Here is a 56,858-nt window from a genome sequence, read left to right as displayed (position 1 = left end):
TCAGTCCGCATCGGCTCTGCCCAAAGTGATGCGCGCGGCGGCGGCACGCCTCGCGTCAGGCGAAATTGTGGAGACGGTTTTGGCCGAAGCTAAGGCCGAGCTTCTTGAAGCTGGTTTCAGCAAGCTTGACTATCTGGAGCTTTGCAACGAAGCCAGCTTGCAGCCGGTCGAGCGCGTCACTGCGGGCACGCGACTCTTTGTTGCCGCCTATCTCGGTCGCACACGCCTTATCGACAATTGGCCGGTGGCCTGATCTTCAGCTGCGCTGCAGCTTGACGATCGGCTGCGCGAATTGCAGTTCGATGTCCCACGGAAAATAAATCCACGTATCCTGCGAAACTTCGGTCACGAAGGTGTCAACCAGGGGCCGGCCCGACGGCTTGGCGTAGATGGTGGCGAAATGCGCCTTGGGCAGCATCTCCCGCACGACACGCGCCGTGCGCCCGGTATCGACCAGATCGTCGATGATCAGCCAGCCTTCGCCGTCGCCGGGAACACCTTTGAGGACCTTGATCTGTCCCTGGGCATGATCGTCGGAGTAACTTTGCATGCAGACCGTGTCGATCAGACGGATGTCGAGTTCGCGCGCAATGATCGCTGCTGGCACAAGACCACCGCGCGTGATGGCCACGATCCCGCTGAAAGGGCCTTTCTCGATCAACCGCCAGGCCAGCGCCTTGGCCGTGCGATGCAATTCTTCCCAGGAAACGGGAAAGGTCTTTTGCGGATCCGACATGTTTAGTTCCCCGAAGATTGGCGTTGGGCCTTTGCCCTACGCTGGATCATGCCATCCGGGCCGCTGTCAAGGCCCAATATTGCAGTGCGAAAACCCTATTGCGCGCGCGCCAACCCGATGACAGGATGCGCTCCCAATTGAGGGCCGATCCGGGGAATAGGCTGGCGCGGCCCGCCTTAATGCAAGGGATGGAGTAACGTTCGAACCAGCCGGCCCTATCTGGCCCGTGACTGGACGGACCGTACCACCGAGCCGACGTGACCAATACAAACACACCCGACACTGGCAGTGCAGCTTCAAAACTGCATCAAGCCGGCATATCATCCCATCACGACGGATCGGGCGAGCCCGCAGGCCGCCTGGCACCACTTGCCATCGGCGCTCTGGGCGTCGTTTTTGGCGATATCGGTACGTCGCCGCTATACACCTTCCGCGAGGCCTTTCACGGTGCCCGCGAAACGGTCGCCATCCCCGAGCATGTCTTTGGCATCCTGTCGCTGATCTTCTGGACAGTGTCGATCATCGTCAGCTTCAAATACGCGCTTCTCATGCTGCGTGCTGACAACCAGGGGCAGGGTGGCCTTTTGGCCCTGATCGGCCTTGCCATCCGCTCGGCGGCAAAATCCGGCCGCCGCGAAAAATTCCTGGCCCTCGGTATTGTCGGTGCGGCGCTCTTCTATGGCGACGGCATGATAACGCCCGCCATTTCCATCCTGTCGGCGGTGGAAGGCCTGGAAATCGCCCGTCCCGAACTCAGCACTTTCGTCATTCCCATCACCATCGCGATCGTGATTGGCCTGTTCGCCGCGCAAAGCTACGGTACAGCCCGGGTTGGCGCGTTCTTCGGGCCAATCATCATGATCTGGTTCGCAACTCTGGCCGTGCTGGGTGTGCTCCAGATCGTCAAGCATCCCGAGATTCTTTTGGCGCTCTCTCCGCATTATGCGCTTTCGTTCTTAGTGCAGAATGTCAGCCTCGCTTTTCCTGTCATGGGCGCGGTACTGCTCGCTGTGACCGGCGCAGAAGCGCTGTATGCCGATCTCGGTCATTTCGGACGCAAGCCGATTCAGGCCGGCTGGTTTGCCTTTGTGCTGCCGTGCCTGATGCTGAACTACTTCGGCCAAGGCGCCTTGGTGCTCGAACGTCCGGAGGCGGTGGTCAATCCATTCTACCTGCTGGCGCCGGACTGGTTCCTTTATCCGCTGATCGGCCTTGCCACGATGGCGACGATCATCGCATCTCAGGCCGTGATCTCGGGTGCCTTTTCGCTGTCCTGGCAGGCGATGCGCATGGGCATTTGCCCGCGTCTCCTCATCCAGCATACCTCGGCGCATCATCACGGCCAGATCTATGTGCCTCAGATCAACTGGATTTTGATGATCTGTGTCATTCTCCTGGTTGTCGGGTTCAAATCATCGAGCGGTCTTGCCAGCGCCTATGGCATTGCCGTCACAGGTACGATGATCATCGATACCGTCATTGCATTCTTTGTGTTCCGCGCGTTGTGGAAGTGGAGCTTGCAGCGCACGCTTTTGGTCTGCGGCTTTATCTTCGTCGTTGAAGCACTGCTGCTGGGATCCAGCTTGCTGAAGGTTCTGGATGGAGGCTGGTTCCCGCTGCTGATCGGCGCCATCATCATCTTCGTGCTGTCGACCTGGATGGACGGGCGCGGCCTGCTCGCCAAACGCCATGGCGCCGGCTCGCTGACCGAAGAAGAGTTCCTGGGTGCCCTGTCGGAACGTCATCTCAGTCGCGTTTCGGGAACGGCCCTGTTCCTCACCGCGCAGACCGACCGGGTGCCGTTCGCTTTGCTCCACAATATGCGCCACAACCGCGTGCTGCACGAACGCATCGTGATGACGACATTGATCACCGAGGCGCGACCCTTTGTGCCTGAGGCGGAACGTGTCGAGGTGCGCGAATTCGGTCGTGGCTTCTGGCGGCTGATCGTCCATTACGGTTTTGCCGATGAGCCTGATCTGCCGGCGGCGATGCGACAGGCGGCAAAGGACGGCTTGGAACTGGACCCGGAAAGCGTTTCCTACTTCATCGGCCGGGAGCGTATCGTGCCGCGTCAGAAATCGGCCATGTCCGGCTGGCGCCGCTGGCTCTTCATCCTGCTGTCGGATACCGAGATATCGGCTTCGGACTATTTCCGCATTCCGGTCGGCCGCATCATCGAACTGGGCGCTCGCACCGAAATCTAATCGGACGGCCCGGCTAATTTGTCGTCACGGCCTCGGCCTGACGTGCGACATCTTCCTGCATGCCGATTCGTCCCAGGCCGGGGACACGCAAGGCCGGACGCAGAATGTCGATGCCGAAATTGAGGCCGAGCAGGTTGACCTCAACGCCTTCTTCCAACCCCAGGGTGACGCCGGCGATACCGAGAAGGGATGCCTGCACACCGGTGCCGCTGGGCGCCCAGGCGATCGGCGTATCCCAGGAACGGTAATCCTTGCCGATGGCGTTGGCGGGAATATCGAGCCGCAGCTCCGGCACTTCTCGGGCGACATGGGCGAGGAAGGTATTGCTGTTGGGACCCGGCCAGCTGCGGTACTGATCCTTGAACGGGTAGCTTTCGATCGCGGCTTCAATCCGATCGATCAGGCCGTCGATGCCGGCGCCGCGATATTCGGCCATCAGACTCGGTTCGGCACCAAACCAGTAACCATCCGGAATGGTGTAATTGGTTTTGAGGGATTGTCCGCCGCCCCAGCCAACGACTTCATAACGTGTGAATGAATCGGCGCCACTGCGCTTGACGATGATCCACGGATGGGTCGCGACATAGCCGCGCCAGCTAAAGGCGCGCGCTGTATAGATCTGGACGATGGCTTCGGGCGTCTTGCCGGGATCGGGTGCGAGACCGGCTGAATGACGCGGGGCATCCCGCCACGATCCTTCATAAGCCATGCCGCGAGCGATGCTGACGGCGAGGGGGACCAGGATGACGGCCGCGAGCGACCAAAAGAAAAACCGCATTCAGACGCTTTCTTCTCCCAAGGGCTCCAGATAACAACCGCTGATCCGCCAGGATCCGTCGGGCTGCCGCTCCATCATATAATGGGCGATATAGCCCCTGCCATCAGGGCCGATCACAAAAACCTGCTGCTCCGGGCCGCCGGGCGAGTCGACCCAATCACGAAACTCAACTGCCCGGGGACGGTAAACCGGAGCGTATCCGCTTTTAACCATATCCATGAAGACGGCTGGGCTGCCAAACTTTGTCTGTAGTTCGGGGGAGGCAAAGGCGAAGGCGACGTTGGCATCGTCGGTTTGAAATGCCTGCATCTGGGCCCGGATGATCTCATGAGCGGCAGCCTGATCCGAAGAATCCGCCCGAAGGCCGGAACTCATGGTCACTGCGAGGAAGAGGACGGTGAGTACCCAGCGCTTCATGGCGGACACCTCCGAGATCGATCTACGAACCGAATACGTGCGGCCATACCCGCTGGATTGCAGGTCCCATACGGAAACCGGCGCCCCTTGAAGGGGGCGCCGGTTCCGGTTCGGTGTCAATAATGTAGAGGTCTAACTGATGCTTAGCGAACGTAGACGTGGACTTCGTTCACCTGGGTGTTGGGATCATTCACCTGGGCTATGCCGATTCGATCGGGCGGCAGGCCCATATTGAGGAGCGAGCGCGAAACCCGGTTGGCATTGGTGCGTGCAATGTCGCTATTGAGCGCTACCTGGGCGGGCTGGCCCATGGCGGGGGCTACGCCGACCACGTCGAAGGCTGCATTTGGACGCATTTCCAAAGCCTTGGAAGCGGCCTGATAGAGCGCCTGTTCGTAGTTCACGTTCGGTCGGTCAAAGCGGATGACAACCAGCGGCCGGCCCGTGCTCATACCCGCCATCGGCGGAAGGGAAGGTTGCGCCGGGGGAGCGTAAGCACGGCTGGCGAGCGTGGTGCCATAAATCTGGCCGGTGCTGACGCTGCTCGCCAGCATGGTCAGGTTGCTGCGCTCGGTGCCAAGGAAGTTGGTCTGGCGCGAGATGTCTTCGGATAGCTGGTTCAGCAAACGGTCGATCGAGACGGTCGTCTGATTCGTCTGATCCTCAAGAATGCGGAGTTGGCGGTGGTCTTCATCGACCGCGCCGGAGACCGTATAGGCAGCCCGGATCGAATCGAGCAGATAGCTCGAGAAGGCCGCATTATTGGCGACATCGTTCGACAGGCGGTTCATCTGGTCGAGATCGCTGCCGATCTGGTCGAGCTGGCCCTGCGCCTGCTGCCAGGCACTGGTCACCATCGGATTCCCCGGGGTGGTGCCCATCTGCAGCTTGCCGTTGATGGCGCCGACGGTGGTCTGGTAGCCGGCGGCGTTACGCTCGGCGCTGTTGCGCAATTCCTGATGCTTGAGCGATTGCTGCTGCACGGCCTGCTGCAAACGGTTGAGGTCGCTGCGGACCTCAATGACTTTCTGACCGACAAGCGTACCGGTCGGCTGACCCGGCGGCACCGTGGTGGCACTTGCCACATTGGCGCCGATTGGCGCACCGGAAACGGACGGCGACAGGGCATTATTGAAGGCCTCGCAGCCACCCAACAGCAGCGGTGCGGCCAAGGCCGCAAGCCAGACATGTTTCTTCATGTGTGCCGAACCCCGAAAAGCAGCGAACAAACCCACGATCCCATACCCATCCCGGGTTGCTCAAACCGTTACCCTACAACAGTTCTTGGCAGCTTTCAGGACAAGAATCAACAACACAAGTCGGTTGCCAATCATAGCTGCGTGTGAAGTACGCAACAGGGTGGCCGCAGGGCCACAGAATCAGCATTCCGCAACGCAGTTGCGGGCGGTAGAAATCTCGCCCCTATCTCCGTTGTGGGTGACACAACCTCCTCTTGAAACACGTAAGTAGGGTCATCAAAACAATATCTTAGGTGCCAATCGCGAGTCCTGCGGCGGCGCCAGCCAAAGGGCTTGCAATCGCCATCGCCTTTCGGCTAGGTTCCGCCACCATTTGGAACGGCCTCGGCTTCGCCGGCGGCAGATTTTGTCCCCAAATGCCCTGCGCGCCCGTAGCTCAATTGGATAGAGCATCTGACTACGAATCAGAAGGCTGGAGGTTCGAGTCCTTCCGGGCGCGCCATGATTTCAAGGGCTTGGCGCAAAACTAAAAAGTAAAATTCGATCTGTTAACGAGCGCGCTTCGCGAGGCGATGCGTTCGAAAATCTCACATTGATTAGCGCCGCCCGCCGGCCAGTTTTTGCGCCTCCGGCAGAGCGCGCAACCGCGCCATGGCGACGATACCGATGACGGGGCCGAGAGCCAGAATCGCGAAGGCGTATCGCCAGCCCACCAGTTCGACCATCCAGGGAATGAGATGGATGCTGGCGAGGGTAAGCAGAAAGCCGATGCAGGTCTGGATGGTGAGCATCGTGCCGACGAGATCGCGTTCCGAAAGCTCAGTGATGCTCGCTGAGAATTGTGCCGAATCGGCAACGATGCTCATGCCCCAGACCAGGCAGAGCGCCAGCAGCAGCCAGGGATCGCCGCCAAACAGGAAGCCTGCCGTTACAGCGCAGCTGCCGCTGACTGCCAGGGCGCCGATCGTGAGGGTGGTGCGGCCATAACGATCGGCAAGCCAGCCGCCCGCCAGGCATCCGACCGCGCCGGCGGCGATGATGGCAAAAGCACCGAAGAGCGGGCCGCCGATCACCCAGGATTCAGGCAAGCCACTCCGATTGAGCCGAAGACTCGCCTCTAGGAAGACCGCGATCCAGGCCCACATGGCATAGAGTTCCCACATATGGCCGAGATAGCCGAGATTGGCGAGGCGGAGCGGTCTTTGCCGCCAAGCCAGCAGGACGTGCCGTGCGGCAAAGATCCTGGGGGGGCCGCGCGCCGGGCCGACCTCCATCAGGAGAACAAGGCCTGCGGCGATGGTGGCTGCCGTCGACGTTGCGGCAAGGGCGAGCCGCCAATCGAGTCCTCCCAGGGCATTGAAGAGATGCGGCAGCGCCGAGCCGAAAGTAAGAGCCCCCACCAACAGGCCGACCAGGAATCCGAGATCACTGCGTCCGTGGCGCGTCTCCGCCCAGGTCGCCGCCAGCTTCATCCCGACCGGATAAATCCCCGCCATGGCCATGCCGGTCACGAATCGCAAGGCGGGGACAATAACGGGGCCCGTCAGGATCTCGGCCGGCAGAAGAAGAATCAGCGCATTCGCAGTGGCGGCCAACAGACTGGCACCGGCAAAGAGACGCCTTGGGTCGAGGCGATCGGCAAGGCCAAGCAGGGCGCTTGTCAGCGTGCCGAAAACGAAGCCCGCCTGAACGGCGCTGGTGAACAAGGCAGCGGTGAGATTGTCTAGGTCGAATGCGCGCCGCAAGGCGGGAACGACGGCGGTCGCCGAGAACCATAAAGAAAGCGCCAGAATCTGCGCCAGGAGCAGAACCGTTAACGCCGGCCACTTCCTAGCGAGCATAGGTGGCACCCTCATTTTCTGTGATAACGGTCACAAAATGCGCAAATGGAGCGCCGATTTCCACAAAAAACTCCAATTTTCGCAGAAATTCCACGCTCATTCACACGCTCCTGCACATGGTCCACCGCCATCTTCCTGGCAACCCGAGCGGTCGGACCCCGATAGGCGGGCAGCCGGACCCGTTGGACAGGAAGACGGAGATTACGATGTTCTCGACCACGAATACTCGACCGATGAGCACCCGGCCGCTGGAGGCCCTTCTTTCGGTGCGGCGCGTTGCGCAGGTCGCCTGGAGGTTCCTCGTGCACATGCAAAAGCGCCGGGAGGAACGCCGAGCCATTCACGCCATGAGCGGCATGTCCGACCACTTGCTCCGCGATCTCGGCATCGGCCGGTCGCAGATCATCCGAATGGTCAAATACGGCCGCCATGAGTTCGATCGTTAACCGCCATACCCTAACCCCAGCAAAGAGGAACGCATCATGCAGGCCCATAGCTACAGCTATAAAGAAGCCCTGAACGCCGCGCAGAAAATCAATTGGCGGATCGAGGACATTATTGGGGGCGACAAGCAGCTCGATTTCTCGCGCCCATTCATGCCGGAGACCATGGCGAGGGTTGAGCCGCTAACTTTCCTTAAGCCGGCGGATCGTATCGTGCTCAACCAGATCCGTGGCTATGGCTATCTCTCGACCTTTGGCCTCTCCGAGGAGTTCATTCTGCCCTTTATCCTGGACCACGCCCGTCAGGTCGTGGCGAGCGATGATTGGCAGATCCGAGCCTTGCTGCAATTCGCCGGCGAGGAGGCAAAGCACATCCATCTCTTCAAGCGTTTCTGCAGCGAGTTCGAGGATGGTTTCGGGACCGATTGCGAGATCATCGGGCCGGCCGAAGACATTGCCAAGGCGATCCTGGCCCATCCGCCGCTCGCGGTGGCACTGCTTATCCTGCATATCGAATGGATGACGCAATCGCACTATCTCGACAGCGTCAAGGACGACCGTGGACTCGATCCACAATTCAAGAGCCTGCTACGGCACCACTGGATGGAAGAGGCGCAGCATGCCAAGCTTGACACATTGATCGTCGAGCATCTGGCGAGCCGGACCGATGCTGCGGGTATCGCCGAGGCGATCGACGGGTACATGGCAATCGGAGCCTTCCTCGATACCGGCCTCAGCCAGCAAGCCAAATTCGATCTGGAAAGCTTCCAATCAGCCAGTGGCCGGCGTCTGAGCGGCGATGAGCAGGAAACGTTTCTTAACGTGCAGCATCAGGCGTTGCGCTGGACATTTATCGGTTCAGGCATGACGCATCAGAACTTTCTCATCACCCTGGGCCGCATATCGCCGGATGGCCGCAAGCGGGTCGACGACGTAGCTCCCGCCTTCTGCTGATGAGTTAACAGGCCATGGAGTGCGGTACCTCGCCATACTCCATGGCCGATCGATTCGCGCTTACCCATTGCAACAATCTTCATCTATTGACCGATCAGTTCAAAATCGGCCCGGTTCGAGGTCGAGATAAAGGTAAAGAGACCCGAGGCATGCGCAACCGCCGCCTTTAATGGCGGGCAGAGTCGCTGCTAGCGCCTGATTGGCCGACCGCAGCCAATCAGAGCCAAGGAACATGACGCCCAAGCCGGAATCCGGCATGATGGCGTTGCCATTCCATTTGAGCGGCACAAGGGCAGTACGTTGACCGTCACTGGATCAAATGCGCCACCTCGCCTGCGCCTGTTGGGTGAAGTCGCCCTATTCCGCGATGGCGCGTTTGTTGCCTTGCCGCCATCCAAGAAAACGCGTGCGCTTCTGGTTTACCTCGCCGCCACCGCCCGTCCTCATCGGCGTGATCGATTGTGCTCTCTCTTTTGGGATATCCCGGATGATCCACGCGGATCGCTGCGCTGGAGCCTCAGCCGGCTGCGGCCATTGCTCGACAGCGAGGACTGCGTGCGCATCCAGGCGGATCGCGAGAATGTATCGTTAGCCACCGACTGCCTTGAGGTCGATCTGCACATGGTCGAAAATTTGTCGGCACAGGAGCATGCCTCGCTGTCGGATGTGACGGCGGCAGTGGATCTGTTTGACGGCGAGTTCGCGGAAGGGCTGGATCTTAGCAATTGCTCGGATTTTCAGCTTTGGCTGACGACGCAGAGAGAAACCGCCCGGCGCTTGCATCTGCGGTTTCTGCAAGTCCTCGTGCATGGGTTGCCGCCGGAAGATGCCGTGATCTATTCACAGCGACGACTGACCATCGCCCCCGACATTGCCGCCCATCACGCAGACATGTTGACGCTGCTGATGGCAGTTGGTCGGCGGCGAGAAGCGGAGATGCAGGCTGAGCTCTCCATCCAGCGTATGCGCGAGATCGATCCGCAGGATGGCGACGCCTTGGCGGGCCACTGGCGGAAATTGCTGCAGGCACCACCTGTAGGCGCGATCGCCGCGCGGAGCCGGGCACCCTTGGCTGAGGCATCGGGCGATCTGTCAGAGGAGCGCAAGCAGGTCACCGTGCTGCATGCCAGCCTGCGCGAGGCCTCGTTGTCGGTAGATCCGGAGGTCGCCGCCGACCGTCTCGCGCCCCTGCTGGCGCTTATGAAATCAGCGGTCGAACGCTATGGCGGCGCCACGATGCAGCGGCGATCGGATGGGATCACGGCTCTGTTCGGTGCGCCCATCGCCTGTCAGAATCATTCGGCCCGTGCATGCATGGCGGCGCTTGCCATTATGGACGCGAGCGATAAGAAACTTATCGGCGTTGCGATTCATGCCGGTGAGTTACTGGTGCGATGCCGCGGCGAAAACGTGGAGGCATTTGGGCCAGCACTCAGGATTACCGAAGAGATCGAGCGCGTGACTCCGGCGCGAGCAATCTATCTGACGCGGCAAACTTTCCGACCGATCGAAGGCCTGTTTCTAGCCGAGCCGTGCGACGCCTTCAGCCTGCCGGGGCTTGATGAGCCGATTCAACTGCTAACATTGTTGGCGCCGGCTGCCGTGACTGGCGGCTGGTATGCGCGTGTGAGCCGTGGTTTGACGGCTTTTGTCGGCCGCAATCACGAGCTGTCCGCCCTGATGAGGATTGCCCGGCAAGCTCGATCAGGCGCGGGGCAAGTCGCTGTGGTTGTCGGTGAGCCGGGTCTGGGTAAGTCGCGTCTCATGCATGAAGTGATTCAGCATGAAGAGCTGGATCCTTCCCGGTGTCTGCGGCTGGAGGGTGGGGCCACACCCTATGACCATGACACGCCCTATTACCTGATTGGCCGTTTGCTGCGGCATTGGCTGCAACTGGGGGCACGGTTGCCGGAAAGCGAGATTCGCACGCGCCTGCGTGACGCTCTGGTGTCCCTCGATTCCGATCTGATTTGGGCTGAGGCGGCGCTCGGCGTGCCGCTCGATCTGCCCCCTGACGAATCCTGGAATCGGCTCGATGCCGGCGTCAGGCGCCGACAGGTGACGGACGCGGTGGATGCGGTTATCAGCGCTCTGGCTGCGCGGCAGCCGATCGTCTTGCTGATCGAGGATCTTCATTGGGCGGATTCGGAGAGCGCTGCCATTGTCGAGGCCATGGTTGGTCGATTGGCGCGTCGCCCCATCCTCCTTCTCGTCACCACGCGGCCCGAAGGGATGCCTGCGTGGGTGGCGCGAAGCGTTTGTCAGTTGCTGCGCCTTGCATCATTGGACGAGGCATCTGCCAGGGAAATGGCCGATGCGTTGCTGGGCGACGATGCCTCTTTGGGCGATTTGAAGCATCGTGTCATTGAACGCACGGCTGGCACGCCGCTCTTCCTTGAGGAAGCTGTCGCAGCGCTGGTTGAGTCGGGAGCCCTGATCGGTGTCCGCGGCGCCTACCGACTTGTGGAGCAGCAAGAAGAATTGCGTCTTCCGGCGACCATCCAGGCCGTCCTGGGCGAGCGCATTGATCGCCTTTCTTCGCCATTGAAGCTGCTTCTTCAGGTCGCCGCGGTGATTGGTGATGACGTGCCGCTTGATGTGCTGCTGCCATTGATGGAACTGGAGGCCTCAACTCTCGACGGCCAGCTCGAGGCTCTGCAGCAGGCCGAGTTCCTGTTCGAAACCCGGCCGCCGCCACATCGGCGGTTTGCTTTCAAGCACGCGCTTACCCGAGATGTCGCATATGCGAATCTATTGATCGCGCAACGCCGCAAACTGCATCGGCGGGTCCTCAAGATCATTCTGGTAAAGCAGCGCCAGCGTGGCGAAGAAATGATCGAGCGACTCGCCCATCATGCATTAAATGGCGAAAAATGGAGCTTGGCGGCAAAGTTTCTGCGGCTTGCCGGTGACAAAAGTGTGCGTCGGTCGGCATATCGGGAGGCGGTACGATTCTATGAGGCGGGGCTGAAGGTTCTGCCGCATCTCGCCGTTACGGATGCGACACAGAAGTTCTCGGCCACTTTGCGGCTGCGTCTGCGGCCGCCTCTGGGAGCTATCGCCGCATTTTCGCGGGCCTTCGATCATCTGCAAGTGGCCGAGCAAATCGTCGCAGCGCGCGGCGATATCAAGAGGCAGACGTCCATCTGCATCCACAAGAGCTACATTTTGAGTTCGCAAGGTCGGATTCAAGAAGCGATCAGCGCTGCCGGCCGGGCCTGCGATCTTGCGGAGCGGAGCGATGATTCTCTGTTTCGGTTGGAGGCCCGGTTGGCGATGGGGCAGGCTTGCGCTTTCCGCGGTGACATCGCGGGAGCGTTGGATCTCCTGACGCCGATCCGTGCTCGCCTCACGAAGGAACTGCGCCATGAGCGTCTGGGGCAAACGGGATTGCGATCCGTTTGGTGCCTGATGCATCTCGCCGATGCTCTGACCTTGAAAGGAGATTTGACCGAGGCGAGACGTATCACCGATGAAGCCATTGTTATCGCCGAAGAAGCGGACAAGCCCTATGATCGTGCTGTTGCACATTTGCGGGAGGGGTTTATCGAGATCCAGGACGGCAATTCGATTAGGGCGGTCGCGGTCTTCGACCGTAGCCGCGCCTTGGCCGAAGGCAGCGATCTGGGCTGGGTTGCGGCCTGGGCGCGCACTGGCCTGGGTTACGCTTATGTGCTGAGCGGTCATACCGAGGCTGGACTTCATCTGTTGGAGGCCACGAAACGGCAGGCAGCGGCGGCGGAATTCATCGCGGTGGAAGCGATGAGCGCAATCTACCTCGCCGATTCGCGCCGCCGTACTGGCCAATGGCGCGAGGCTATAATCGAAGCAGAGAGCGTGCTCCAGTCTGCCCGGTACTGGGGTTACTGGGATATTGAGGTGATGGCCTTGTTATGCCTCGGTCAGGTTGCTTTGGATCGCCGCGATTTAGGGCTGATAGCCCTGGATTATTTGCGTGAGGCGGCGGAGCTGGCCGAAAGGCGTGGCTACGAAATGATGCTGATCGAGGCACAGCAATTGATGGCGAGGGCCCTTGAGTTGTCGGGGCAGGTTGAGATCGCTGCTGCTACGGATGCGGTCGATCGGCTGCTACGGCAATCGCGCTGAGTTGCGGCCGTCAGGCCACCAGCATGTTCAGCAAATGCTGCTCCAGCCGATCAATGACCGGTGCCTTCCGTTTCGTTCCCTTAACCAACTGCACGGTGACTTGCTTTAAGGGTGGGAAGCCGTCCTCCGGCAGTAGTTCGACCATCTCGGCGGTCTTGCTGCTTTCTACCATGATTGTCACGGCCAGCCCACTGGTGACGGCTGCCCGCAGGCCGGCCATGCTACGGGTGTGCGTGGCGATCCGGTAGGATCGTCCTTCGCGTTGCAAGGCATCGATCATCATTTGTGCATAGGTGTCATCCTCTCGCCAGACGGCGACCGGCAATGGATCACGCAAATGCAGGCTGCCGTCGGCTGGACCTACCCAAACAATCCGATCACTAAAGACATCCGACCCTTGGTGGGGAACGCCCTCGCCAGTCGTGATGAATGCGAGGTCGACCGTGCCGTCAACGATGAGGCGCGACAAACGTTTCGATTCGTCAAGAAAGAGGTCGAGTGTTGCCAGGGGATAAAGCTCCGTGAAGCCGGCGATCCCAGCCGTCAAAATGCGCGGGGCATAATCTTCCGGTAAGCCAAGCACCACGGTACCCTCGATCGAGGATCGGTCAAACGAGCGCAGAGCTTCGTCATAGGCCGCGATGATTCGCCGTGCTGAAAGCAAAAATGCTTCACCATGCGGAGTCAACTGGATGGTTCCCTTGGTGCGCTCGAACAAGGGCCTGCCCAGAAGATCTTCCATGCGCCGGATCTGCAGGCTGACGGCGGATTGCGTACGGCCAACCTGCCGGGCCGCCGCCGTAAAGCTGCCCAGGTCGCAGATCGCTTCGAAGGTGCGCAGATAGTCGATTTCCATAGAACCCCATCATTTTCGTAAATGACCGCGATTTCAACTACTCGTTGGCCAGAAATAGCCGCGATGCGGCAATGAACTGCTTCACAGACGGGAAGGGCCAGTCGGCTCAGGCTGTCGTTAACAGAATCGTGGAAGCATCATGTGGATCAATGACATCTACATTCGTCGCGCCCAGATGACCGACATCGTCGCCCTGCGCGCCATGCAGGAAAGATCCATGCGGATCATTGGGCGGGCTTACTATGCAGAAGACGTCCTGGAGACGTTCCTGCGGAAAATATCAACGATGGACGACGCTGTCGTGGCGGAGGGACATTATTTTGTGGCAATCGATATTGCCGGGAATTATGTCGGCAGTGGGGGCTGGTCGCGGCGTGCCCCCGGTTACTCTGCGCATGGCGAGAGCGCGTCTCTGGCGCCGGATTCAAGGGTGGACAATGCGCTGGTCCGGTCGGTTTTTGTCGACCCGGACCGGGCGCGTGCCGGTATTGGTTCTGGGTTGATGCGCCATATCGAACAGGACGCCTATCGGCTCGGAATTCGCGACCTGCGCCTGATGGCAACCTTGTCGGGCGTGGATTTCTACCACGCGCGCGGCTATCGTTCGACTGGTGGCGGCCAGATCGATCTTGGCGACAATGCAAGCTTCGGCTATGTCGACATGGTGAAATGCCTAGCTGACGAGGATGTGGCTGCGCGGGTTGCATCGTGACGGGTGAAGAGTGGGATCGCTGAAGCGGACAATCCTGATCTTGGGTGGTACGGGCGAGGGTATGGCCATGGCTGATACCCTCTGCCGTCACGGCGAGGAATGGCGCGTTATCTCTTCACTTGCCGGACGTGTGGCCAATCCGCGCCTGCCGCCGGGTGAGTTTCGCATCGGCGGCTTTGGCGGCAGCGCGGGCCTTGCGCGCTATCTAGGCGAGTATGGTGTGTTCGCGGTGATCGATGCCACGCATCCTTTCGCGCGGCGCATGGGCTGGAACGCCGCCGAGGCTGCAACTGCAACCGGCACGCCGTTGCTGCGGCTGGCGCGGCCAGCCTGGATTGCGCAGCCAGGCGACCACTGGACGGAAATAGACGACTGGTCACAGGCTGTGGCGCTGCTCCGTGACGGACAGCGCCGTGTTTTCCTGGCCCTTGGCCGGCAGGAATTGGCGTCCTTTACCAGTCTTGTGAATACCGGCTTCGTCATTCGTTCCGTCGAGCCGCCAGATTCGGGACTGCAATTCGCGCAAGCGGAGTTTGTGCAGGCGCGCGGGCCGTTCCGCCTGGAGGATGAAAGGGCACTGCTGCAATCCCGCGACATTGATTGCATCGTCTGCAAGAACAGCGGCGGGAATGCCACATATGCGAAGCTGATTGCCGCGCGGGAACTTGGAATCGACGTCATCATGCAGCGGCGTCCAGCGCGGCCGGACGTGGCGGCTGTGGCAAGCGTCGACTCAGCGCTCGCCTGGCTGCGTGAGCTTACATCTGCTGCTTGAGAGCTGGGGGCGATCCGTACCAGCGCGGCGTATAGACCAATTCGCTACCGTCCGGTTTCCCGATCACTTTCGTTGTCGACGAGCCAACAATGACCACGGTGCGCATATCGACCATGTCCGGGGTCAGGTCTCCCAGTGTCGTTACACGCATCGTTTCTGCCGGACGGCCGACATCGCGGCCGAGCACGACCGGCGTCCGTGGCTCTCGATAGCGGCGCAGGATCTCGATCGCTTCGCCCAATTGCCAAGGTCGCGCCTTGGAAATGGGATTGTAGAAGGCCATTGCAAAATCGGCTGCGGCGGCGTGGGCCAGGCGGTCGGTAATGACGGACCAGGGCTTCAGATTGTCGGATAGGGAGATCAAGCAGAAATCGTGGCCAAGCGGTGCGCCGATCTTCGCCGCCGCGGCAAGGGCGGCCGAGACGCCGGGCAGGATCATGAGCTCGACATCGTGCCAAGCTGGCTCTTCAGCGTCATCGAGAGCTTCGAGCACCGCCGCCGCCATGGCAAAGACGCCTGGATCGCCCGAGGAAACAACCGCCACGGACCGACCACTGGCGGCCAGCGAAAAAGCCTGGCGCGCCCGCCAAAGTTCTTCGCGATTGTCCGAGGCATGCACGACCTGGTCGTCGCGCAAGGGGCCGGCCATTTTCACATACGTGTCGTAGCCGACGATGTCTTCGGCGGCATCTAGTGCCTGCCGTGCTGCCGGAATCATCATGCTGGCGTCACCCGGTCCTAGGCCGATTACGGTCAAGCGCCCACGCTTGCGCCCGATCGTGGGAACCTCACTGGGGCGCCGATATACCAGCAGAGCAATGCCGTCGCCGTCATGCGTCGCGATTGCAGTCGGCGCGGCGGCTTGGAATGCATCGCCATCATCGAAGCGCAGACCAATGCCGAATCTCTCGGCAACTTGATTGATCTCCACATCCGTCATGCAATTCACGGGAGCCAGGAGCGAGGCAAGAGCATGGGGCGCTAGCCCGGCGGAGGCCAAGGCCGCTGAAATTCTCATGGCAAGGTCGCTGCCGGTGCGTGTCACGACGGCGACGATGGTGGCGGGGTGAAAAATCAGCTCGTTCTCACCCGGCTGGATGTCGCGTGTAGTGACGCGTGCAAGCAATGCACCGCCATCGTCGATCGGCAGGCGCGCCTCCGCGAGCCAAGGGGCCTCGCCTTGGACCCGCATCTTGGCGCCGGCCAGCAGATTGGCGATGAAGGACTTGCCGTCGGCGAGATTGCGCAGTTTGTATCCCGCGGGCGGATTGAGAAGGCAGGTGCCGAAGCGCAACTCGCCCGTCGTTGTGATGGCGGGTGCTACCTGAAGGGTGGCGGCAATTTCGCGCGCAAGTAGGTTGACGCCATTGAGGCCACCCAGAAGCGGCACCACGGCACTGCCGTCCTCGGCGATTGCGAGAACCGGGGGTTCGACACTCTTGCTTTGAAGAAGTGGAGCGAGGGCGCGAATGACGATGCCGGCGGCGCAAAGGGCGACGATGGGATGGCCGTTGCGGTAAAGATTGCGCAAGGTTTCACCGAATTCGGTGAAGGCGATATCTGCGCCCTCGACGCGCGTGGCAAGGCCATGAATCCTGGCGTCCGGTAACGCCGCCTTGATCCGTCGGGCGGTCGCCAGACTGTTGGCGCCAAGGATCAGAATGGCGACCGGCATACTCATCAGGACTGCCACTTCTTGCCAGGCACGATCACGATCGAAAAATAGGGTGCCGAACTGGGATCGACCTCGGCCAAGGGCAGGATACGCTCATTGCTCATGGTGGCACGCTCGACATAGAGCGCGCGGTCGGCAAGACCAAGGTCGGTCACGACCTTGCGTACCTTCGTGAAATTGGTGCCGAGCTTCATGATCGCGGCGGCATCGCTGTCGGCAAGGCGCCGCTTTAATTCGTCTTCTGGCAGAACGCCGGAAAGGATCGAGAGACTCTGGTTGCGATAGACCAGCGGAGCGCCCAGCACCGAGGCAGCGCCGAGAACTGAACAGACACCCGGCACGACGACCGTCTCATAGCGCGTCGCGAGCCGGTCATGGATGTACATGAACGACCCATAGAAGAACGGATCGCCTTCGCAGATGACGGCGACATCGCGGCCGGCATCAAGATGCGCCGCCACTTCTTCCGAAGATTGATCGTAGAAATCACTGACCAGCGTTTCGTAATTGAGATGTGCTGGCAGCTTTTCCGTCGTTACCGGATAGATCAGCGGCAAGGTCGTCTGCTCGGGTCGCAGATAGGATTCGATGATGGTGAGCGCGTTACCCTTTTTTCCTTTGGCCGCGAGATAAGCGACGATCGGCGATTGCTGCAGCAGGCGCACGGCCTTCACGGTCATCAACTCCGGATCGCCCGGGCCGACGCCCAGGCCGAACAAACGTCCCGGCTTGCTCATCATTCCTTCTCCGTTGCCAGGGCGTTGACGGCCGCGGCGGCCATGGCGCTGCCGCCGCGGCGACCGCGCACGATGACATAGGGCACACCACGGCTGTCGGCGGCGAGCATGTCCTTTGATTCCGCGGCACCCACGAAGCCGACCGGAAAGCCCAGTATCAGAGCTGGCCTGGGCGCGCCTGCATCGAGCAACTCCAACAGGCGGAAGAGGGCCGTGGGCGCATTGCCGATGGCGACGACGCTGCCGGCCAGATGATCGTGCCAGAGATCGAGTGCCGCGGCTGAGCGGGTATTGCCCATTTCTTTGGCCAATTCCGGAACGCGCGGGTCCTGCAGCGTGCAGATGACGGGATTATCGGCGGGCAGGCGGGAGCGCGTCACTCCTTCGGCGACCATCCGGCAATCCGCGATGATTGGGGCGCCACGCCGCAAAGCCTCTCGGCCCGAGGTGCCGGCCCCGGGCGAGAAACGCAGATCCTGGATCACATCCACCATGCCGGAAGCATGCGCCACGCGCACCGCAAGCTTCTCGAGATCGGCCGGAATACCGGCAAGATCGGCTTCGGCACGGATCGTGGAAAAGGATTGGCGATAGATCTCCTGACCATCGCGCTCGTACTCGATCATCAAACTTACCTTTGCTTGGAATCTCGGCGCGCCAGCAAGCGGCCCGCCTGTTCGATGGATTGATCGGCCCCGATCAAGGCGCCGAATTTGTTGGTCGTCGTGTCTTCGCGCCAGAAGACGTCGTAATGCCCGGGCGACGTGCCGACCAGTGTGGCTTGAGTGGCCCTGGGTGCCGCGCAGGACTTGCTGCAGCCGCTCAGGTGAATGCCGAACACGGCAGTATCCAATGCGCGAAGTGCGTGGGCGAGAGATATGGCATCTGCCTTGGTGTCGGCATGCGCCGAGCCGCAGCCTGCGCTGCCGGCGCAAGTGATCATCGCCGCCAGTGGCTGATCGGCCTGCGTGATGAAGCCAAGCGAGTCCAGCAGGTTGAGCACGGATTGGCTGTCAGATGCCGCGACATTGGGCAGCACGATGCTCTGCCAGGGGGTGAAGCGTATTTCACCGAGCGTGGCCTTGTCAGCGAGGTCGGCTAGTTTCCGCAAGGTTGCCGGATCAAGGCGGCCGAGTGGCGGAAGCGCTCCAATCGCGACAAATCGATCATCGGATTGCGGCCGTGAACCGAGATGCGCAAAGCCGATCGGCGATGTACGGTGCCAGTCGGCGCTGGTGATGTCGCGCCGAACCGGCAAGGCGATCCTGGCGACGATTTCCTCGGCCGTTATGTTAATCAGCACGTGGCGGAAGCGGGAGATCTCCTGTCCGGCGCTGTTGCGGGTGCCATTGAGCGACAGAAAGAAATCCAGGCAAGCGAAGACGAAATCTTCAGCTAGTGCCGCGGCAATAAAACCGGCGGTGCGATCACGATCCTTGAGAGGTGGGCATCCGGCGAAACCAAAGGCAAAGGTCTCGTGGTCCACCGCCGAGAGCCAGATGTCGTTGGGATGATCCAGCATGGCCATTGCCTCGCCGCCGTCAATCTGGATACCGAATTTTGGCGAGAGCGCATGATAGCGCGGTTCGGCCTGCAGCCGCTGCAAAACTCGTTGCGCGAGGTCGCTGGCATCCAGGATCTGAGCCGGATCATTGCCGGCGAGAGGGCTGACCATGACATTGCGCACGTCATCGGCCCCCGCATTCGCGGCACCCAGATCGGCGGCAAGCAATGCAGCGATCACCTCCGGCTCGGTGCCAGGCCGGATACCGCGGATCTGAAGATTGGCGCGGTTGGTAGCCTCGATGGCACCGGCGGAAGAACGCCCGGCGATATCGGCGATGGCGCGTGCCTGTCGGCTGGTGAGACGGCCCAACGGCAATTTGATGCGGCAGATGCCACCATCCAGTGCCGGTACGATCCGGAAGAGACCGGGGCAAGCGGAGGCGCGGCCAGTCTTGGTCTGACCCGCAGAAACAGGCTTGCTCGTCTTGGTCGCGCTCTCTGGCACTGTCGCACCGGTTTCAACCGCCGCAGTGAATTGAGCGTCCGGCCTCGGATGAGGCTGAGCGCCGCTGCATCGGCACGCCCCGGCCGATGTATCCACGAGCGACTTCCATCACCGGCAGGTCTCCTGGCTCGCGGGTCTTTGCCGATTGCTGCCTTCCCGGGTCATGCCCAGTGGCGCGAAGCAATGCGGCTCGCCGCTCACAGTTGCGGGGGCAGCCACGGCTAACCAGGTGAAAAGACCGGTTTCCCGTGTTCCCTCTTAGGCCCCATCCGGGGCACCGATGATTGGCCATCTTCTATAGGACGTGCCGGGGCAGCGGAAGAAGATTCTAGGGTCTTTGGCGCTGCGTGAAAGCTTGCCGCAGGGCGGATCATGCCGTATTCAGGCCGAAATCTGGCCCATTTAACAAAGATATGCCGCGGGGCGGCACGAGAGTGGGGTATGGCAGCCTGGTTAACCGTGATCGGTATCGGTGAGGATGGGTGGGCGGGCTTGGGCGAAACGGCCCGGGCCGCGCTCAAGGATGCCGGCATCGTTTTTGGCGGCCAGCGTCACCTAGCCTTGCTGCCGAACGAGATCAAGGCAGAGCGCCGTTCCTGGCCGAGTCCTTTTGCCGACGGCCTGCGGGACTTGCTGGCCTTGCGCGGAAAGCCGGTTTGCGTGCTGGCGAGCGGTGATCCCATGCTGTTTGGTGTTGGTGCCAGCTTGGCACGGGATGTCCCGGCCGGAGAGATGCGTGTGCTGCCGGTACCGTCTTCATTCTCTCTGGCAGCCTCTCGCCTTGGCTGGCCGCTGCAGGAAACCGCGCAGCTCAGCATCCATGGCCGGCCGATCGAGTTGTTGCATGCACATTTTCATCAGGGCGCCCGGCTGCTGATTCTCAGCCATGACGGTAGCTCGCCCGCTGCCATTGCAAAGCTCCTGCGGCAGCGCGGTTTTGGACCCAGTGAGATGTCGGTGCTGGAGCATCTGGGTGGCGCGAAAGAACGGCGTATCGATGATACCGCCGCCGGTTGGTCCGTCGCCGAGGTAGCGGCACTTAATATTGTCGCCGTTGACTGTCGATCGGGTGCAGAGGCCCAGCCGTTTTCGGTTCTCGCGGGTCTGCCGGACAGTGCCTATCGCCATGACGGGCAACTGACCAAGCGCGATGTCCGCGCGGTTACGCTGGCGCGGCTTGCGCCTTGCCCCGGGGAATTGCTGTGGGATGTCGGCGCCGGCTGTGGGTCCATCGGCATCGAGTGGATGCGCTCGCATCCCGCCTGTCGCGCCATCGCGATCGAAGAGAATGCCGCGCGCCAGGAACTCATCCGCGAAAACAGCCGGCAATTGGGCGTTCCTGGGTTGCAGCTTGTGGGCGGCGCGGCACCACATGCTCTGGCCGGACTCGACAGTCCGGATGCGATCTTCATCGGCGGTGGGGTGACCGAAGCCGGCGTGCTGGAAACCTGTTGGGCGAGCTTGAAGCCAGGGGGGCGCTTGGTTGCCAATGCGGTGACCGTGCAGAGTGAAGCGCTGTTGGTGTCGTGGCGTGAAAAACTGGGTGGCGATCTCACCCGTGTCGCCATTTCCCAAGCGGCCGCCTTAGGTAGTTTCGATGCCTGGCGGGCCGCCTTGCCGGTCACGATTTTTGTCGTTGTGAAACCGGCTTAGGCTGCCAATTCTATAATTTCCATAGTTTTCAATAGATTGATGCCATGGCGGCACGGCTGCGTGTGCATAATTATTCGTTTGTCCATTAGATATAAACATATCATTATGTCTAGACGTTGAGCCAAGACGGTCGGGAGGCCGGGACATGAACCTGATTTTCAGCGCGCCTCAGTTTTCGGTTTTGCGACAGCAGGCCCAGTCCAGTCCGTCGCCCCGGCTGCCGCGCCGACCAACCATCAGCTGCGAATTCTTTCCACCCAAGCCGACGCAATCGATGACAGCTTTTTGGGAAGTGGTTGATGCGCTCGCTGCTTTGGAGCCGGATTTCTGTTCGGTCACCTATGGCGCCGGCGGCTCCACCCAGCGCGAGACGGGTGCCATCGCCGCCGAGATCCAGACGCGCGTCGGGGTCATGGCGGCGGCCCACCTCACCTGCGTCGATGCAACACGCGCCGACGTGGAAAGCGTTGCGGAGAGCTATTGGCGGTCGGGTATTCGGCACATCATCGCGTTGCGCGGCGACCCGAAGGAAGGGGTTGGCGCGCGCTATCAAGCGACCGAAGGCGGTTACCCCTATGCGGATACGCTGGTCGCGGGTTTGACGCGGCTTCATGCCTTCGAGATCAGCGTCGCCGCGTATCCCGAGACGCACCCTCAAGCCCGCAGTGCCGACGATGATCTCGATCATCTGAAGCGCAAGATCGATAACGGTGCCACCCGCGCGATTACCCAATTCTGCTTCGATCTGACCGCCTTCGAAAGATTCTTCGAGCGCTGCGCCAAAGCCGGCATTTCGGTTCCGATTGTGCCGGGCATTCTGCCGATCAACAATTTTGCCAAACTGGAAGCCTTTGCCGGCGCTTGCGGCGCCTCAATTCCCACCGATCTGCGCCAGGCCTGCGCCGGTATCGACGATGACCCGGACAGGCGCCACCGTTTCGCGGTCGATTATGCGATCGCCCAATGCAGCGCCCTGCAGTCGCTCGGTGCCGACAGCTTTCATTTCTACACGCTCAATCGCGCCGAGTTGGTTCGCGATATCTGTGACGGCCTAGGGCTTGCGCCCATGGAAGAGAATGCCGCAGCAATCAGGGCGGACTGAGTGGTGCTACCAGTTGCCGCTTAGCGATTCGCCGCGATCCGCTCGGCAATGAGGCAGAGAATTTCGTACATCAAGGTGGCGGCGACTAAAGCGGTATTGCCGGTATTGTCGTAATTCGGTGCCACCTCGACAACATCCGCACCGATATAGTTGAGGTTGCGCAAGCCGCGGAGCAATTGCTGCGCTTCCAGTGTGGTAATGCCGCCGATCTCCGGCGTGCCGGTGCCCGGCGTATAGATGGGATCGAGTCCATCGACGTCGAAGGTCAGGTAGACCGGACCGTCGCCGACCACGCGGCGCGCCTCGGCGATCACGGCCGGCACGCCGATCTCGGCGAATTCTTCCATATAGACGACACGCATCCCGGTCTCGCGCGAGAAATCCCAACCATCGGTCGTGTTCTGCGCCCCGCGGATACCGATCTGGATGACGCGCTTGGGATCGATCAGGCCTTCCTCGGTCGCGCGCCGGAAGGGCGAGCCATGGCTGAATTTCGAACCCTGGAACTCGTCCCAGGTATCGGTATGTGCATCGATATGGATCATGCCGACCGGCCCATCCTTCGCGAGGGCGCGCAGGATCGGGAGCGAGATCGTGTGGTCGCCGCCGGCCGCCAGCGGAATGATTCCGTGTTTCTTGATCTTGGCGAAGACCGCCTCGATCTCGTCGAGCGCCTGGGGATGCTTCAGCAGGCTTTGAAAGAGCACATCGCCGAGATCCGCTACGCGGCAGAGGGCATAAGGATTGATCCTCGTTACATGATGCATGGTGCGCATGAGCGAGGATTGATTGCGAATTTCGCGCGGTCCGTGACGGGCCCCCGCCCGATTGGTGACACCGCCATCGTAGGGCACGCCGATGAGCCCGATATCCACCGCGTCCCAATCATCGGCCAAGGCCACGCGCATGAAGGTCGGAATTCCCGTATAGCGGGGTTGCATCATGGCGTGGGTATCGGTGGTGTGCTGGCTCATCTGGCTTCTCGCTGGGTGGCTTAGGTGCAAATTCCGGGCGAGCTTAATGGCAACGGCTGGGTTAGGCGACCCCTCATGAGAAGGTATTTTTTCCCTCAATGACCGCTCATGATTCTGGGATGCAGATTGCGAATCCCGGCGAGGCTACCTATTCTCAAGCTATTAGCGGGTCAATTCGGGGGCCTAAAATGACCGCTCTACATGAAGCAACCGATCATCGGCTACATCCGCGTTTTGTGTTTGCAGGCACGGCGATGTTGATCTTTGACGATCAGTCGCGCGGCCGGACGCTCGCCATCACCAATTACCGCAACATCTCGCAGGGCGGGGCGTGCATTCTGTCGCCCGACGTCAAGGGCTTCTCGGCCGGGGACCGGATGTTCCTGATGCCGGAGAGGTATCGCCGCAAACGTGAGGCGGTGGTCGTCAGCGCTGTTTCCGGCCGCCTGCATCTGGAAATCCCGCGCGCGCAAGCGCTGAGCGAGTTCGAGGTCGCTGAAATCCTGGAACAATTGGACCGTATGGGGCTTAGCGCCTAACGGAACGGCTGCTGATTTCAGCGGACGATGCTGGAGATGATGATGGCGCCGGGGAAAGCCATCGCAATATGCGAGGGGCTGACGCGCACCACCGTCGCGATGGTCGGACCGACATTTGGCAGGTCCAGCGAGACCTTGTCGCCGACCGTGACCGGGCCGCTCGTTTCGATTAACGCTCCGCCTACTGAAATATCGATCAGCTTGCAGGTCACGCGCCTGCCCTTGATCATGACGTCGGTCGGCAGATTGACGATGTAACGTTCTGCCCGTCGGCGGTCCGCGGCCTGTTGGCTCTCGTTATGCAGGTCGGTCATAATCGCCGTTCCAGTGCTAGTTCCCCTCCGGGCAATCTGACATGGCAACCCAACATCGCCAAGCCCCTATGCCTCATGGTGAGCAGAATTTAATGATTTATTTACCAAACTCGGTCGAATTCACAGCATCGCAGTTTGGCATCGTGCTGGCGAAAGGGCGGATTCGCTGATTCCTTTGTCCGTCAGGGCGGCAGAGATGCTGCCGGAGCGGATCAAGTCCGACGTGATTCGTCCAAGTGCAGATGCCAGCATGATTCCGTAGCCGCCCTGGCCGGCGAGCCAGAAAAAGCCGTCGCTGCCGGGATCAAACCCCACAACCGGACAATCATCTGCGACGAAGCTACGCAAGCCGGCCCAACTATGCTCAATGCGGCGCACGGTGAGATGGCTGGTGCGTTCCAGCCAATCGACGATCATGGCCATGTCGATGTCTTCCGGCTGCGCATCGCAGGCGGGGCTCGGCGTGGCATCGCCGAGCGAGGCCATCAGCTTGCCGGCATCGGGCTTCACATAGGCTTCCGTGACTCCGTCATCGATCGCCGGCATGTTGTGCGGGGTTAAAGCCGGATCCCCAGCGATGATGATCGCCGTCCGCCGCTTAGGCTGCAAACCGATCGGCGCCAGGCCTGCCATCCGGCCGATCTCGTCGGCCCAGGCCCCAGCCGCATTGATCATGATCGGGGCTTCAAAAACATCTCCGCCGGCACTTGTGGCGCGCCACAAGCCGCCGGATCTGTCGAGTCCGACGATACGCTGGTCGGTAGCAAGATTGCCGCCGCGAGCCTTGAACATCTTCAGATAGCCCAGATGGATGGCGTGGGCGTCCATGTCCATCACATGCGGGTCAAGGGCAGCACGCGCGACGGCTTCACGCCGCAGGAGTGGGGCCAGCTCGCAGGCATGCGCAGGGGAGATTTCCTGCATCGGCGTGGCGGGGGTGGCCGCTTGCATGAATTCGTCGATCCGGCCCTCTTCGCCAGCGCCGACGAAGGTCAAGGCTTGGCGCGGTGAAAAGATTGGGTGCTCGGTGAAGCCGGTGGGCGGATCCCGATAAAACTCGACGCTGGCTGAGATAACCGCGCGCACGATCGCTGGGCCATAATTGGGTGTGTAGAGTGCCGCCGACCGGCCCGTGCTGTGATAGCCGGGCCGCTCCTCCATCTCAATCATGGTGACGGTACCGCCATCGGCCAATTGCGCCGCCGCCGCTGCACCGGAAATGCCGGCACCGATCACCAGAAAATCGCTGCGGTGAATGTTCATCGCCACAACCCCTCCGATTGGCGAGAGAGGCGGTGAAAACGCCAGCTGAGCCCGGCCGTGGCCAAGGTCAATGCGGCGATCAGCGACCATATCAGGGCCGGCACGCCCATGCCGAATTGGTAGCCAAGAATGTAACCCATTGGAATTCCCACGAAGGCAAAACTCACGACATAGACGATGGTGGGAATCATGGTATCGGCGGTGCCGCGCAAGGCTCCCATCAGCACGCCTTGTAATCCATCGACGATGAACAGCAAAGCGGTGAGGTAGAGGGCGGGAACCAGCAATGTCAGGACGGCGATGTCCTTGCTGTAGAGGCTGGCGATCTGTGGCGCCAGGAAAACGGTCGCGGTCGCCAGGCCGGCCATGACGATGAATTCGAGGCCAGTTGCGGTCCAGCCGGCCCGCTGAATGTCGTTGGCGCTGCGCCGGCCGATCGCATTGCCCACTCTGACCGAGGCGGCGGTGGAGAGACCCAGCGTCAGCATGTAGACGAAGCTGGTATAATTGATTGCGGCATACATGGTCGCGAGTTCCTCGGTTCCCAGCCAACCCGACATGATCACCATGAAATTGAAGCAACCGGTTTCGGTGCCGATGGCGAAGGCGAGCGGCAGGCCGAGTACAAGCATGCGTCGCAAGACGGCAAGGTCGATCGTGAACCATGGAATCGCGGCGTATTTGCGCCGGTCAGGCATGACCAGGATGTAACCCCCAATGGCTGCCAGCATGGTCCAGCGGGTGATCGTTGTTGCCAATGCCGACCCGGCAGCGCCCATTTCCGGCGCTCCGAGATTGCCGAGGACGAAGATCCAGTTGAGTGCCAGATTGAGGATATTGCCGGCTAGCGCGATGATCATGCCGGGCCAGGGTCGGTTGATGCCTTCCAGAAAGAATGAGCAGGCGGAAAACATCAGGATGCCCGGCAGGGAATATCCGAAGATCCGTAGTGCAGTGCTACCATCGGCGATGGTCGCCTCAGGCTGTCCGAGCGTTCGGAGCCAAGCTTCGGAGGGCAGCAGTATCAGCAGATACACGGTTCCGGTGATAGCGGCGATGGTGAGGCCACCGCGCAAGGCTCGACCACATTCCAGAAAACGCTCCGCGCCATCGGCTTGCGCCGTCATGATGATGGTGCCGATCAGGAGTCCGACGCCGACAACCATCAGCGTGACTTGCGGCACCGCGGCAGCTCCGAAAGCCGCCAGAGCCTCTTTGCCCTGCCAGCCGCAGAAGATTGCATTGACTGTGAACATCATGACGAGACCCACCCGTGCAGCCATCACGGGAGCCGCCAGGATAATGGTCCGCTGGAAATGATGCCCCAGGGAGTGTGCTACGGATGGCGGGTCTGCCGAGCTCATCTAGCGGCCTCTGTCTGCGTTGCGCGATGCCTGGGAATTTAAACCTTGCCTTGCAGATAGGCGTTCGAAGAGTTAATGTTAACTAGTTGATTCTCCGAGAATCGACAATGGGGCTGAGGGGGAACATGGGATCAGGAGCCGGTGATAAGGCGCCCTGGAAGCTTCGTTTGCGTGCCTGGTGGGAGGGCGTCGATGTCCCTGTGCCGGAAGGGCATCTGCCGTCCGGTAAGGCGGAGCCGACCCTCAGCGTCAAGCCCGCCGAGCCGCCGATTCCGCCGCTGATGGAATGGGAAACCGACACCATCAGAATCCAGCAGCAAGTCTGGGGCGAGGGCTATTACAAGCCTGGTGGCGAAGAATACCTGCTCGGTTTGGCCAAACCCTTCGGTCTGAACCCCTCATTGACCGTCATGGAATTCGGCGCAGGTTTGGGCGGCGGCACCCGCGCCCTGGTCAACGAATTCGGTGTGTGGGTCAATGGCCTGGAACCAACCGCCGAGATCGCCAAAGCCGGCAAGGAAATGTCGATCAAGGCGGGGATGGAAAAGAAAGCGGATATCATCCGCTACAACCCGGATGGTTTCGAACCAAAGGCGGGTTCCGTCGATTGCATTCTTTCCTCCGAATCCCTCTATCTTGTTGAAGATAAATTAAAAATCCTAAAAACCTTCGAGCGTTGCCTGAAGTCTCGCGGGCAGATATCGATTACCGACTTTGTCCGGCGCGACGATATTCCCGCCGACGACCCGCGTCTCCAGGGGCTGGGGCTTTTGCCGACCGACGTCACGAATTTTGCCAGCGGCGAGGAATATGTCCGCTGGCTGCGGGAGTTGAACTTCGATCTTCGCGTCAACGAGGACATCACGGAGCGCTATCGCAAGATGATCATGGATGGCTGGGTTGATTTCACCCAGGCCGGCGGACAAAGGGCCGCTCATGCCCGCGCCATGCCGGATCCTTTGGTTAAGGAAGTCGAGTTGTGGACCCGGCGTGTGGCCGCCTTCGACGCCGGCATCCTGAAGGTGATGCGCTATTACGCCATCAAACTGGGTGGAACCAAGCTGATGTCGAATTGGTAACCGGGCTATAAAACGATATAGATTCAACAACTTATATGGCGCTTGCCAGAGGTTGACAGTCTCGGCGCCGGTCACTATGTTGCGCCACCATTTAAGACTCGTTGACCAAGGAACCGGACCATGAAGGTTGTTAATTCGCTGAAGTCGGCCAAGGCGCGGCACAAGGATTGCCGTATCGTGCGCCGCAAAGGCCGGGTCTATGTGATCAACAAGACCAATCCGCGCTTCAAGGCGCGCCAGGGTTGATCCCGCCAAGGCTGATCCCAGTGGGATCAATGGCGAGCATCGCCGGATTGGGCTGCGCAGGCTAGACATTCGTCCGGCCCGGCGCGTTGATCGAGCTGGGCCCGACTGATCGAGACAGAAACCGCGCGAGGCGCTTGCCCGCGCGGTTTCTTTTTGCGCTATAGATACGTCATGCTGATGCCGCCGCCAGATCCAGCCGCACTTGCCGCAGCGCCGCGCTTCGTCGCTGCCCTGCGGGCGGCAATGGGTGCTGAAAGTGTGATCGCAGAACCGAGCGCGCTGCGCCCCTACGAAAGCGATGGTCTGACGGCGTACCGGCAAGTGCCGTTGGCGGTTGCTTTGCCGCGCTCGACCGCCGAGGTCGCCGCAGCTTTGCGCATCGCGAGCGAATTTGGCATCAAGGTGGTGCCGCGTGGGTCAGGGACCTCATTGTCGGGTGGCGCCCTGCCATTGGCTGACGGGTTGCTGCTTGGGCTCGGCAAGCTCAACCGCATTCTGGAAATCGATCTCGCCAATCGGTGCGCGGTGGTGCAGCCGGGTGTCACCAATCTGGCGATCAGCCATGCTGTCGCCGCCGATGGTTTCTATTACGCGCCGGATCCCTCCAGCCAGATCGCCTGCTCGATCGGGGGCAACGTGGCCGAAAATTCCGGCGGCGTGCATTGTCTCAAATACGGTCTCACCACCAACAACCTCTTGGGTCTCGAGATCGTTCTGATAAATGGTGAAATTCTGCGCATCGGTGGAAAGCATCTGGATGCGGGACTCTATGACCTCATGGGAATTCTCACTGGCTCCGAAGGTTTGTTGGGCGTCGTGACGGAAGTGACGGTGCGGCTGCTGCGCAAACCCGAAACAGCGCGCGCGCTCATGGCTGGTTTTGCCAGCAGCGAAGCGGCCGGCGCAGCCGTGGCTGCCATCATTGGCGCCGGCATCATTCCGGCAGGCATGGAAATGATGGACCGGCCCGCGATCCATGCGGCCGAGGATTTCGTTCACGCGGGCTATCCGCTTGATGCGGAGGCTCTGCTGATTGTGGAGCTTGATGGTCCCAAGGTCGAAGTCGATGACCTCATTGCCCGCGTGAGTGCGATCGTGAATGCGCATGGTGGAACTGGCTTGCGTATCAGCGAGAGCGAAGCGGAACGTCTGGTGATCTGGGCGGGTCGCAAAGCGGCCTTTCCCGCGATCGGCCGTATCTCGCCGGACTACTATTGTATGGATGGCACCATTCCACGCAGCAGGCTGCCGGAGGTATTGCGCCGCATGTCGCAGATGTCGGCGCAATACGGTTTGCGCGTCGCCAATGTCTTTCATGCCGGCGATGGCAATCTGCATCCGCTCATTCTCTATGATGCCAACAAGCCAGGCGAACTCGATGCGGCCGAGGCTTTCGGCAGCGACATCCTGCGTCTGTGCGTCGAGGTCGGTGGCGTTCTGACCGGCGAGCATGGCGTCGGCGTCGAAAAACGCGATCTGATGCCCAGCATGTTCGGTGAGATCGATCTCGGTCAGCAGCAACGCCTGAAATGTGCCTTCGATGGCGATCTGCTGCTGAATCCAGGCAAAGTCTTTCCGATACTGCATCGCTGCGCCGAACTCGGCGCCATGCATGTGAAGGGCGGACAATTGCCACATCCGGATCTGCCGCGGTTCTGAGTATGGATCATCTGACACCGCGCTCCGAAACTGAACTCGCAGACATTGTTGCCGAGTCCTATGCCAAGGATACGCCGCTCACTCTGCTGGGGCGTGGCACCAAGGCTGGATGGGGCAGGGCGGCGAGTCCCGCAATCCCTGTCGCGTTGTCCGCGCTCACCGGGATCAGCGATTATACACCAGCCGAACTCGTGCTCACGGTTGGCGCGGGAACGCCCCTGGCTGAAATTCGCGCTGCTTTGGCGGCAGAGCACCAGCATCTGGCTTTCGAGCCGGTCGATCTTGGCCCCTTGTTTGGACACGCGCGGGACCAGGCAACAATCGGCGGCGTTCTCGCCTGCAATCTCAGCGGTTCCCGACGTCCTTTCGCCGGGGCCGCGCGCGACTATTTTCTTGGATTCCGTGGCGTCAACGGCCGCGGTGAAATCTTCAAAGCGGGCGGCAAGGTGGTGAAGAACGTCACGGGGTATGACCTGCCGAAATTGATGGCCGGCTCGTTTGGCACGCTGGCCGCGCTGACGGAAGTCACGCTCAAGGTTTTGCCTGCTCCGGAGACGAGTCTTTCACTGATCTTTCCGGATCTCGACATTGTGGCAGCGAACCAGGCGATGATCGCGGCTCTTGGCAGCACGGCCGACCCGTCGGGTGCTGCGTTCCTGCCATCGGCGGCGGTTGCGGCGATCGGTTTTTTGGCGACGCAATTGGGCGGACGGTCCGCGATGATTCTGCGACTGGAAGGCTCTGCGGCATCGGTCGGATATCGTCGGCACGTGCTGAGTGAAATTTTGGGAAGCGAAGTCACCGTTGTCGACAATGTTGCATCGATTGAATTGTGGCAGGCCATCAACGCGCTGGCGCCATTCGCGGGCGATCGTGATCGGGCGATCTGGCTGATCTCTGTGCCACCGGCGGCGGCTGCCGATGTCGTCAGGCGCCTCGAATTGGTCCTGTCGGCGATTCAATATTTTGTTGATTGGGGTGGTGGCCGGATATGGTTGTCATTGCCGACAATGCCTGAAAACAAGGACGCGCATGCCGGGGCGATCCGGAGCGCGCTGAAAGAGGGTGGTCATGCGAGCTTGATTCGGGCGCCGGCTGCTTGCCGCGCTGGGGATCACGTGTTCTCGGCCGAGGTCCCGATCGATCTGTTGCGCCGTGTGAGGATTGCGTTCGATCCCAAGCGGGTTCTAAATCGCGGTCGCCTGCACTCGGAGTTGTAGGTACATGCAGACCAGCTTTTCCCTCGCCCAGCTCGCCGATCCGAACATTGCCACCGCGGACAAGATCCTGCGCAATTGTGTGCATTGCGGTTTCTGCACCGCGACCTGCCCCACCTATGTCACCTTGGGTGACGAAAATGACAGTCCACGCGGTCGCATCTATCTCATCAAGAACATGCTGGAAAATGACGAGAAGCCGGACGCTGTCGTCACCAAGCACATCGATCGCTGCCTTACCTGTCTTTCCTGCATGACCACTTGTCCATCGGGTGTCGACTACATGCATCTCGTTGACATTGCGCGGGTACGGATCGAGGAGGAATATGACCGCCCATGGCTGGATCGTGTGCTGCGCTCTGTCCTCGCGAATTTGTTGCCGCGTCCGTCGTTGTTCAGGATAGCCTTGCGATCCGGTATGGCCGTGCGTGCGATCAGCCTCCATCGTCTCTTGCGCGGTCGCCTGCGCGCACTCTTTGACATGCTGCCGGAGAAGCTGCCTCAAGCAGCGACGACCGACGCGCCGGGCGTCTTCAAGCCAAGCGGCGTGCGGCGAGGGCGCGTCGCGTTGTTATCGGGCTGTGCACAGCCGGTGCTTGATCCCGGTATCAATGCCGCTGCCATTCGGCTGTTGAACCGCGCTGGTATCGAGGTGGTCGTGGCAATGGGTGCCGGTTGTTGCGGCGCGCTGGCCCAGCATATGGGACGTGAAGAAGATGCCCGCGCCGCGGCACGCCGCAATCTGCATGCATGGGGCCGTGAAATGGATGGCGAAGGGCTGGATGCCATTCTGATTACGACGTCGGGATGCGGCACGACCATCAAGGATTACGGTCATCTATTCCGGGGCGATCCGGATGAGATCCTGGCGCAGCGAGTTGCGGCGCGCGCGCGCGATATCAGCGAATATCTTGTTGCGATCGGCCTGCCGCCGGCAAGACAAATGCCAGAACTCAAGATCGCTTATCATGCCGCCTGTTCCTTACAGCACGGGCAGCGTGTCCGGGAGGCACCGAAAGACCTGCTGCGGCAGGCAGGTTTTACCGTGCTCGAGGTCGCGGAATCTCATCTCTGCTGTGGGTCTGCCGGTACCTACAATTTATTGCAGCCTGAGATTGCCGGGCAGTTGCGCGACCGCAAGATCGCCAATATCAGCCGGACCGGAGCCGATGCCGTGAGTGCCGGCAATATTGGTTGCCTGCAGCAATTGCGGAGCGGTCTCGATCAGCCCATTCTCCATACCGTCGAACTGCTCGATTGGGCGAGCGGCGGACCGGAGCCCACGGCGTTGCGGGATCGCCTTTAAGCCGCGACCAAGTCCGGTTTCGAAAGTCCTGTCATTGAGCGGTGCAGCACATCGACCGCCCGCGCGAAGACGGTCTCCTTCCACTGGCGTTCGTCGGTATAAAAGGCGTCGCGGATCTGCTTTTTGATGCGGCGGCCGAGTTCGCTGTCGAGATTGCCGTGGATATGCAGCCAATTGTCGGCGCGCACCGATTCAATCATCGCCGGGACCGGAACCGTGCCGTATTCCAAGGTGATGCCCGTAACCTGGGTATGGGGCAGGGCAGCGTCGACACCGATCTGCGTATCGCCAGTGACGGCGGTTGATGTCGAGGAGCCATCATCGATCATGGTAACTTCTGCGCCGAACCATTTCCGGACCCGCGTGGCACCCGGGGCCGGTCCAGTGTGGTTCGAGATGATCTCGCCGTAGCCGCTGGGGCCTAGGCCGGTATGGAGATCGATGAAAGCGGCATGGGTTACCGTGGCAGCATAGGGAGACAAGGCGGCGAGCAAGGTTCGGTGCGACCAATTGGGCGCATTACCGCCATAGAAGACGCCTTCCTTGTCCCAGTATTGGCCATTCATGATTGCCGCTTGAAGATCGATCGTCGAGTGGCGGCGTGCGTAATCGTCAAACGCCGCGTTCGAGCGTGCGGCGGAATCCGCGTCCCAGGTTTGCGGGCAGATGAAATCCCGCAATTCGCGATAACCCGCATTTTCCGGATAGGGCTTGGTGTGGTCGATAAAGTTGCGGTTGAGGTCGATATTGTCCTCGTTTACGCGGCGCACCCAGGCGAAGCCGAACGGATTGATCGCGTGGATCAACAGGATGGCTGTATCCGAGGGGAGGGCCGAGAATTGCTGCTCGCCGAGCCAGCCGGTCTGAATGCCGGAACCGCAGAAGCCCTCGGCGCCATGAGTCGCGGACATACCGATCAGGAGGCGTCTTGCGTCCCTGCTACCGATACGGGCAACATCGGTTGCGAGTTCTCCTCCGTCAGGGCCCTTATTCGGGTTCACATAGCTGATGAGATCGGCACCAGCGGCTTTCGCGGCGGTGCGAAACTTCTCTCTGGCTTCTGTATAGGTAGCGGAAAAGTAATTGGCGGCAGTCATGGAAGGCGTCTCGTCTGCGGTGGCATGTTCGCTGCCCCTGAATTCGCTTCACGGGCGGGGTGGTGCTAGACTACACGACCATGAACCGGATCAGAAACCTCGTTTTGAGCGCGGTTTTACTCCCCCTGACATGCCCAGTGGGCATGGCGGCGGCGATGGCCGACCAGTCGGATCCGCGGCTTCCACCCCTATTCGAGCGGTTGCAGCAGAGTCAGCACCCTATGGAAGCGCGATTGATGGAATTCATGATCTGGAAAATCTGGGGGGAGAGCGGCATTCCGCAAGTAGATGCCCTGGTGACGGAAGGCGAGGCCGCCATGGGGGCGGATGATTTTGAAACGGCGGAGCAGCGCTTCGACGCGGCTATTCAAGAACGGCCGGACTTTGCAGAAGCGTGGAACAAGCGGGCGACCTTGCATTATCTCGCGGGGCAGTATCAGAAATCCCTCGATGATATTCAGAAAGTTCTGGAGCTGGAGCCACGTCATTTCGGCGCCTTGTCTGGCCTGGGTCTGGTCAATCTGGCTCTGTCGCGTGATGCCGCGGCGCGTGACGCGTTTGAGCGGGTCTTAGTGCTCTATCCGGCGAACCAGGCCGCCCGGTTCAACCTGCAGGAAATTGAAAAAAGGCTTCGGGAGAACGAGATTTGACAGTTTTCCGTGGTTTTATGGCGGGTGCAGGCATTGCGCTTGTGGCGTTGCTGGCGCCCTTGTCAGCCAAAGCGGATAGCTGTGGCCAGGCATTGGCGCAGCCCGATGTCGACGTGCGCCTCGAGATGAAACCGGTCACGCATGATTTCAGCGTTGGTCTCAAGACGATTGGTTCCGATCCAGCCTTTCAACCACAATCCATGTCGGAAAATACCGGTCATACAATCGGCCTCACCAAGCTCGATGTTTCCACCCATGCGCGCTTGGTTTCGTCGGGCGAGCCACGCTCGGAAGGCGGATATTGCTGGTCAGTAAAGACGCTGGAGTTCAACGTCGTAGCGATAACGACCGTCTACGTTGCCAAGGAAATCCCCCGTGATTCCTGTCTCTGGCGCGAGGTGATGAGCCACGAGAACCTGCATGTCGAACTGGATCAGCGCCTTTTCGCCCGTTTTGCCGATTATGTGCGTCCGAAAATTCTGCAATCGATGACGCGGACCGTGGCGGCGGCCAGCGACAATGAGGCCAACGCCGTGTTCGAGAAGCGGATCGTCGACGCGGTCTCTGGTGCCATCGATGGGTTTCGATCCAACCGAAATGCACGCCAGGCAGCCATTGACAGCCCCGAGGAATATGCCCGTTTCAACCGCGTTTGCGGCGATGCAGAACTCTCCGCGATTCTCACGCGTGCCGGTGTAATGTAGTCAGCCATGGACCCGGCAGACGAGAATCCGCGTGTTGCCGTCGATTGAGCGCTTGAGGACAAATTCGGCTGCGTTCTAAGATGTTCCAGACTCGGAATGCGCCTGCCTGATCGCCTGAAGGAAGCTCATGAATATCGCGAGTGCCGTGCCGCCTCTGCCGCGCCCCAGGGTGATTGAACCCGGCCTCAGACCATCGAATCCGCTGTTGGAACGCTACCGGGTGCCCGGCCTTGGATCCCTGGTCGTCAGCCTGCGGGCGGGTGACCGCCTGGAGATCACGGATCGCGAAGGACGGCAGGCCTGCGAGGTTGCCGCTTTCACCGTGATCAGCCCTGGCGAGGGCGGCGTCGCACGACCGGACCTGGCAGCCTTGGGCTTGCGGGCAGCGACGCCTTCGGCAGCGATCGGCCGATTGTTGCGTGGCGAGATGATGGCGAGTGCGGATCTGCCCGAACAGGCGGAGCAGATGTATCGGCAGCTACGCCGCTGGCATTTGCCGGAGGATGTCGAGAAGGTCGCCCGGCCGCTTGATGGCGATAGCCGGCCCGGCGACACGGTGAGTTGCGTTGCCGAGCGCGATACGATTGTTGTCATTCATGCGCCGGGCAGCGACATGCCGCCCGGCGACCAATCTCCGGCGACGGATCTCGGCGTTACGGTTCAGCGCACGGCGGCGTCCGCAACCCTCATGACGGATCTGCCGGAGCCGCTGGGCGAGGTTGTCGCCGAGTTCAGGGTCGATCGCCGCACGGCGCTTTCCTATGAGGTCAAAGAGGGCCAGTACATCCAGATCATCGATGTCGCCGGCCGGCAATGTTCTGATTTCGTCGCGTTCGATGCGCGCCAATTGCAGCTTGGCCGCGAACGCGGCATCGACATGACGACGACACGCACGATGCTGGGAGCGATCTATCCTGGGCCCGGTCTTGCTTCCAAGTTCTTCGACATCGACATGCAAGCCCTGACCGAGGTCGTGCGGGATACCTGCGGTCGCCATGACACGTTCGGCCTCGCTTGCACGGCGCGGTTTTATGAAGATGCCGGCTATCCAGGACATCCCAGTTGTTCGGAGAACTTCAACAATGTGCTGGAAGGCTTTGGCCTCGACCGTCGGCGCGGCTGGCAGGCCGTCAATCTTTTCTACAACACAGGTATCGCGGCGAGTAACGCGATCTTCCTCGACGATCCCTGGTCGCGGCCGGGCGATTACGTGCTGATGAAGGCGTTGAAGGATCTGGTGTGCGGGTCCTCTGCTTGCCCGGACGACATTGATGCCACCAATGCCTGGAATCCGACCGACATTCACGTTCGCATCTACGATGCGAAACACAGTTTCTCAAAAGCCATGGCTTTTCGCATGACCCCTGATGCCGAACCCAGACTGACTCGCGAGACCGGATTTCATGCGCGCACATCAGCGCTTACCCGGAACTTTACCGAATATCGAGGTTTCTGGCTGCCCAGCCGTTTCAACAATGCCGGCCCGGTCGCGGAATACTGGGCCTGCCGCGAAGCAGCGGCGGTGATGGATCTCTCGCCCTTGCGCAAATTCGAGGTCTTGGGCGCGGATGCAGAGGATTTGCTGCAGATCGCCTGCACCCGAAATATCCGCAAGCTTTCGGACGGGCAGGTCGTCTATACGGCGATGTGCTATCCGCATGGCGGCATGGTCGACGACGGCACTGTCTTCCGCCTGGGACCGGATCGCTATCGCTGGATCGGGGGGGAGGAATTCGGCGGCAAGTGGCTGCGCGACCTCGCCGAGCAACGCGGCCTCAAACAAGTCTGGGTGAAATCCGCCACCGATCAATTGCACAATATTGCGCTGCAGGGGCCGAAAAGCCGCGACATCCTGAAGGAGATCATCTGGACGCCGCCGGCTCGGCCGAAGGTCGACGAAATTCAATGGTTCAATTTCACCGTTGGCCGCATCGGCGATTACAACGGCACCGCCGTGGTGGTTTCACGCACTGGCTATTCCGGCGAACTCGGCTATGAAATCTTCTGCCATCCGAAGGATGCCCCGGCGGTCTGGGACGCGGTCTGGGAGGCCGGCAAGCCGCATGGATTGCTCCCGCTCGGCCTGGAGGCACTCGACATGTTGCGCATCGAGGCCGGGTTGGTCTTTGCGAATTACGAGTTCAACGATCAGACCGATCCATTCGAGGCAGGCATCGGCTTTACGGTGGCTCTCAAAGGCAATGAGGAGTTCGTCGGCCGCGAGGCCATCATTCGCCGCAAGGAGAATCCGCGCCAGCAATTGGTCGGCCTGGAAATAGACGCCAAACAGGCGGTCGGTCATGGAGACTGCGTGCATGTCGGCCGCGCCCAGGTGGGCGTCGTCACCAGCAGTTGTATCTCGCCCGGCCTTGGCAAAAACATCGCGCTCTGCCGTATGGATGTCGCCTATGCCGCGATCGATACCGAGGTCGAGGTTGGGAAGATCGACGGTCAGCAGAAGCGGTTACCGGCGAGGGTGGTCAAATTCCCGTTCTATGATCCGGAGAAACTGAAGCCACGGAGCTGAAGCAGGGGAGCTGAAGCCGGTGGTCTGGGCTTAATGCCCGGTCCCCGCCGGGGCGGAGAGCACGTCCTGCAGCTCGTTCATCAGCTTGGTGATTCGTTCGGCTGATGCACCTGACGTGGTGGCGAGAGTCTTGATCTCCTGCGCCACGACGGCGAAGCCGAGGCCCTGTTCACCAGCCCGGGCTGCTTCGATGCGGGCATTCAAGGCCAGCATCTTGAGGGCGCGCAGGACTTCGAGGATGTTGCCTGTATCCTTGATTATATGTTCCGAGATGGCGGCGACACGATCGATGAGATCGCGATTGGCCTGTTCGAGGCGTTTGCGCTCGGCGATGTCGATGACAAACCCTTCGAGGAATTCGAGCTGGCCCGAGGCATCGAAGACACCGCCGCCGATCTCATGGATCCAGATCGGCACGCCTTGGCGCGAAACGATCCGGTAGTCGATGGCCCAGTTACTGCGGGTTTCCAGCGCCTGGCCGACCGCAGTGTCGACCACCGCAACATCGTCTGGATAGGTGATCGTGGCATAACCACGTACACTGTTGCCGATAAAATCGCTGGCCGGATAGCCGCTGATGGTTTGGATGCCATCGCTGATATAGAGCATTGTGTAATTGGGATCGTTGCGGCAGCGATAGAGAAAACCATCCATGCGGCCGGTAATGCTGAGGAGTGCCGCGAGGCGTTCGTCAGTCACGGCATCAAAGCCGCTGGCACTCTCCATCGGGATTTCGTCGATCATGGCTTTTCCTGAATCAATCAGCGTCATGGTCCAGCGCACCGCATGGGAATGGTTGTGACGGGAAAATTAGCCTCGTCTGGTAAACAAATGGTAATCCCGCAGCGCAAACTTTCCTATCAGGACGCGATTATGCCTAGTCATGACACAGGGTCGATCCTGGTCGCAGGAAAGTGTTAATCCCTCGTTTACGATGTCACGTCGATTTCAGATAGCTTTCGAGTGAATCGTCCATGGCCGTCAGCCACGGCGTGTGATGTTTGGGCGACATCGTGCCGGTCATGACCGAGCGATAGGAGTTGTTGCGGAAGCCCATGATGTCTTCCGCCTTGTGATGCTCCCATTCCATGAAGGTCTTGTTGACCGTTTCGATATCGAAGCTGGGGTAATCGGTAAGGTCGATAAGTTCCTTCACGTAATCGCCCTGATACCAGATCATCTGCTCGGCATTCTCGAGCGTCTCCTCGCGCGCGCGCCAAGCCGCGCTGTGCTTCTGCATTTCTGCTTTGGATGGCAGCGGCTGGCGACCGAGGATGACGTCGCGTGAGTACCAGGCTTGGGCATCGAACATGTTGAAGGTATAGAACTGGTCCTGCATGCCGATGTAATGAAGCTTCGGATTGTCTTCCCATACCACGCCGCGATAGAGATCGAGCGGCCACAGGCGGTTCGCGGTCTTCAGGCGCAGGCGATCGTCGATGAATGGGAAATGATGCTGATAGCCCGTACACAGGATGATGGCGTCGATTTCCTTTGACGTTCCGTCCTTGAAGTAGGCGGTCTTGTTCTCAACCCGCTGCAGTAGTGGCTTCTCCTCCCAGTTGCTCGGCCATTTGAAGCCCATGGGCTTTGAGCGATAGGAACTTGTGATCGATTTGGCGCCGTATTTATAGCATTGCGAGCCCACGTCTTCCGCCGAATAGGAGCGGCCGATGATGAGGATGTCCTTGCCCTTGAATTCGACCGCATCACGAAAATCGTGACTGTGCAGGATGCGGCCGTTGAAGGTCCGGAAGCCGGGAAATTCCGGAACGTTCGGCACCGAGAAATGACCGGAAGCAACGATGACGTGGTCGAACGCCTCGCGCGTCACGGTGTCCTTGGCAAGATCATGCGCCTCGACCGTGAACTTCCCGCTCTTGTCGTCATAGGTAATGTGCCGAACCGGTGTCCGGAAGCGAACCCAGTCGCGCACGCCGGCTTTTTCGACGCGGCCCTTGATATAGTCCCAAAGTACCGCGCGCGGCGGATAGGAAGCGATGGGGCGGCCGAAATGTTCCTCGAAGGTGTAGTCGGCAAATTCGAGGCATTCCTTCGGTCCGTTCGACCACAGGTATCGGTACATGCTGCCATGAACCGGCTCGCCATATTCGTCGAGCCCGGTACGCCACGTGTAGTTCCACAGACCGCCCCAATCTTCCTGTTTTTCGAAACAGACCACTTCCGGGATTTCAGCGCCCTTGGCGGCGGCGGATTGAAAGGCTCGGAGAACAGCAGTCCCCGAAGGACCAGCACCGATGACGGCAATTCGCTTCTTCATAGCGGCTCCCTGCAGCAAAACTTGGACTCTTAGGTCGTCGGCACAATTTCAAGGGTGTGACGCTTCGTCGATCAGAACCCTATCAGTCCAGTCTCAAAAGGAAAACTGGGTGTCGATTTCAAAGACGTGGGCGGGGTCACCGACCCCGCCCATAACCATGTTCAGTTATTCGAGTGTGAAGATGGCATTCGAGACAAGAACGACAATCACGCCAGCGCCCAAAGTCAGGTAGGGCAAAACGCCGGCTTTTTTCTCGCCAAGATGTCCGATGTCACGGATGCCAAGGTCCTCCAGCATGCGGTGGGGGAATTTTCCCTTGTCGGTCACATAATGCCGGAACCAGAAAACCGGGATGATGACGGCCGCAAATCCGATGCCGCACCACAGGGCATAAGGGTTCCATATCTTGGCGCCGGCGCCCATGAAGACGGCGTTGACAAAGGCCAGCAGGGTACCAATCGCCAGAACGACAGTCGGTGCCTTGTATGGACGCTTGATGTGACCGTTATCGATGCGGTGTATCCAGCCGGAATTGAGGTTAAGGAAGTTGAAGATGATGTAGCCGCAATTCGACACTGCGAGAATGAAGAAGTACGACGTTGCATCTGTTGCAGCGATCGCGAGCAGAACCAGGTTGACGCCGAGATCTGTCCACATTGCACCGGTCGGCGCACCGTTGTGATTTACGTGACCGAGAAACTTCGGCAACCAGCCATCAACGGAGCCCTGATAGAGGGTCCGCGATGAGCCGGCCATCGCCGTGATGATGATCAGCAGCAGCGATGCGATCATCAGAATGACGAAGATCTTGTTCACGACAGCACCGCCGCCGACCATCATCGCCATGGCATTGGCAACCCCGGAACCGTCGACAATGCCGGTTTCCAACATCCCGTTGAGGCCGAGATAGCCCTGGAAAGTGATGGGGACGAGGATAAACAAGACAAGACAGAGCAGGCCGGAATAGAAAATGGCTTTGAAGGTGTCGGTACCCGGATTCTTGAACTCGCTTGTGTAACAGATGGCGGTTTCAAATCCGTAGGTCGACCACGCAGCAATGAACATGCCGGCAAGTACCAGTGTCCAGCCGGCGACATTCCAAGATCCCGCTTCTGGCGCATAAGGAACGGCAAGAGGCACAAACGGCGAGAAGTTGTCGCTGTTAAAGTTGCCGTTCAGGAACGGCACCACACCGACCACAAACAATGTGATGACGATGACGAGGCCAACCACGGTCTGTACCTTGGCTGTGCCCAGGATGCCGCGGTGCTGAATGGCGAAGGCGATCAGCATCAGAACGGCGCCGATGAAGAAGGTCGTGTTGAAGGAAAGTGTTACGACCGCTTCGGTGAAGGGGATCTGAATGCCGAAAAACAGATCATTGAGCGCGTTGTGAATCGGCATCAATGCGGCCGTCGCGGCGGCTTCATCCATGGTCGTGCCGGCAGCAGCGGCTTCCGCAATTTTAGCGGCAATCGCTTCTGCGGCCGGTGCTTGTTCGACAATGCCGAGAATGTAACCGGCGGCAATAACGCTGCCGAGCGACAGGACGGGCGTCCAGGCATACCAGTTGCACCAGACCGAGAGCGGTGCGATGAACTTGCCGTATTTCAGCCAGGCTGCAGCACCGTAAACCGAGGCCCCGCCGGATTTATTCGGGAAGAGGCCGGCAATTTCGGCATAGGTAAAGGATTGTACAAAGCCCATCAGCATCGAGACAGCCCAGATGGCGAATGCAATGTTGCCAACTGTGCCTGCAATGCCGCCGATCGAGAAAAGGACGAGGGCTGGAACACCGCTCGCCACCCAGAAAGCACCTCGCCAATCAATCGAACGCACCAATTCGCCCTTGACGGGCCCTGACATGGATATCGTTTCCGCAGACATTTACACTTCCCCTCACTAGTAAGTATCAGTTTGCGATGCGGGGGCTTTATCTTTGGCTTTATTCGACTGCCGTGCATCCCCCGTTGCTGCCGGCCGCCGTTGGATCAAGTAACCTCGTTCCCGGTTCTGCAGGGCAGCCGGGCTCTCGTTGCAAATTTGGTATCAACGTGGTCCTTGGCGTTGTTCCCCCTCGCCGATCGGATCACGCAGAAGAATCAACTCCTAACGATCCTGCGTCAATCTGTTCACTCGATCCAGCACATTCAAAGACAGATGAGGCTGCCATGCGGTCATTTCCCGTCGTCATACTTCGACAGAAAGTCAATCAGTGTCGGCCGATAGCGCGTCAGGCCTTTGTAGTCGATGATCTCGGGCGGCAGCGTCTTCAACACGCGATGCAGGCGCTTGGCCCAAGCCGGGATCGTCACCAGTTCGTTGATTTTGATGAGATAGCAGCGGATCGAGAAGACGATGGCATTGGAGCGGGGCAGGCGCCACAGGCCTTGTAACTCGACACGCAAGTGCACCTTGTCGCTGACATTCTCGGGCGTGACCGTGGTCCGGTCGATGCCCCATTTGTGGTAATTCTCGGGGCTGGTATCCAGGCGCGGGTTGATCGTCATGGTCCAGTTCAAGCGCCGCACCGGTCGACCGACCTGAAGGTTGAGCAGGAATTTAAGGGCGCGGTCAAAGATGTTCATGTCATGAGCCAGGGGCACCGGCCCATGCCATTCGAAGAAATTCATGCCGACATCAAAATCGAGCGACCAATCGGCCTGCGTCGAAACGATGCCGGCATCCATCCAGAGGTTACCCTCGCGCTGATCGAGAAGGCAGAAATCGCCCTGGCATTGGCGCGTCACATACTCCATCGGCCCATAGGGCAGGGTAGAAGTGTCTCCGAAGACAAAGTGCTGATCGATGCCGAGCGGCCGATTGATCCAATGCCATTTGTCGCCGTCCTGGGTCAGCGAAAAATGTTCCGGATAATCCCGCGCCATGCTGGTCATCAGCAATTCCAGGAGGTCCCATTCCGCAGTGATCATGTGCGGCAGCGACTGGCAACGCAGTGGGTCTTCTTTCAGGACCAGCGCGCGGTCGCGCATCTCGGAGACATAATGCTCGTCGACATCGATCGGGAACTCGTAGACCGAGCCGATCGGGCCGGCGATATGCGGCTCGATGTTCACCGAATACATGTATTTGTCTTCGGGAAAGGGAAAGGGGAAACGTTCGATGGCGTGGCGGCTGTTCGAGAATGTGAAATCGTCCCGGAACGTTTCGGTCTTGAAATCGATCTTCATCTCAGCTCAATCCTCTCGCGGTTGGGACGGCGTCTTGCGATCGCCGTTCTCAGAGATCCAGCACCAGTTCCCGACCCTTGCTTCGTGATACGCAAATCATGATCTTCTTGCCGCTGGCCTTCTCGTCGGCGGTCAGATAGTGATCGTTATGAACCAGCTCGCCATCGCAGGAGATGACGCCGGTCTCGCATTGGCCGCAGGCGCCGCCGCGACACAGGAAGGAGGCGTCAACACCGGCCGCTTCGATGGCCTCCAGCAGGCTCTCATGCTCGCCCACCTCGATGACCTTGCCAGAACGTTGCAGGCGCGCGATGAAGGGTTGGCCGGGCGGAGGGGCCAGGAAGCGTTCCGAATGCAGATTTTCCTTGGGCCAGCCAGCCGCGCGGGCAGCGCCCAATATGCCGTCGATCATGCCTCCGGGACCACAGACGTAGAGATGTGTTCCCAGGGGCTGGTTCGTCAGAATACCGTCAAGGTCGATACGCTGGCCGGCTGAATCATAGTATATGCGGGTGCTGCCGGCCGCGTTGTTCACCGACAGCCGATTGACATAGGCGCCACGCTCAGGCGCCCGCATCGCATAGTGAAGCTCGAAAGTTGCATGCAATCTGTTCAACTGCTCGATCATCGCGATGAAGGGCGTAATACCGATGCCGCCCGCGAACAGGATATGTTTGCGTGCCCGTGTGTCGATGGGGAACAGATTGACCGGGCCGGCAACTGTCAGAATGTCGCCGACCTTGACGCGTTCATGCATGAACGCCGAGCCGCCACGTGAATCCACTGTCCGCAGAACGGAAATTTCGTATCCCTTGTGATCATTGAGCGAGCCCATGAGCGAATAGGGGTTGCGAATGCGGCGCTTGTCATCCTGCATCGAGACGACGATGTGTGAGCCGGCGGAGAAAGCCGGCAGGTCTTCGCCATCTGTGCGTTCAAAGCGAAAATGCTTGATGCTGTCGGCGACCGTTTCGGCGGCCGTGACGCGCACCTGAAATTCCGTGCCGCCACTCATTTGAATATCTCCTCGGCCTGCGGAATTTCATGCGGCGCCTCGGCATTGGCCGAAACCCCCATGAAGGCTCCGAGGCGGCGGGAGAAATGATCGCGCACCAGCAGGTGGACGCCGCAATGCTGACATTGAACGAAATTGGTCGTGACGTTCTCTGTCATGCCCTTGCAATGCACGCATTGAACCCGCCGCGCCAGCGAGCCGCGGTGCTCCGTCAGGACGGAATGGAAGTCGATGCCGTGATCGAGAGCCAGTTGCATGGCCTGGCCGATGAAGCCCTCGGTGCCGGCGACATAGAGGCGCGTCGTCATCTTGGCCGTGACGAGATAACCCTTGAGGCGGATCAGTAGAGTAGGGATGGACGGAAATACGTCACAGCTATCCGCGCCCAGAGCTTTTAGCGCCGCGGCGTTTCCGGCATTGCCGACATAAAGTAGCGTAGCGCAAGCAAGCGCCCCGGCCGGGGCATCACGGAACATATCCAGGGCAGCCTCGGCCCCTTGACCTTCCAGTGCGACGAGATGATGCCTGGCGCAAGCGTCCAGTTTCAATCCGGTATAGACCGGCCTGCTTTTTATACCCTCAACGAGCATACGCGACCCTCATCTGAGAACAGGCGCGCGACCGGGCTGCCGACGTCGGATAAGCCTAGTCCGCTTGACAAAAGTTTGCGCGCGGGAGGGGGTGAAATCACGTCTATCACTCCCTCCTCGCAGGCGTTCTCAGCCCACCGCCGTTCGCTTGGTCTTCTTCGGATCATCAAAGGGCAGTGTATGGGCGATGGCGCCGCCATTGACCGTCTTGCCGCGCACCTCAAGCTTCTGCCCGTGTGTCGCAAAGGGCGTATCGACGCGTGCAATCGCCATCGATTTTTTGGTCAGCTTGGAATACATGGCGCAGGTAATGACACCCACTTTCTTCCCGTTGGCATAGAGCTCGTCGCCCGCATCGGCCGGTTTGTCGCCGTCGATCAGCACACCGAAAATCTTGAAGCGCTCCTGCCCCTTTAGCTTGTAGTGCTGCTCGGCGCCGCGGAAGCCCACTTTGTTCGGGCTGACGGTGAAGTCCAGACCCAACTCCCACAGGGTGTCGCCAGGACCTTGGTCCGGGAACGGATACATCTGCGAATTGTCATAGGGGTAGAAGATCAGTTGGCTCTCGACCCGCAGCATGTCCAGCACGGTAAAGCAGCAGGGAATGATACCCAGTGGCTTGCCTTCCGAAACAATCGTATCCCAGATCAGCGGGGCGTCGTCGCCCTTGCAGAAAATCTCGTATCCGCGCTCGCCGGTATAACCGGTCCGCGAAATCATCACCGGGCGGCCGAACAAAGTCGTCTGCATATGGTGGAAGTATTTGAGGTCGCGAATACCCGGTACGTGCTTGCTCAAATAATCGACCGCAACCGGCCCCTGCAGTGACAGGTCGTGAAGATCGTCATCGAAAAGCACCGCGACATTGCGGCCGTAAGCCGCCTTGGTCAGTTCTTCGTGACCGGAACCGCTGCCATGAACGACCATCCACGAATTCGGCCCGGTGCGATAGAGAATACAATCGTCGGTGAAGTAGCCGGCGTCGTTCAACATGCAGGCATAGACCGATTTCCCGGGATAGATTTTGGTGACGTCGCGGGTCGTCGCCTGGTGCAGAACGGCGTGGGAATGGGGGCCGACCAGATGGACCTTCTTCAGGCCCGAAACATCCATGATGCCGGCCTTGGTGCGGACGGCGATGTGTTCGTCGTAGATGTCCTTGGCATAGGTCCAGGCCGTCCCCATGCCACTCCAGTCTTCAAGCTTTGAGCCGAGTGCGATATGGCGGTCGGCCAGAACGGATTTTCTCCACGATAACGTCAACTTAGCCCCCATCGTTTATATGTTTATGTGCGGATGCTAACGCGCTCTCCTGTCGTGAACAATGGTTTCCTTATAGGAAATAAAATTGTGCTCACATTTCGACATGATGGGGTCGATGCAGCGCCAATTGGTCGCCTGGCGGCGATTTCACAGATCGGAAAGCGCCGCATGCGCATCTGGGCCGGCCGGCCGATGGGGCCGCCCATAAAAAAAAGACCGGCGGCAAAGCTGTGGAGTCAGCTTCGCCGCCGTCTCTATCCCGTTGTTCGGGTGTCGTCTTTCGCCGGTCGGCACAAGCCGGCGCGGAGTCTGGAGCAATATCCTGGGTGAATCTCAGCTCCAGGGAAAGGGCGAGTTGGAGGTCGGGTGCAGCTTGCCCTCCGCGAAGCGCGAGAAGCGGAACGGGCGGAGCAATTCATCTCCCATCCCGCAGATGTCATCGGCCACCAGCTTGCCCACGCCGATCATCTTATAGCCGTGATTTGAATCGGCGATGATGTAGACGTTCTCGGCGAACTTATCGAAAACGGGGAAACTGTCGGCGGTGAAGCAACCGATGCCGCCCGAGGGTTCCTTCTTATACTTCGGCATCGTGCCCATGAATCGCTTCTGGCAGAAGGCGAGGGCCGAGACCCACATATGGGCGAAGTCATCGCCGACGATGAATTCTGGGCTTTCCGGGCCATAAGGGTCGACGCGCACCTTGTCGATCGCGGTTGGCACCTTGAAGGGCATCGCACCGCCCTGGACGCCACCGAAATGGAAATCGGGCTTGTAATAGATACCCCAGAGCTTGTCGGTGATAAGTGAACCGTCCTCGTCCGAATAGAGCGGGGCATCGGTGTCGACATGAATGACCGGTGGCATCTTGCCGTCATTGGTCTTTTGCAAATCCGGATCGACGCCGAGCGTGCCTTCCTGCAGCGACCAATAAACCCACATCGGCACGTTTTCATGCATCTTGCCGTCTTTGCCTTTGATTGAAATGGCGTCGGGCAGGTCCAGCATTTTCCAGACCGAGCGTACCCAGGGGCCGAGGCCGGCGATCACAAAATCGCACTTGATCTCGCCTTGGTTGGTTTCAACGGCCGTGACGGCGCCCTTGGCGTCGCGCTTCAGGCCCTTCACCTCGATGCCCGTGACGATGCGGACACCTTCGGCCTCGGCTTTCTTGGCGAGGCCGTACATCGCGGCGGTGTTGTTGGCATATCCACCCTTCTTCTCATGAAGGACAGAGGTGATGCCCTTGGCCTGCCAATCGTCGAAGATGCCCTTCATATAGGCCATGCAGTCCTTTTCGCCCTCGACGAAAGTGGAAGTGTAGCCGATCTCCTTCTGCTGTGCGTAGATCGAGGCCACATCTTGGTGCATGATCTCGGGGCTGATCTGCATGTAGCCGATGGAGTGATACGAGAAGGTTTCCGGATCGCTCTCCCAGACACTCACCGAATGCGCCATCAGGCGTCGCATGGCCGGTTGGAAATAGTTGTTGCGCACGACACCGCAGGCAATGCCGGAGGCGCCCGCCGCGATGCTGGTCTTGTCGATGATGAGGACGTCCTTGCCCGAACCCTTGCCGGTCTTGCGCAAATTCTCGGCCAGGTGCCAGGCCGAGGACAGGCCGTGAATGCCGGCGCCGATGACGATGTATTTGACATGTGCGGGAAGAGCCATTGCGGGACGCTCCGAAAAAGCGGTTGAATCACGCCGTCACTCTGCGTCCGCGCGATGTGGCGGGATATAGCATAATCGTCATTCGACGCTGCATTTTCGACGTCCCTCAGGCTGGGCTGGTTCCGAGGAATCGGCTACCTTCGACCGATTGAAGGGGGGGCCGATACGATGATCGATGAAAAACCGGAGCGCCCGATATTGGCCGGCTGGATCGCTACGTGGGGAAAGCGGAATCTGGCCTATACGGTCTTTGTCATCCTGTTGATTCCACTTGCAAACCTTCTAGAAGCGAGCGGCCCTAAAGGGCCGGATGCCGGGGGTGGCATCATGCTGGGGCTGATCGTTTGGGGCCTCGTGTCGCTGGTATTCTTCCTCGTCAATGCGATCCTTCTCATCATCGCCTTGGTGAAGGAAAGAAGTGCGATGAAGCCCTTCATCGCCTGTCTGCTGCCGGGCATAGTGATCGCTGCAACTTTGATAGCCGAAGAACTCTGGCGACCCTAGACGGCGACGGCGCCATTGCGACCGTCTTCGATCGCGAAGCTCGCAAGTGTATTGCGATGGGTCGCATCGTCGGTGACGTCGCCGATCGTGCGGAAATGAGTCAGCATCCGGTCTCCGGCGATTTCGACCAAGGCGTAGCCACGATGGCGGCTCTCGGCAAAGTGTATGTGCGGATGACGCGCCACCTGATCCTGCAACTGATCTTGCGGCGGGCCATCGGAGGTCACGGAACTCACCACAAATTCGGTCGCGATGGTCTCGTCGCTTTTGCTGGAATCGGACCTGCGTAGATCGTTATGCCAGAAGGAATGGATGTCGCCGCTGAAGACCACGGGGTTGCGAACTGTCTGATCGTGCATGGTACTCAGCAAGCGGTCGCGCGCCATCGGATATCCGTCCCAGGCATCGGTCCAGGCCGTGACGCGCCCGTTGAGATCACGGCTGCCAAGCGGTGCCATAATCACATTCTGAGCCAGGATGTTCCACCGGGCCGGCGAGTGCGTCAGATTGCCAGCCAACCATCGTTCCTGATCAGCTCCCAGCATCGAGCGGGAAGGGTCGAGTAGTTCGGCGCAGGTGTCGCTCTCGACCAGATGCCCGCCGCCGCGATCCGGCATCCCATAGCAGGCACCCCGATCGCGATATTGTCGGCCATCAAGCAGCGAGATGCGTGCGAGGTCGCCGTAAGTTACACAGTCATGGATACGCAGATGATCGCCGGATGGCTGCCATCGCAGTGGCATATGCTCGTAGAAGGCCTGATAGGCCGCCCGCCGCCGCGCCACGAATTCGGCATGGGGCGTAAAGCTCTCCGACCAATCACCGGCATAATCGTTCTCGACCTCGTGATCGTCCCATGTCGCCAGTGTCATCGTCGTCGCGTGCAGGCGCTGCAAATCCGGATCGAGGCGATATTGCGCATAACGTCGGCGATATCCATCGAGGTCGATGGGTACAGCTTCGTCGCTGTGACGCCGAATGACGGATCGATATTGCTCGACCTGTTCGTAAATATAGTCACCCAGGAAGAGTGTCATGTCTGGCTGTTCATCGGCCAGGTGCCGGTAGGCTGCGAAATAGCCGCGCTCGTAATTCGCGCAACATGCCATACCGAGACGGAGACCGGTCGCCGGCCGACCGGCAGCGGGCAACGTGATCGCCCGGCCGACCGGACTCTCCGCATCGCCGAGATGAAAGCGATACCAGTACTCCCGTGCCGGCTGCAGTCCAGCGACGTTCAGGTGGATCGAAAAGCCATAGCGCGGATCGGCAAGTGTCACGCCGGCGGCAACGACGCGGCGCATCTCTGGCTCCAGTGCGATTTCGTAATCGACCGCGATCCCATGCCCATGATCTTTTAATGGGATACCGCCGGGACTCACTGGATCTGTTGCCAGAGGATCCAGGGCCAGCCGTGTCCATAAGACAAAGCCATCAGGGCCAGGTGCGCCGGCGGCGACGCCCAGGCAAAATGGATTCTGGGTGAGGGGAAACGGGCTGCGGCTGATCCGCTGCAGATAATGCGGCGCGAAATTCGCCAGACCGCTGCTGGAGACCGTAAAGCCGGCGAGGGTCGCGCCGCCCAGCAGCATGAAGCGCCGCCGAGACGTTAGGAGCCGTTTGCGGTCTCGCGCAGGGCCGTCGCGCCGATAATCTGTCACATCCGAAATCCAATATGACGCTTCCTGGAATCAGGATAGGTCGGATGCGTGACGGCTCGATGCCGTGCGCGAGTCAGGAGCGCGACATAAAAATGGCGAACAGATGACGCTTGATTACCGGTTAGGCGCGGTCTTCGTTCGGCAGGCGGCCGAAACGCCCGCGATAGAGTTTGGCAAAATGCGAGGCGGAGCCGAAGCCGCAGGTGAGCGCTATCTCGGTAACGGGCATGCTGGTCTGTGACAGCAACCGGCGCGCCTGGTCGAGGCGGAGATCGCGATGATAGGCAATGGGTGTGCGTCCCAAGTGACCCTGGAATTGCCGTTCCATCTGCCGCTGCGATATTCCGAGATCGCGAGCAAGATCGGCTGGCGAAATAGGGCGGTCGAGCGTCTCTTCCATGCGTTTGACCGCCGCGAGGAGCAGCGGTTTGGCCGTACCGAGGCGATGCATGAGATCACCGCGCTGATGCTCGGCCGAACTGCGCGCCCGGGTATGGACGAATTGTTCACTGACGGCCTTTGAGAAAGCGACGCTGTGGTGGTCGGCGATCAGGCGCAGCATCAGGTCGAGAGCGGCGATCGATCCGGCCGAGGTCACGATACCGCGATCGATCACGTAAAGATCGTCAGTGACATTGAGATTGGGGTAGAGCTCGGCCAATGCACCGTGATAATCCCAGTGTACCGTACAGCGGTGATCGTCCAGCAAACCTGCCCGTGCGAGGACGAATGTTCCTGTTGACACCGCGCCGATAGTCTTCCCCAGGCGTTGGTGACGCCGGAGCCAATTCAGCACACCGGGATGACGGTAGAGCTCGGGATGAAAGCCGGCGCAGATCATGGCCAGGTCGAAAGCGGTGTCCCGTGTGGTCGCGATGGCAGCGGTCGCGAGATCAATTCCGGCGCTCGACATGATCGGGCCGCCTTCGCCCGAGAGCAGGGACCATTCATAGAGTTTGCGGCCCGACAGCCGATTGGCGATGCGCAGCGGCTCGATCACCATTGAAAAGGAAGCGAGTGCGAAATCGGGAACGAGCGTTATACCGATATGCCGTGTCGCCGCTCCGTTCATGGCGAACCTGGCTTAGCGCGCCTGCTGCCACTGGCATTTGAGGTTGAGTTGCGACGCGGTATTGGCAATCGTCGCCATGCAGCTGGCTTCCTTGGCGGGCGGCACGGAAAGGGCCATGCGTAGCAGGAAGCGTGCCCCGGATTCCGATGGAATGGATTCCGAATTGAGGCGCACGATGTTGGCACCGAATTTCGGCAAAGCTTCCGACAAGCGTGCGATCAATCCGGGACTGTCGTCGCCGGTGATCTCGACACGATGCGTGATATGAGCCTGCTCGTCATGGGTTTCGCGATAGGCGAAGGGGGAGACAGTGAGTTTCGCATCCTTGAGCTGCTTCAGCGACTTCAATTCCTGTTCGATGTCACCAAAACCGACACCAGCCGGAAGCTTCGCGACCAATGTAAATTCAGCGCCGCCACCAAGCACGGCAAAGGTCGTGTCGCCCAGATTCACGCCGAGATCAAACAAGCGGCCGGTGACCTCGGCAATCAATCCCGGATGATCCTCGCAGATGATGGAAACGAGAGCGGTGTTGTTCATATGCGCTACTCCTGGGCCGGTGGGATGGCAGCCGGTACGACGGTTTAGACCACGTTCACTTCTTTCAGGGCCGCGCCCGTGGCCAACCGATCATAGCCGAAGCGCCGCAGATCCAGCGTGCGATACTGACCAAAGGTAACCAACTCGCTCAAGGCCCGCCCGATGGCCGGGGATTGTTGCAAACCATGGCCCGAAAAACCGTTCGCCAGCAACAGATTGTCGAAGCCAGGAGCAAACCCGACGATGACGTTCTGATCGAACGCATTGTAATCGTAATGGCCCGCCCAGGCGCGCACCAGTTTGATGGCTTCGAAAGCCGGCACGCGATGCGCTAGGGTCGGCCAGATCAGTTCCTCGAACAGGCGGTAATCGAGTTCGAAATCCTCATTGTCGGGATCGTCATGCTCTTCCGGAGAAACGCCGGCGATGAATTGCGGCCCCTCCGGCCGGAACCAGACTCCGGTAGGATCGATGGTGAGCGGCACCCGCTCAATTTCGTCTCGGCAATCGAAGACGTAGATAAAGCGCTTGCGCGGAAAGACCGGCAAATCAATCCCGGCCATGGCGGCGATGGTGCGCCCCTTGATGCCGGCGGCATTGATAACATGGCCGCAGGCAATGGATTCGCCTGACGCCAGCGCCACACCCGTCACATGATGGCCCTCCTGAACGATGCCGGTGACAGTGTCGTTAAGATAGGTGACGCCCTGTGACCGGGCCTTGCGCTTGAAGGCTTGGAGCAGGCTATAGGGATCGGTCCAGCCTTCATTGACCGGCCCGAAACTGCCGCCCGCCAGATCGGCCGTGTTGAGCCAGGGGAAGTTATCCTGCAATTCGGGCGGATTGAGTAATTGCGTGGCCGCCCCAAGTTCATGCTGCAGGCGCTGATTGGTGAGCAAGGTCTTCAAGCCGGCGCCGGTTGCCAGAAACAGATAGCCCTGTTCGCGAAACTCGATGCCGGCACCTTCATTGCCGACGCTCAGATATTCATCCGCTGATTTGATGAAGGCGGCGCCAAAGGCCGAGATGAGGACGTTTTCCGCAGTGGAAAATTGCAGGCGGACCCCGCCGGCCGAGCGAGGCGTGGCCGCTTCGGCATAGGTGGGATCTTTCTCAATGACCGCCACTGATCCCTTAAAATCGCTATTTGCGCTGAGGAAATAGGCGGCGGAGGAGCCAATCACGCCTCCTCCGACAATGACGACGTCAAACCGCTGCATGTCTCTGATCACATCTCTTGAATTCGGTCGGGAGCTTCCCGGCGGGGCATCTTATAAGCGCGCGGCGCGCGGCGGTCCATACTGACGCGGAAATCTGAACTTCGCCAAGTAACCCCTAACGCATTGCTCGCAATCGCTAAGTTCTGGTCAAATCAGAGTTTTTCCACAACGAAGATGTACATTAGTCCTTGACGTGGGCGGGGATCGACCTAGCTTTGTTGGAGAGAGGTGAAAAGTCATGAGTCGAGCCTTCGTCAAAGAGAGCGACGATCAAGCCACTGAACTGCCGGAGCGCCCGCAGAGTCCCTATCCCAATATGGTGACGCCGCAGGGACTAGTTCTGCTGCGCCAGCAGGAAGCAGAACTGGAAGCGCAGAAGAAGGCGATCACCGCTGAGGAGGATTTGCTCGACAAGGAGCAATTGCTCGTGGTGGAGAGAGACCTCCGCTATGTGCAGGACCGCATTGCCAAGGCCGTGGTTGTGGATCTGGCCGCGCAACCGCGCGACAGCGTGGACTTTGGCGCAATCGTTGACACGATCGATGAAAACGACACCAAGCACCATTTCCAGATCGTCGGCGAAGACGAAGCGGATCCCAGCCGCGGCAAGATCTCCTGGGTCTCGCCTTTCGCTCTTGCGCTAAAAGACGCCAAGGTAGGCGATGTCGTGATCTGGAAACGACCGATCGGCGACCTCGAGCTGGAAGTCAGCGCGATCAACTATCCCAATGAGTGATGAAGTAGGGGCGCCAGCAAGGTTTCTCTAGCCCGCAAGAAACTCTCGCCGATCTCATATCTGAAATCGTCCGCAAAAAGACCTGGGTGCCCGGCCGCCTTACGGCGACCGGAGAGCAAGGACCAGTCGTCTCAATCGTCGTGGTACTGACGCGGAGAGCGGCCATAGCCACCGCCGCCACCACCACCGAAATCGCGACGCGGGCCGCCGCCGCCAGCACCGAAGGGGCGCTTCGGACGGGAAGGAGCCGCCGTCGACGTGTCGAGATTGACGACACGCAGAACCTGGATACCTTTGCGACCTTGGCCGACCTCACAAGTGATGGTCGAGCCTTCGGGCGCATCCTGCAAACCGGCATCCTTCAACGCCGAGATATGCAGGAAGACATCGGATGAGCCGTCAGCCGGTGTAACGAAGCCGAAGCCCTTTTCCGGATTGAACCATTTGATCTTCCCCTTGAGCTCGCTGCCGCCGGAGAACTGGTCGTGGTCAGACATGAGTGCGCTCTTGAAAATCAGGACGATTTGGCCGGCCCGCACACAACCAATCATCCCCCGCACGACCATTTACCCGGGCATCGCTGGGGTGGACGACATGTCGCATTGCAAAGCCGCGATCAGAATGGGGTGCGGCAAATTGAAATGCAAGACGGTTATACGCTTTCCACCATTTCTTATGGGGAATTCTCAACCGCGCCGCGCGATGGGCGCGGCGCGACGGCCATCGGTCCGGACGCCTGCCGTGCGATACCACGCATGAAGGATCCGTCGTAGGTGTCCTGATCTGCTGCAAAAAAACTAGGCAATTGCCACCACGGAACGTTTACCCGCCGGTGATGAACCCGGTGCATGTTCATATTAAGGAACAACGCCTGAAGCGGTCTGGGCAAGCGCAGGTTATAGGCAAATTCCACATGATCCAGAGGTGTTCTGAAATGATAGACATTGTCCACCACCGAGATCAGCAGGCCCCGCGCAAAGATAAAGGCCGCAAAGGCCGGCCAATAGGGACCCCAGAATATTCCCGCCGCCAGGAGCAGGAGCCAGGCGGCGAGCGCGTCCTGCCGGATGTCGGCAACGCCCTTGGGGCTGGCCAGCGTCTGGTCGGCGATTTGCCGCAATTGCGGCATTGGAGCATCGTCGCCTCCATAGAGACGCAGCACAATCCGGCGGATGGTGGGGCGCGGTAGCAGATAGAGGAGGGGGGTGACGATCTCGGCCAAATAGAGACCGCCCAGGATCTCGGTATAGAAACGCAGCCGCGCTTTGGCCGCGCTGGTCCGGGTGGGATCGAAACAATCCGGACGATCCAAGGCATGCCGGTTGAAGCGATGGTGCATCAGGTGACCGAACCGCAACAGCCGGAACGAGGACCCCCACAGAATTGCCAGAAAGCGACCAGCCCGCCGGTTCGCATCGGCCGATGCCAGCAACTGGCCATGCATGGCCTCGTGCAAGGTCGCCCAATAACCGTTGGCGACCAGGGCAATCGGCAGCAATGCCCAGGCCCAGGCCGGCCCCTCCCAGCGAACCAGGGCGGGCAGCACAAAATAGGCGGCAAGTGCCGATCCGACATGGCCCAGGAGCAGTCCTGCGTTGATCCAGCGGATCGCAGTTCCTGGCGGCGATGAATCGAGCGTCGTTTCTGTCATCCGCCTTTCATGGCGCAAGCTCGAAATCGGGGCAATTTCTTTTCGTGCCCTGATTCCCGCCACAGGCTTGCTTCGCCCCTGCGACACGTTCAGTCTTCAGCGATGGTGGTTCTTTCCAGGCAATCCCTCGGCAGGCGCGTGATCAACCTGATCGCCCCAGTCATGATCTGGGCCGGCCTCGGCGCTGGGGCGCTGGCGGCCGGAGCGGACCCGGCCGGGATTGGGTTGCAGCAGGTGCATTATGATATTGCCGTCGCCGATTATTGCGGGTTGATCGACCAGCCCGTCGCGATCGGCTATTTCTTGCTTCACCACGACCTGCTGGCGCGGGGAAATGTGGCACCCGAAGATGATCAGGCTGCGAGATTGGCGGCCATCGCAGCCGCGGATCTCGAATATTTTGACCGGGGCTTGTCGGGTCAAAAGAACTGGTGCCGGACGGAGGGGGCTGCTGCTGTCGGTCGCTTCACCTCCTATTTTCAGCGCCGGCAACTGCCGTAAATTCTATTTTTAAATATCAGCCAGTTATATCGTAATTCTAATGTATCTTCGTAGGGCTTGATCGGGTGCGTTGGGGATGAAGGCAATGATAATCGGACTTATCGGGGGACTCCTAGCGGCCTATCTCGCGGCACTTCTCCTGCTGGTGATAGGGCAACGGAAGATCATCTTTCGGCCCGATCCGACGCAGGTGGATCTGTCCCAATTCTTCGCCCCGGCCGGTATGACGGATATCGCCCTGACAACGTCGGATGGCCTGGTGGTGCATTCCTGGTACCTGCCGCCCGAGCGTGCTGACGGGCGCGTCGTTGCTTATTTCCATGGCAATGCGGGGCATCGCGGCAATCGGGTGTCTCGCATTCTGCCCTATGCGGCCCAAGGATACGGGGTCCTGCTGGTCGGCTATCGAGGCTACGGTGGCAATCCGGGTGTCCCGACAGAGGCCGGGTTGTACACCGATGCAAGGGCTGCGCTCGATTTTCTAAAAAATCAGCATGTTAATGAGAAACAGTTAATCTTCTTTGGTGAGTCCCTCGGCGCCGCGATCGCGGCCCAAATGGCGATAGAGCAGCCGGCCGCGGCGCTGATCCTGGAGGCTCCCTTTGCCTCGATCACGCGATCGGCCCGTCTGCGCTATCCGTTTCTGGTCTTTGACGCCCTTGTCAGCGACAAGTTTGACACCCTCTCCAAGATTGATCGGATAGAGAAGCCGCTTCTGGTCATTCATGGAGAACTCGATCGGACCACGCCAGCGATGTTCGGGCGCATGCTGTTCGATGCCGCCCGCGAGCCAAAACAGGCTCTGTTTCCCGCCGAAGCGGGGCATAACGACCTCATGCAACACGGCATGCCGGAGCGCGTTCTGACCTTTATCGACGAGGTGGCGGAGCCAGCGAACCGGCGCCGTGCGGGGAACGAGTGAACAACTTTATCCACAGGCTGTGTGTTTTGTGGACAAATTGAAAAATCAGTATATTAGCGGTTGTTTCCAATCGATATTTTGAGCTGCAAATGTATAGGCTTGTGGAAACAAATAATGAACGCGAGCGTTGACGCTCCGCCGCCAAAAATGCTTAACTAAGTGCCCCTTTTGAGTGCGTAGCTAAGGACGTTTTTGATGGCACAGGTCGCCGCGATTTCCCAACAGATCTGGGATATGAAATACCGGCTGAAGGCGCTGGATGGCGCTCCTGTGGACAAGACCATCGAGGATAGCTGGCGGCGCGTGGCCGATGCACTGGCCGAGGCCGAGGCGCCGGCAGACCGTGCCCGCTGGTCGGCTCAATTCTATGATGCCCTGGCGGATTTCAAGTTCCTGCCCGCCGGCCGTATCCTGGCCGGTGCCGGCGCCAAGCGGACCGTGACCCTGTTCAATTGTTTCGTCATGGGAACCGTGCCGGACGACATGGGGGGGATTTTCACCCATCTCCGTGAGGCGGCCCTGACCATGCAGCAGGGGGGCGGGATCGGCTACGACTTCTCGACCCTGCGGCCGAAGGGCGCCCCCGTGAAGGGTGTCGGCGCCGATGCCTCGGGCCCGCTTTCCTTCATGGATGTCTGGGATGCGATGTGCCGGACCATCATGTCGGCGGGCCACCGGCGCGGTGCCATGATGGCAACTTTACGCTGCGATCATCCTGATATTGAAGCTTTTATTGATGCCAAGCAAACCGCTGGCCGGCTCCGCATGTTTAACCTCTCGGTGCTGGTGACCGATGCATTTATGGCGGCGGTGAAGGCCGATGAGCCTTGGGAACTGAAGTTCCGCGGTACGACCTTCCGCGTCGTCCAGGCTCGGGAGCTCTGGGAGCGCATCA

The 56,858-nt window shown here is 60.0% G+C and carries 52 protein-coding genes, 1 tRNA gene and 1 riboswitch (2 of these 54 cut by a window edge); of the genes, 24 read left to right on the top strand and 29 right to left on the bottom strand.

Annotated elements, in window-relative coordinates:
• Positions 1-253: the 3' end of a pantoate--beta-alanine ligase gene (gene panC / locus ACE3PR_RS12170; protein WP_374372173.1), read on the top strand. The gene continues 596 nt to the left of window position 1, outside the view; only the last 253 of its 849 coding nucleotides appear in the window; the start codon falls outside the window, past its left edge; the stop codon is at positions 251-253.
• 3 nt (positions 254-256) lie between these two features.
• Here the strand turns inward: panC and gpt are convergent, their stop codons facing one another.
• On the bottom strand, positions 257-736 hold the full coding sequence (gene gpt, locus ACE3PR_RS12165; RefSeq protein ID WP_374372170.1) for a xanthine phosphoribosyltransferase: 480 nt from the start codon (positions 734-736) through the stop codon (positions 257-259).
• A gap of 257 nt (positions 737-993) precedes the next feature.
• Between gpt and ACE3PR_RS12160 the strand changes: the two genes are divergently transcribed.
• A complete protein-coding gene (locus ACE3PR_RS12160) occupies positions 994-2,943 on the top strand; it encodes a potassium transporter Kup (protein WP_374372167.1) in 1,950 nt (649 codons plus the stop codon).
• A gap of 13 nt (positions 2,944-2,956) precedes the next feature.
• On the opposite strand, the gene ACE3PR_RS12155 is transcribed toward ACE3PR_RS12160, so the two are convergent.
• The 3 genes from ACE3PR_RS12155 to ACE3PR_RS12145 form a co-directional block, all read right to left on the bottom strand.
• A complete protein-coding gene (locus ACE3PR_RS12155; RefSeq protein WP_374372164.1) occupies positions 2,957-3,721 on the bottom strand; it encodes a DUF3750 domain-containing protein in 765 nt (254 codons plus the stop codon).
• Positions 3,722-4,138, bottom strand: coding sequence for a DUF4864 domain-containing protein (locus tag ACE3PR_RS12150; RefSeq protein WP_374372161.1), 417 nt, complete (start codon positions 4,136-4,138; stop codon positions 3,722-3,724). It lies immediately after the preceding gene.
• 143 nt (positions 4,139-4,281) lie between these two features.
• Positions 4,282-5,337, bottom strand: a complete 1,056-nt coding sequence (locus ACE3PR_RS12145) for a hypothetical protein (RefSeq protein WP_374372159.1) — start codon at positions 5,335-5,337, stop codon at positions 4,282-4,284.
• Positions 5,338-5,762: 425 nt separating this feature from the next.
• On the opposite strand from ACE3PR_RS12145, the gene ACE3PR_RS12140 reads away from it, so the two are divergent.
• Positions 5,763-5,839, top strand: a tRNA-Arg gene (locus tag ACE3PR_RS12140).
• Between the two features lie 94 nt (positions 5,840-5,933).
• Here the strand turns inward: ACE3PR_RS12140 and ACE3PR_RS12135 are convergent.
• On the bottom strand, positions 5,934-7,178 hold the full coding sequence (locus tag ACE3PR_RS12135; RefSeq protein WP_374372156.1) for an MFS transporter: 1,245 nt from the start codon (positions 7,176-7,178) through the stop codon (positions 5,934-5,936).
• 206 nt (positions 7,179-7,384) lie between these two features.
• On the opposite strand from ACE3PR_RS12135, the gene ACE3PR_RS12130 reads away from it, so the two are divergent.
• From ACE3PR_RS12130 to ACE3PR_RS12120, 3 genes are all read left to right on the top strand, one after another.
• Complete coding sequence (locus ACE3PR_RS12130; RefSeq protein WP_374372153.1) at positions 7,385-7,624, top strand: DUF1127 domain-containing protein; 240 nt, start codon at positions 7,385-7,387, stop codon at positions 7,622-7,624.
• A gap of 36 nt (positions 7,625-7,660) precedes the next feature.
• Complete coding sequence (locus ACE3PR_RS12125; RefSeq protein WP_374372150.1) at positions 7,661-8,575, top strand: hypothetical protein; 915 nt, start codon at positions 7,661-7,663, stop codon at positions 8,573-8,575.
• A 300-nt stretch (positions 8,576-8,875) separates the two neighbouring features.
• A complete protein-coding gene (locus tag ACE3PR_RS12120; RefSeq protein WP_374372147.1) occupies positions 8,876-12,682 on the top strand; it encodes an AAA family ATPase in 3,807 nt (1,268 codons plus the stop codon).
• A 10-nt stretch (positions 12,683-12,692) separates the two neighbouring features.
• Here the strand turns inward: ACE3PR_RS12120 and ACE3PR_RS12115 are convergent, their stop codons facing one another.
• Positions 12,693-13,538, bottom strand: a complete 846-nt coding sequence (locus tag ACE3PR_RS12115; protein WP_374372145.1) for a LysR family transcriptional regulator — start codon at positions 13,536-13,538, stop codon at positions 12,693-12,695.
• 139 nt (positions 13,539-13,677) lie between these two features.
• Here ACE3PR_RS12115 and ACE3PR_RS12110 point away from each other — a divergent pair, with 139 nt between their 5' ends.
• Both ACE3PR_RS12110 and ACE3PR_RS12105 read left to right on the top strand, forming a co-directional pair.
• Positions 13,678-14,250: a GNAT family N-acetyltransferase gene (locus ACE3PR_RS12110; protein WP_374372142.1), complete on the top strand. Its 573-nt coding sequence runs from the start codon at positions 13,678-13,680 to the stop codon at positions 14,248-14,250.
• A gap of 10 nt (positions 14,251-14,260) precedes the next feature.
• A complete protein-coding gene (locus tag ACE3PR_RS12105) occupies positions 14,261-15,025 on the top strand; it encodes a cobalt-precorrin-6A reductase (RefSeq protein ID WP_374372139.1) in 765 nt (254 codons plus the stop codon).
• Here the strand turns inward: ACE3PR_RS12105 and cobJ are convergent.
• Genes cobJ through cobG form a run of 4 tightly spaced genes read right to left on the bottom strand, consistent with a single transcriptional unit; the run spans position 15,009 to position 19,448 of the window.
• A complete protein-coding gene (gene cobJ / locus ACE3PR_RS12100; protein ID WP_374372136.1) occupies positions 15,009-16,706 on the bottom strand; it encodes a precorrin-3B C(17)-methyltransferase in 1,698 nt (565 codons plus the stop codon). The two genes, ACE3PR_RS12105 and cobJ, sit on opposite strands and share 17 nt — an antisense overlap.
• Entirely contained in the window at positions 16,706-17,440 is a 735-nt protein-coding gene (locus ACE3PR_RS12095; RefSeq protein ID WP_374372133.1) for a precorrin-2 C(20)-methyltransferase, read from the bottom strand. Before ACE3PR_RS12095 ends, cobJ begins: the two co-directional genes overlap by 1 nt.
• Positions 17,437-18,063: a precorrin-8X methylmutase gene (locus ACE3PR_RS12090; protein ID WP_374372130.1), complete on the bottom strand. Its 627-nt coding sequence runs from the start codon at positions 18,061-18,063 to the stop codon at positions 17,437-17,439. Before ACE3PR_RS12090 ends, ACE3PR_RS12095 begins: the two co-directional genes overlap by 4 nt.
• A gap of 5 nt (positions 18,064-18,068) precedes the next feature.
• A complete protein-coding gene (gene cobG / locus ACE3PR_RS12085; protein ID WP_374372127.1) occupies positions 18,069-19,448 on the bottom strand; it encodes a precorrin-3B synthase in 1,380 nt (459 codons plus the stop codon).
• Between the two features lie 95 nt (positions 19,449-19,543).
• Positions 19,544-19,745: riboswitch (cobalamin riboswitch) on the bottom strand.
• Between the two features lie 144 nt (positions 19,746-19,889).
• On the opposite strand from cobG, the gene cbiE reads away from it, so the two are divergent.
• Complete coding sequence (cbiE, locus tag ACE3PR_RS12080) at positions 19,890-21,101, top strand: precorrin-6y C5,15-methyltransferase (decarboxylating) subunit CbiE (protein ID WP_374372124.1); 1,212 nt, start codon at positions 19,890-19,892, stop codon at positions 21,099-21,101.
• A 274-nt stretch (positions 21,102-21,375) separates the two neighbouring features.
• Positions 21,376-22,203, top strand: coding sequence for a methylenetetrahydrofolate reductase (locus ACE3PR_RS12075; RefSeq protein ID WP_374372122.1), 828 nt, complete (start codon positions 21,376-21,378; stop codon positions 22,201-22,203).
• A 20-nt stretch (positions 22,204-22,223) separates the two neighbouring features.
• Here the strand turns inward: ACE3PR_RS12075 and speB are convergent, their stop codons facing one another.
• Positions 22,224-23,177, bottom strand: coding sequence for an agmatinase (gene speB / locus ACE3PR_RS12070; protein ID WP_374372119.1), 954 nt, complete (start codon positions 23,175-23,177; stop codon positions 22,224-22,226).
• Between the two features lie 119 nt (positions 23,178-23,296).
• On the opposite strand from speB, the gene ACE3PR_RS12065 reads away from it, so the two are divergent.
• Positions 23,297-23,716 (top strand): hypothetical protein, encoded by a 420-nt coding sequence (locus ACE3PR_RS12065; protein WP_374372116.1) that lies wholly within the window; start codon positions 23,297-23,299, stop codon positions 23,714-23,716.
• 17 nt (positions 23,717-23,733) lie between these two features.
• Here ACE3PR_RS12065 and ACE3PR_RS12060 read toward each other — a convergent pair whose 3' ends face one another.
• The 3 genes from ACE3PR_RS12060 to ACE3PR_RS12050 form a co-directional block, all read right to left on the bottom strand.
• The gene (locus ACE3PR_RS12060) at positions 23,734-24,030 is read right to left on the bottom strand and encodes a PilZ domain-containing protein (RefSeq protein WP_374372114.1); all 297 of its coding nucleotides are present in this window, start codon (positions 24,028-24,030) and stop codon (positions 23,734-23,736) included.
• Between the two features lie 120 nt (positions 24,031-24,150).
• On the bottom strand, positions 24,151-25,293 hold the full coding sequence (locus ACE3PR_RS12055) for an NAD(P)/FAD-dependent oxidoreductase (RefSeq protein ID WP_374372111.1): 1,143 nt from the start codon (positions 25,291-25,293) through the stop codon (positions 24,151-24,153).
• Positions 25,290-26,576, bottom strand: a complete 1,287-nt coding sequence (locus ACE3PR_RS12050; RefSeq protein WP_374372108.1) for an MATE family efflux transporter — start codon at positions 26,574-26,576, stop codon at positions 25,290-25,292. Before ACE3PR_RS12050 ends, ACE3PR_RS12055 begins: the two co-directional genes overlap by 4 nt.
• 206 nt (positions 26,577-26,782) lie before the next feature.
• Here ACE3PR_RS12050 and ACE3PR_RS12045 point away from each other — a divergent pair, with 206 nt between their 5' ends.
• The 5 genes from ACE3PR_RS12045 to glcF all read left to right on the top strand — a co-directional run bounded on the left by ACE3PR_RS12045 (position 26,783) and on the right by glcF (position 32,164).
• Positions 26,783-27,736, top strand: a complete 954-nt coding sequence (locus ACE3PR_RS12045; RefSeq protein ID WP_374372105.1) for a class I SAM-dependent methyltransferase — start codon at positions 26,783-26,785, stop codon at positions 27,734-27,736.
• Between the two features lie 120 nt (positions 27,737-27,856).
• Positions 27,857-27,982, top strand: a complete 126-nt coding sequence (gene ykgO / locus ACE3PR_RS12040) for a type B 50S ribosomal protein L36 (RefSeq protein ID WP_133612612.1) — start codon at positions 27,857-27,859, stop codon at positions 27,980-27,982.
• Positions 27,983-28,153: 171 nt separating this feature from the next.
• Positions 28,154-29,641 carry an FAD-linked oxidase C-terminal domain-containing protein gene (locus tag ACE3PR_RS12035; RefSeq protein WP_374372102.1) on the top strand — a complete coding sequence of 496 codons (1,488 nt, stop codon included), beginning with the start codon at positions 28,154-28,156 and terminating at the stop codon, positions 29,639-29,641.
• 2 nt (positions 29,642-29,643) lie between these two features.
• Positions 29,644-30,861, top strand: coding sequence for an FAD-binding protein (locus ACE3PR_RS12030; RefSeq protein WP_374372099.1), 1,218 nt, complete (start codon positions 29,644-29,646; stop codon positions 30,859-30,861).
• 4 nt (positions 30,862-30,865) lie between these two features.
• Complete coding sequence (gene glcF / locus ACE3PR_RS12025) at positions 30,866-32,164, top strand: glycolate oxidase subunit GlcF (RefSeq protein ID WP_374372095.1); 1,299 nt, start codon at positions 30,866-30,868, stop codon at positions 32,162-32,164.
• On the opposite strand, the gene ACE3PR_RS12020 is transcribed toward glcF, so the two are convergent.
• Positions 32,161-33,261: a M14 family metallopeptidase gene (locus tag ACE3PR_RS12020; protein ID WP_374372092.1), complete on the bottom strand. Its 1,101-nt coding sequence runs from the start codon at positions 33,259-33,261 to the stop codon at positions 32,161-32,163. The genes glcF and ACE3PR_RS12020 overlap by 4 nt on opposite strands.
• A 236-nt stretch (positions 33,262-33,497) precedes the next feature.
• Here ACE3PR_RS12020 and ACE3PR_RS12015 point away from each other — a divergent pair, with 236 nt between their 5' ends.
• From ACE3PR_RS12015 to ACE3PR_RS12005, 3 genes are all read left to right on the top strand, one after another.
• Positions 33,498-33,911, top strand: coding sequence for a tetratricopeptide repeat protein (locus ACE3PR_RS12015; RefSeq protein ID WP_374372089.1), 414 nt, complete (start codon positions 33,498-33,500; stop codon positions 33,909-33,911).
• Positions 33,908-34,615, top strand: coding sequence for a hypothetical protein (locus tag ACE3PR_RS12010; protein WP_374372086.1), 708 nt, complete (start codon positions 33,908-33,910; stop codon positions 34,613-34,615). The genes ACE3PR_RS12015 and ACE3PR_RS12010 overlap by 4 nt, the downstream gene beginning before the upstream one ends.
• A 127-nt stretch (positions 34,616-34,742) precedes the next feature.
• Positions 34,743-37,142: a DUF1989 domain-containing protein gene (locus tag ACE3PR_RS12005; RefSeq protein ID WP_374372083.1), complete on the top strand. Its 2,400-nt coding sequence runs from the start codon at positions 34,743-34,745 to the stop codon at positions 37,140-37,142.
• Positions 37,143-37,172: 30 nt separating this feature from the next.
• Here ACE3PR_RS12005 and ACE3PR_RS12000 read toward each other — a convergent pair whose 3' ends face one another.
• The 8 genes from ACE3PR_RS12000 to ACE3PR_RS11965 form a co-directional block, all read right to left on the bottom strand.
• Positions 37,173-37,886, bottom strand: a complete 714-nt coding sequence (locus ACE3PR_RS12000) for a methyl-accepting chemotaxis protein (protein WP_374372080.1) — start codon at positions 37,884-37,886, stop codon at positions 37,173-37,175.
• Between the two features lie 193 nt (positions 37,887-38,079).
• Positions 38,080-39,423: an NAD(P)-binding domain-containing protein gene (locus ACE3PR_RS11995; protein ID WP_374372077.1), complete on the bottom strand. Its 1,344-nt coding sequence runs from the start codon at positions 39,421-39,423 to the stop codon at positions 38,080-38,082.
• A gap of 165 nt (positions 39,424-39,588) precedes the next feature.
• Positions 39,589-41,310 carry an APC family permease gene (locus ACE3PR_RS11990; RefSeq protein ID WP_374372074.1) on the bottom strand — a complete coding sequence of 574 codons (1,722 nt, stop codon included), beginning with the start codon at positions 41,308-41,310 and terminating at the stop codon, positions 39,589-39,591.
• A gap of 290 nt (positions 41,311-41,600) precedes the next feature.
• On the bottom strand, positions 41,601-42,614 hold the full coding sequence (locus ACE3PR_RS11985; RefSeq protein ID WP_374372071.1) for a DUF3445 domain-containing protein: 1,014 nt from the start codon (positions 42,612-42,614) through the stop codon (positions 41,601-41,603).
• Between the two features lie 49 nt (positions 42,615-42,663).
• A complete protein-coding gene (locus ACE3PR_RS11980; RefSeq protein ID WP_374372068.1) occupies positions 42,664-43,629 on the bottom strand; it encodes a 2Fe-2S iron-sulfur cluster-binding protein in 966 nt (321 codons plus the stop codon).
• Positions 43,626-44,219 (bottom strand): dimethylamine monooxygenase subunit DmmA family protein, encoded by a 594-nt coding sequence (locus ACE3PR_RS11975; protein ID WP_374372065.1) that lies wholly within the window; start codon positions 44,217-44,219, stop codon positions 43,626-43,628. Before ACE3PR_RS11975 ends, ACE3PR_RS11980 begins: the two co-directional genes overlap by 4 nt.
• A gap of 129 nt (positions 44,220-44,348) precedes the next feature.
• The gene (locus tag ACE3PR_RS11970; RefSeq protein ID WP_374372061.1) at positions 44,349-45,494 is read right to left on the bottom strand and encodes an aminomethyltransferase family protein; all 1,146 of its coding nucleotides are present in this window, start codon (positions 45,492-45,494) and stop codon (positions 44,349-44,351) included.
• A 321-nt stretch (positions 45,495-45,815) separates the two neighbouring features.
• Complete coding sequence (locus ACE3PR_RS11965; RefSeq protein ID WP_374372058.1) at positions 45,816-47,156, bottom strand: NAD(P)/FAD-dependent oxidoreductase; 1,341 nt, start codon at positions 47,154-47,156, stop codon at positions 45,816-45,818.
• A gap of 168 nt (positions 47,157-47,324) precedes the next feature.
• On the opposite strand from ACE3PR_RS11965, the gene ACE3PR_RS11960 reads away from it, so the two are divergent.
• Positions 47,325-47,660: a hypothetical protein gene (locus tag ACE3PR_RS11960; RefSeq protein WP_374372056.1), complete on the top strand. Its 336-nt coding sequence runs from the start codon at positions 47,325-47,327 to the stop codon at positions 47,658-47,660.
• Here the strand turns inward: ACE3PR_RS11960 and ACE3PR_RS11955 are convergent.
• The 4 genes from ACE3PR_RS11955 to ACE3PR_RS11940 all read right to left on the bottom strand — a co-directional run bounded on the left by ACE3PR_RS11955 (position 47,657) and on the right by ACE3PR_RS11940 (position 52,153).
• On the bottom strand, positions 47,657-49,252 hold the full coding sequence (locus ACE3PR_RS11955; RefSeq protein ID WP_374372054.1) for an alkaline phosphatase: 1,596 nt from the start codon (positions 49,250-49,252) through the stop codon (positions 47,657-47,659). The two genes, ACE3PR_RS11960 and ACE3PR_RS11955, sit on opposite strands and share 4 nt — an antisense overlap.
• 190 nt (positions 49,253-49,442) lie before the next feature.
• Positions 49,443-50,393: a GlxA family transcriptional regulator gene (locus ACE3PR_RS11950; RefSeq protein ID WP_374372051.1), complete on the bottom strand. Its 951-nt coding sequence runs from the start codon at positions 50,391-50,393 to the stop codon at positions 49,443-49,445.
• Between the two features lie 12 nt (positions 50,394-50,405).
• Complete coding sequence (locus tag ACE3PR_RS11945) at positions 50,406-50,933, bottom strand: glycine cleavage system protein R (protein ID WP_374372049.1); 528 nt, start codon at positions 50,931-50,933, stop codon at positions 50,406-50,408.
• Positions 50,934-50,977: 44 nt separating this feature from the next.
• Positions 50,978-52,153, bottom strand: coding sequence for an NAD(P)/FAD-dependent oxidoreductase (locus ACE3PR_RS11940; RefSeq protein ID WP_374372046.1), 1,176 nt, complete (start codon positions 52,151-52,153; stop codon positions 50,978-50,980).
• 238 nt (positions 52,154-52,391) lie between these two features.
• Here ACE3PR_RS11940 and ACE3PR_RS11935 point away from each other — a divergent pair, with 238 nt between their 5' ends.
• Entirely contained in the window at positions 52,392-52,889 is a 498-nt protein-coding gene (locus tag ACE3PR_RS11935) for a GreA/GreB family elongation factor (protein ID WP_374372044.1), read from the top strand.
• Positions 52,890-53,020: 131 nt separating this feature from the next.
• On the opposite strand, the gene ACE3PR_RS11930 is transcribed toward ACE3PR_RS11935, so the two are convergent.
• Together ACE3PR_RS11930 and ACE3PR_RS11925 are read right to left on the bottom strand one after the other, a co-directional pair.
• The gene (locus ACE3PR_RS11930; protein ID WP_374372042.1) at positions 53,021-53,386 is read right to left on the bottom strand and encodes a cold-shock protein; all 366 of its coding nucleotides are present in this window, start codon (positions 53,384-53,386) and stop codon (positions 53,021-53,023) included.
• A gap of 176 nt (positions 53,387-53,562) precedes the next feature.
• On the bottom strand, positions 53,563-54,540 hold the full coding sequence (locus ACE3PR_RS11925; protein WP_374372039.1) for a fatty acid desaturase: 978 nt from the start codon (positions 54,538-54,540) through the stop codon (positions 53,563-53,565).
• Positions 54,541-54,678: 138 nt separating this feature from the next.
• Here ACE3PR_RS11925 and ACE3PR_RS11920 point away from each other — a divergent pair, with 138 nt between their 5' ends.
• The 3 genes from ACE3PR_RS11920 to ACE3PR_RS11910 all read left to right on the top strand — a co-directional run.
• On the top strand, positions 54,679-55,041 hold the full coding sequence (locus tag ACE3PR_RS11920; RefSeq protein ID WP_374372037.1) for a hypothetical protein: 363 nt from the start codon (positions 54,679-54,681) through the stop codon (positions 55,039-55,041).
• An 85-nt stretch (positions 55,042-55,126) separates the two neighbouring features.
• The gene (locus tag ACE3PR_RS11915; protein WP_374372035.1) at positions 55,127-55,963 is read left to right on the top strand and encodes an alpha/beta hydrolase; all 837 of its coding nucleotides are present in this window, start codon (positions 55,127-55,129) and stop codon (positions 55,961-55,963) included.
• 195 nt (positions 55,964-56,158) lie between these two features.
• Positions 56,159-56,858 carry the 5' portion of an adenosylcobalamin-dependent ribonucleoside-diphosphate reductase gene (locus ACE3PR_RS11910; RefSeq protein WP_374372033.1) on the top strand. It continues 1,682 nt past the right edge of the window, so the window shows 700 of its 2,382 coding nt (coding positions 1-700); the start codon lies at positions 56,159-56,161; its stop codon lies beyond the right edge, outside the window.

The sequence above is a fragment of the Dongia sp. genome (genome assembly GCF_041909655.1).
Lineage (GTDB): Bacteria > Pseudomonadota > Alphaproteobacteria > Dongiales > Dongiaceae > Dongia.
This window is presented reverse-complemented; position numbering and strand designations above follow the sequence as displayed.

Coding starts and splice junctions, on each gene's coding strand:
- gpt (WP_374372170.1), bottom strand. CDS start 736: ATGTCGGATCCGCAAAAGACCTTTCCCGTTTCCTGGGAAGAATTGCAT.
- ACE3PR_RS12155 (WP_374372164.1), bottom strand. CDS start 3,721: ATGCGGTTTTTCTTTTGGTCGCTCGCGGCCGTCATCCTGGTCCCCCTC.
- ACE3PR_RS12150 (WP_374372161.1), bottom strand. CDS start 4,138: ATGAAGCGCTGGGTACTCACCGTCCTCTTCCTCGCAGTGACCATGAGT.
- ACE3PR_RS12145 (WP_374372159.1), bottom strand. CDS start 5,337: ATGAAGAAACATGTCTGGCTTGCGGCCTTGGCCGCACCGCTGCTGTTG.
- ACE3PR_RS12135 (WP_374372156.1), bottom strand. CDS start 7,178: ATGCTCGCTAGGAAGTGGCCGGCGTTAACGGTTCTGCTCCTGGCGCAG.
- ACE3PR_RS12130 (WP_374372153.1), top strand. CDS start 7,385: ATGTTCTCGACCACGAATACTCGACCGATGAGCACCCGGCCGCTGGAG.
- ACE3PR_RS12125 (WP_374372150.1), top strand. CDS start 7,661: ATGCAGGCCCATAGCTACAGCTATAAAGAAGCCCTGAACGCCGCGCAG.
- ACE3PR_RS12115 (WP_374372145.1), bottom strand. CDS start 13,538: ATGGAAATCGACTATCTGCGCACCTTCGAAGCGATCTGCGACCTGGGC.
- ACE3PR_RS12110 (WP_374372142.1), top strand. CDS start 13,678: ATGTGGATCAATGACATCTACATTCGTCGCGCCCAGATGACCGACATC.
- cobJ (WP_374372136.1), bottom strand. CDS start 16,706: ATGAGTATGCCGGTCGCCATTCTGATCCTTGGCGCCAACAGTCTGGCG.
- ACE3PR_RS12095 (WP_374372133.1), bottom strand. CDS start 17,440: ATGATGAGCAAGCCGGGACGTTTGTTCGGCCTGGGCGTCGGCCCGGGC.
- ACE3PR_RS12090 (WP_374372130.1), bottom strand. CDS start 18,063: ATGATCGAGTACGAGCGCGATGGTCAGGAGATCTATCGCCAATCCTTT.
- cbiE (WP_374372124.1), top strand. CDS start 19,890: ATGGCAGCCTGGTTAACCGTGATCGGTATCGGTGAGGATGGGTGGGCG.
- ACE3PR_RS12075 (WP_374372122.1), top strand. CDS start 21,376: ATGACAGCTTTTTGGGAAGTGGTTGATGCGCTCGCTGCTTTGGAGCCG.
- speB (WP_374372119.1), bottom strand. CDS start 23,177: ATGAGCCAGCACACCACCGATACCCACGCCATGATGCAACCCCGCTAT.
- ACE3PR_RS12065 (WP_374372116.1), top strand. CDS start 23,297: ATGCAGATTGCGAATCCCGGCGAGGCTACCTATTCTCAAGCTATTAGC.
- ACE3PR_RS12060 (WP_374372114.1), bottom strand. CDS start 24,030: ATGACCGACCTGCATAACGAGAGCCAACAGGCCGCGGACCGCCGACGG.
- ACE3PR_RS12055 (WP_374372111.1), bottom strand. CDS start 25,293: ATGAACATTCACCGCAGCGATTTTCTGGTGATCGGTGCCGGCATTTCC.
- ACE3PR_RS12050 (WP_374372108.1), bottom strand. CDS start 26,576: ATGGCTGCACGGGTGGGTCTCGTCATGATGTTCACAGTCAATGCAATC.
- ACE3PR_RS12045 (WP_374372105.1), top strand. CDS start 26,783: ATGGGATCAGGAGCCGGTGATAAGGCGCCCTGGAAGCTTCGTTTGCGT.
- ykgO (WP_133612612.1), top strand. CDS start 27,857: ATGAAGGTTGTTAATTCGCTGAAGTCGGCCAAGGCGCGGCACAAGGAT.
- ACE3PR_RS12035 (WP_374372102.1), top strand. CDS start 28,154: ATGCTGATGCCGCCGCCAGATCCAGCCGCACTTGCCGCAGCGCCGCGC.
- ACE3PR_RS12030 (WP_374372099.1), top strand. CDS start 29,644: ATGGATCATCTGACACCGCGCTCCGAAACTGAACTCGCAGACATTGTT.
- glcF (WP_374372095.1), top strand. CDS start 30,866: ATGCAGACCAGCTTTTCCCTCGCCCAGCTCGCCGATCCGAACATTGCC.
- ACE3PR_RS12020 (WP_374372092.1), bottom strand. CDS start 33,261: ATGACTGCCGCCAATTACTTTTCCGCTACCTATACAGAAGCCAGAGAG.
- ACE3PR_RS12015 (WP_374372089.1), top strand. CDS start 33,498: ATGGAATTCATGATCTGGAAAATCTGGGGGGAGAGCGGCATTCCGCAA.
- ACE3PR_RS12005 (WP_374372083.1), top strand. CDS start 34,743: ATGAATATCGCGAGTGCCGTGCCGCCTCTGCCGCGCCCCAGGGTGATT.
- ACE3PR_RS12000 (WP_374372080.1), bottom strand. CDS start 37,886: ATGATCGACGAAATCCCGATGGAGAGTGCCAGCGGCTTTGATGCCGTG.
- ACE3PR_RS11995 (WP_374372077.1), bottom strand. CDS start 39,423: ATGAAGAAGCGAATTGCCGTCATCGGTGCTGGTCCTTCGGGGACTGCT.
- ACE3PR_RS11990 (WP_374372074.1), bottom strand. CDS start 41,310: ATGTCTGCGGAAACGATATCCATGTCAGGGCCCGTCAAGGGCGAATTG.
- ACE3PR_RS11985 (WP_374372071.1), bottom strand. CDS start 42,614: ATGAAGATCGATTTCAAGACCGAAACGTTCCGGGACGATTTCACATTC.
- ACE3PR_RS11980 (WP_374372068.1), bottom strand. CDS start 43,629: ATGAGTGGCGGCACGGAATTTCAGGTGCGCGTCACGGCCGCCGAAACG.
- ACE3PR_RS11975 (WP_374372065.1), bottom strand. CDS start 44,219: ATGCTCGTTGAGGGTATAAAAAGCAGGCCGGTCTATACCGGATTGAAA.
- ACE3PR_RS11970 (WP_374372061.1), bottom strand. CDS start 45,494: ATGGGGGCTAAGTTGACGTTATCGTGGAGAAAATCCGTTCTGGCCGAC.
- ACE3PR_RS11965 (WP_374372058.1), bottom strand. CDS start 47,156: ATGGCTCTTCCCGCACATGTCAAATACATCGTCATCGGCGCCGGCATT.
- ACE3PR_RS11960 (WP_374372056.1), top strand. CDS start 47,325: ATGATCGATGAAAAACCGGAGCGCCCGATATTGGCCGGCTGGATCGCT.
- ACE3PR_RS11955 (WP_374372054.1), bottom strand. CDS start 49,252: ATGCTGCTGGGCGGCGCGACCCTCGCCGGCTTTACGGTCTCCAGCAGC.
- ACE3PR_RS11950 (WP_374372051.1), bottom strand. CDS start 50,393: ATGAACGGAGCGGCGACACGGCATATCGGTATAACGCTCGTTCCCGAT.
- ACE3PR_RS11945 (WP_374372049.1), bottom strand. CDS start 50,933: ATGAACAACACCGCTCTCGTTTCCATCATCTGCGAGGATCATCCGGGA.
- ACE3PR_RS11940 (WP_374372046.1), bottom strand. CDS start 52,153: ATGCAGCGGTTTGACGTCGTCATTGTCGGAGGAGGCGTGATTGGCTCC.
- ACE3PR_RS11935 (WP_374372044.1), top strand. CDS start 52,392: ATGAGTCGAGCCTTCGTCAAAGAGAGCGACGATCAAGCCACTGAACTG.
- ACE3PR_RS11930 (WP_374372042.1), bottom strand. CDS start 53,386: ATGTCTGACCACGACCAGTTCTCCGGCGGCAGCGAGCTCAAGGGGAAG.
- ACE3PR_RS11925 (WP_374372039.1), bottom strand. CDS start 54,540: ATGACAGAAACGACGCTCGATTCATCGCCGCCAGGAACTGCGATCCGC.
- ACE3PR_RS11915 (WP_374372035.1), top strand. CDS start 55,127: ATGATAATCGGACTTATCGGGGGACTCCTAGCGGCCTATCTCGCGGCA.